Source organism: Streptomyces sp. NPDC051133, assembly GCF_040682635.1.
Lineage (GTDB): Bacteria > Actinomycetota > Actinomycetes > Streptomycetales > Streptomycetaceae > Streptomyces.
Window position 1 is genome coordinate 346401 of sequence record NZ_JBFBBK010000001.1, and the last position, 55590, is coordinate 401990.

Genomic DNA, 55590 nt, shown 5'->3' on the forward strand with positions numbered 1-55590 from the left:
GTGTTCGACCTGCTCCCCGAGGAGTACGACGGCCGGCCGGAGTCCCTGGCCCTGCGGGTCCCGCCGCCCGAGGCCGCCCGGCTGGACGCGGCGGTCGCCCGCGCCATCAAGGACGGCAGCGAGAACTACGGCGTCTACTTCCGCATCCGGCGCCGCGACGGCTCCCTGCGCTGGACCCACACCCAGGGCTACATCCGGCGCGACCCCTCGGGCCGCCCCCGCAGGGTCGTCGGCATCGTCCGCGACGCCACCGAGGAGCTCGCCGACAGCGTGTCCCGCACCCTGCGGGCCGCCCGGAACGAGGCACTGAGGCGGCAGACCGGCATCGTCCAGACCGTCTCCGCCGCCCTCGCCGACGCCCGCAGCGTCCGGGACGTCATCGACGTCCTCAAGGACGCCGACGGCGTCCGCCACCTCGGCGCGGCCAGCCTGGTCATGGGCCTGGTGGAGGCCGGCCGGATCCGGCTCGTCGCCGAGGGGCCCGCCGGCGCCTCGGTGCCCGGCACCCGGATCACCCGGACAGCCGAGCCGTACCCGATGAGCGAGGTCGTGCGCACGCTCACCCCCCGGTTCATCGAGTCCCCGCAGGAGTTCGCCGACGGCTACCCGATCCTGTGGCCCCACATCACCGACCTGCACATCACCTCGGCCGCCTATCTGCCGCTGATCGCCCAGGCCCGCCCGATCGGCGCGATGGGCCTGCTCTACGACGACCGGCGCGGCTTCTCCGCCGAGGAGCGGGCCGTCCTGGTCGCGCTCGGCTCCACCATCGCGCAGAGCCTGCAGCGGGCCATGCTCTACGAGCAGGAGAAGGACCTGGCCCAGAGCCTCCAGCAGGCCATGCTGCCGCGCACCATCCCGAGCGTGCGCGGCGCCGACATCGCCGTCCGCTACCGCGCCGCCACCGTGGGCGGCACCCTCGGACGGGACATCGGCGGCGACTGGTACGACCTGATCCCGCTGCCCGGCGGCCGGGTCGGCGCGGTCATCGGCGACGTGCAGGGCCACGACACGCACGCGGCGGCCGTCATGGGCCAGCTGCGGATCGTGCTGCGCGCCTACGCCGCCGAGGGGCACACCCCGGCCACCGTCATGGCCCGTGCCTCCGTCTTCCTGCACGAACTCGACACCGACCGCTTCGCCACCTGCCTGTACGCCGAGGCGGACCTGTCCACCGGCGTCGTCCAGGCGGTCCGCGCCGGGCACATCGACCCGCTGATCCGGCACAGCGACGGCAGCTGCCGCCGGGCGCCCGTCGAGGGCGGGCTGCCGCTCGGCCTGTCCGCCGAGTTCAGCCGACTGGAGTACCCCGTCTCCACCCTGGAACTCGACCCCGGCCACACCCTGCTGCTGTGCACCGACGGACTCGTCGAGCAGCCCGGCACCGACCTCGACGACGGCATGCGCGGCCTCACCGCTCTCGTCGCCGAGGGCCCGGCGGACGTGCGCGCCCTCGCCGACCGGCTGATCCGGCTGGCCGAGGAGCGGGGCGGCGACGACGACGTGGCGCTGCTCCTGCTGCGCCGCTGCGTCCCCGAGGCCCCCCGGGCCGGCGGCCGGCTCCGGCAGCACGTCGCGCCCGGCGACCCCGAGGCCCTCACCCACGCCCGGCACCTGTTCCGCGCCGCGGTCCGCGCCTGGGGCGCCGGCGACCGCGCCGACGAGATCGAACTGGCCACCGACGAGCTGATCACCAACGCGCTGATGCACACCGAGGGCTCCGCGATCGTGACGCTGCGGTCCCTGGCCGACGGCGTCCGCAGGCTCCGGATCGAGGTCGAGGACTCCTCCAGCGCTCTGCCGCGCCGCCGGGACGCGGGGGAGAACGGCGTGTCCGGCCGCGGCCTGCTGCTGGTGGAGCGGCTCGCCGACGCCTGGGGCGTCGAGGCCCGCGGCGGCGGGAAGGCGGTGTGGTGCGAGTTCCGGATGCGGCGGGCGGACGGCGGCTGAGGCCCGCCCGCCTGCCGTCGTCGGTGCCGGATGGCACCCTGGACTCATGCCGGAACTGCCCGAGGTGGAGGCGCTGAAGGACTTTCTCACCGAGCACCTGGCCGGCCGCCGGGTGGTGCGGGTGCTGCCGGTCGCCGTCAGCGTGCTGAAGACGTACGACCCTCCGGTCACCGCCTTCGAGGGCGGCACGGTGACGGCCGTGCGCCGGCACGGCAAGTTCCTCGACCTCGCGGCGGACAGCGGGCTGCACCTGGTGACCCATCTGGCCCGCGCGGGCTGGCTGCAGTGGAAGGACCCGCTGCCGGCCGGACCGCCCAAGCCGGGCAAGGGCCCGCTGGCGCTGCGGGTGGCGCTGGAGACCGGCGAGGGCTTCGACCTCACCGAGGCCGGCACCCAGAAACGCCTCGCGGTGTACGTCGTCCGCGACCCCCGGGAGGTCGAGGGCATCGCCCGCCTCGGCCCGGACCCGCTGGCCGCCGACTTCGACGAGGAGCGCTTCGCCGCGCTGCTGGGGGACGAGAGACGTCAGCTGAAGGGTGCCCTGCGCGACCAGAGGCTGATCGCGGGCGTGGGCAACGCGTACAGCGACGAGATCCTGCACGCCGCGAAGATGTCCCCGTTCAAGCTCGCCGCGTCCCTCACCCCGGAGGAGACCGGCCGGCTCTACGCGGCGCTGCGCGGCACGCTCACCGAGGCGGTGGAGCGCTCCCGGGGCGTGGCGGCCGGGCGGCTGAAGACGGAGAAGAAGAGCGGCCTGCGCGTCCACGGCCGCACCGGCGAGCCCTGTCCGGTGTGCGGCGACACCATCCGCGAGGTCTCCTTCAGCGACTCCTCGCTCCAGTACTGCCCCACCTGCCAGACGGGCGGCAGGCCCCTGGCGGACCGCAGGCTGTCGCGGCTGCTGAAGTAGGGCCTACGGCTCGACGGACACCAGCCGCTGTCCGTCCGTGGTGCGGACGTCGTAGCGGGCGATCTGGCCGGGGTGCATCGCGGACGACCCGAGCGCGGTGAAGGCGCCGTTGTGGTGGCCGGGGTCCATCCAGGTGCCGGCGACCTGCTCGGTGCCGTCGCGGCCCACCACGACGAGCCGGCAGGCGTGGGGACCGGTGCCGTCCTTCACCTTGAGCACCAGCCGGCTGCCCGCGTCCCCGTCGTCGGCCGTGACCTGTGCCCACACCCCGGTCCGTGGATCGGTCGCCGCGGTGACACGCGCGGCCGGCTCGGCATGGCCGGCGAAGGCCACGATGCCCGGACCGGCGACCGCCAGCACCACGGAGGCGGCCAGGCCGTACAGGAACCGCCGGCGGCGCGCCCGGTGCCGGTGCGCGACCTCGCCGAGCAGCCGGTCCAGCAGCCGGGGACCGGGCTGTGCCATGGGGTGCACGAAGCGCGGCGTGGCCCGGCGGTACAGCATCAGCTGCCGGGTCGCGGGCCCGAACTCGGTCACGTGTGCCGCGCACCGGGGGCACTCCATGAGGTGGTCCTCGAAGCGGAAGGCCTCCGCCTCGTCCAGCACGCCGAGCGCGTACGCGCCGACGTCGCGATGCCTTTCCAGGGACCTCATGCCGAATCCTCGTGCCTATGGGTGTGGGTGGGGTTACTCCTTGCTCCCACCCGTACGCACTGGACAGCCGAATCACTCAAGCCACGCACAGAATCCCGGACAGGAGATTCGGAGCGGCCCGGCACACGGATTGGTCCCTTTCCCGAAAAAGTCCCGGCCCCGGAATCCGGAGGGTTCCCCCGCCTCCGGCCCGGTGGGTCAGAAGAGGTGGATGGCCAGGTGGCCGAGGGGCAGGCCGAGGCGCCAGGCCGGGGTCCACACCTTCGGGCCGTCGTCCTCGCCGGCCGTCAGGGCGCCGCCCGGCACGGCGTCCAGGTCCGGCGCGAGGAGTTCGGTCTCCTCCAGCCAGCGCCAGGCGTCCACCGCCAGGGCCAGATCGGGCGAGGGGACGCCGGACTCGGCGGCACGGTCGGTCAGCTCGGCCATGCGGGTGCGCACCCAGTCCTGCCACGGCTGGTCGTAGGCGGTCAGCGACAGCCAGTTCTCCAGCTGGGAGATCACCCGGATGCCGGACAGCTCCCCGTCGGTGTCGGACAGGAAGACGGTGAGCGCCAGCGCGTCCCGGCCGGCCCGGAACTCGAAGGACGTCGGCGGCATCAGATCGCCGGTGCGCAGCAGCTCGTCGGCGATGTACTCGGCATACAACCAGGCCATGGGAACGGCCAGTTCACCGTCGTCGGTGCCGTCCCTGCTCTCGTGCCCTCTGTGCAACATCCCTTCCTGCCCTTCCTCCGGTGCGTGCGCGCGTCACCCGAACCCCGGGCCCGGCCTCCCGGCCGGAACGCGGATGAGGACAGCCCATTGCCCGAACGGGGGGCACAGCAAGGCGCTTTACCGAGGTTTGACTCTGCTTCCGGTTTCAGCGCAGGTCGGTCGCATAACCCGGAAGGGCCCGGCGCAGGGCGCGCAGCGCGTAGTACGCGCGGGATTTCACGGTACCGGGTGGAATGCCGAGGGTCCGCGCCGCTTCCGCCACACTGGCCCCGCGGACATACACGAGTACGAGCACGTCACGGTGCTCGGGCGTGAGTGTCTTCACAGCCTCCCGCACATCGAGCGTCGCGACGGCCCGCTCGGCGTGATCGGCGGTCACCCGCGCCGTCTCGGGCACCTCGGCGCCCACCTCGGCAGGGCGCGCCCGCTGCGCCCGCCGGGCGTCGATGGCGAGCCGCCGGGCCACGGTCAGCAGCCAGGGCCGTACCGAGTCGAAGTCGGCGGCGTGCAGCGCCTCCGGGTGCTGCCAGGCTCGCACCAGGGTCTCCTGCACCAGGTCCTCGGCGCGCTGCCGGTCGCCGTCGCAGAGCCTGAGGAGCAGGGCGAAGAGGGGCCCGCCGTGGTCGCGCTGGAGCGCGGCCAGCTCGTGCTCGGCTGTCGTCGTCCCGTGGGTGAGTGAGGTTCCGGCCGTCATGGCCGTATGGCAGCGCGGCGGACGGCCGGGGAACAGGGGGTGTGCCGGGCCGTGCGCCGGGCGGTCGATCGTGGCGGTGAACGGTCCGGCGAGCGGTCGGGCGGCCGGCCGGCCGAGCGGTCCGGCGAGCGGCCCCGCACGGCACCGGACGGGCCATGGCGCCGGATGGGCTAAGGAACACGCCTGTGCTGTTTATTCGGCGGGCCAGATTCGTACCCATATGCCCGTCACCGCTTTGTCGGTAAATACGACAGCCTCGGGGTGAGCCGATGATCGCACGCAGACGCCAGGTGGCCCTGGTCCTGACCGCCGTCCTCGCGGCAGCGGCCGCCTGCCAGAACCACGAGCGCCAGGAGCAAGGGCACCCGGCGCCCCCCGCCTCCAGCGCCCCCGCCCGCGGCTTCACCCTGGTCGCCTCCGGGGACGTCCTGCCGCACAGCTCCGTCATCGACCGGGCCGCCTCGGACGCGCACGGCGACGGCTACGACTTCCGGCCCATGCTCTCCGGTGTCGAACCCCTCGTCTCCCGCGCCGACCTGGCCCTGTGTCACATGGAGACCGTCTACGGCGCCGACGGTGACTACTCCGCCTACCCCGCCGCCAAGTCCCCGCCGCAGATCGCCCAGGGCCTCGCCGCCATCGGCTACGACGGCTGCTCCACCGCCTCCGACCACGCCCTGGACGACGGCGCCGCCGGCATCGCACGCACCCTGGACGCCATGGACCGGGCGGGCCTGCGGCACACCGGAACCGCCCGCGACGCCGCCGAGGCACGCTCGGTCACGCTCCTGCGGGCCGGCCCCGCCGAGGTCGCGCACCTGTCGTACACCCTCGGCACCCACGGCATCCCGCTGCCCGCCCGCGAGCCCTGAGCGGTCAACCTGATCGACCCGGACCGGATGGTCGCCGACGCCCGCGCCGCCCGGCGGGCCGGTGCCGACGTGGTCGTGGTCTCCGTGCACCGGGGCACTCCGTGGCAGGACGAGCCCGACCGGACACAGCTCGGCCTCGCCAGGAGACTCACCGCCGCGACGACCGGCGGCCGCCCGGACATCGACCTGGTCCTCGGCACCGACCCCCACGTCCCGCAGGCGTACGAGAAGGTCAACGGCACCTGGGTGGTCTACGGCCTCGGCGACCAGATCGCCGGCGAGATGTACAACGACCGCGGCGTGCGGGACGCGCGCGGCAACGAGTCCACCCTCGGCCGCTTCACCTTCGCCCCGCCCGCCCGGCCCGGCGGCCGCTGGGAGGTCACCAGGGCCGAGTTCGTCCCGCAGCTGTACGACCTCGGCGCCGGCCGCGTCCTCGCCCTGGGCCGGGCGGTCGCCCGGGACGCGGGGCCGGCCGGGGTGCGCGACCGCATCACGGACGTGGTGCTCAGCCGCGGGGCCGGCGAGGACGGCCTGGTCATGGGGGAGTGACCCGGCGGAGATGACCGGCCGCGGTCAGTCGGCGGGCCGCCGCTCGGCCAGGGCCGAACGCCGGTAGGAGTAGCCGAAGTAGATCGCGCAGCCGATCAGGAACCACACCACGAACCGCACCCAGGTCTGCCACTGCAGGAACGTGATCAGCCAGACCGAGAAGACGATCCCCAGCGCGGGCACCACCGGCATCCACGGGGTGCGGAACGTGCGCGGCAGGTCCGGCTGCCGGTAGCGCAGCACGATCACCGCCGCGCACACCACCACGAACGCCAGCAGGATGCCGATGTTGGTCAGCTCGGCCGCCTCGGCGATCGGGATGAACCCGGCGATGACGGCCGACGCCGCGCCGACGATCCAGGTCACCCGGGTCGGCACGTGCCGCGTCGGGTGCGTCTTCGCGAACCACCGCGGCAGCAGCCCGTCCCGGGACATCGCGAACCACACCCGGGTCACCCCCAGCATGAACGTGAACATCACGGTGAGGATGCCGATGATCGCGCCCACCGCGATCAGGTCCGCGAGCCCGCTCAGGCCCACCGACTTGAACGCGGAGGAGAAGCCGCTCTCGGGGTCGATGTCCTTGTAGTTCTGCATGCCCGTCAGCACCAGACAGGCCGCCACGTACAGCACCATCGAGATCACCAGCGAGTAGATGATCGCCTTCGGCATGTGCCGCTGGGCGTCCTTCGACTCCTCGGCCGCGGTCGACATCGCGTCGTAGCCGAACACCGCGAAGAACACGGTCGCCGCGCCGGTGAACGCCCCGCTGATGCCGAACGGGAAGAACGGGTGGTAGTTCGCCGAGTCGATGTGGAACACGCCCACCCCGATCACCAGCAGCACCACCAGCACCTTCAGCACGACCACGAACGTCTCGAAGCGGGCCGCGCTGCGGATGCCCAGGTTCAGCAGCCACGCGATCAGCAGGCACAGGATCGCCGCGAACAGGTCGACCCGGTGCCCCGCTCCGGTGCCGGGCGCGCCCAGCATCCAGGCCGGCAGCTTCGCGCCCATCTCCTCGACCAGGAAGCCGAAGTAACCGGAGATGCCGATCGCGACCACCGCCACGATCGCCGTGTACTCCAGCAGCAGGTCCCAGCCGATGAACCAGCCCGCGAACTCGCCGAGCACCGCGTACCCGTACGTGTACGCCGACCCCGCCTTCGGGATCAGGCCCGCGAACTCCGCGTACGACAGCGCCGCACAGGCGCTCGCGACGCCGGCGATCAGGAACGACACCAGCACCGCGGGTCCGGCCGTGCCGTGGGCCACCGTGCCGGCCAGCGTGAAGATGCCGGCGCCGATGATGCCGCCCACGCCGATCGCCGTGAGCTGCCCGAGCCCCAGCGACTTGTCCAGCCGGGGGCCCTCGCCGACCTCCGTCTCCTCGATGTGCTCGATGGGTTTGCGGCGGAGAATCCCCTCACCCGCGCGGATCCTGGCCATGCGCCTCACCTCTTCACCGACGGCAACGGCTGACGGCCGATCATGATGTCTCAGCCCCGCTCCCCAGGGAAGACGCCACGCACGGCCCGGACCGTCCGTCCGGGCGGGGGACGCGGGGCGGACCCGGTTCACCTGCTCGGGCGCGCCCGGGCCAGCCGCTGCCGCGGCGCCCTACGGCACGACCGTCACCGGCCAGCGGCCCGCCTTGACCAGCCGGACCGCCACCGAGCCGATGATCCGGTGCCCGGCCTGCTCCGAGGCGCCCACGACCACCGCGTCCGCCCTCAGGTCGTCGGCCGCCTTCACCAGACCCGTGAAGGGGTCGCCGCGGAAGGTGTGGAACTCCCAGCGCACGTCGAATATCCCCTTGACCCGGTCGGCCGCCTCCCGGATCTGCGCGATCAGGTCCTCGGCGATCTCGTCCGTCGTCTCCGCCACCGGCGCGCCGAGCGCCGCCCCGGCGGCCAGCACGGGCTGCACGTACACCACGGCCAGCAGCGCCCGCTGCCGCCGGGCCAGACCGCCCGCGTAGGCGGCGGCGCGCATCGAGGAGTCCGAGCCGTCCACGCCCACCACGATGACCTTGGGCCCGTCCGTGCCCAGCTCGAACTGGTGCGAATGCTGTTCGTGCTGTTCCGTCACGGGCCGAGGCTATCGGAACCGGCGACTCCCCTTGGGGTCAGGGGCGCGCTCGACGGGCGAGCGGCCCGTCCCCTTCCTACAGTCGGAACCATGACTGCCACCGCGGAGCCCGCCGCACGCGGGCACGCCACGGCCCCGATGCGCCCGCCCGGCGGCGGACGCCTCGGCTGGGTACCGCAGGCCTTCGCGACGCTCTTCGCCGCGCTCGGCCTGCTGTGCGCCCTGCTCGCGCTCATCGAACCGCTGCGCCGCCTGCTCCGCCCGGTGGCGCACGCCCTGGACCTGGTCCTGCTCCCGATCAGCGCCAACCTCGCCTACGCCGTCTTCCTGTTCCTGCTGGCCGGCGCCACCGCCGCGCGCAAGAAGGTCGCCTGGTGGCTGGTCGTCGTCTATCTCGGGCTGGTCGTCCTCACCGACGCGCTCGGCGTCGCCCTCGGCCTGTACGCGCAATCGCTGCCGTCCCTCGTGCTGTGCGGGCTGCTGCTGCTCCTGCTGGTCGTCGCCCGCCGGGAGTTCTACGCCGCCTCCCGCCGCGCCGCCGTGCGGCGGGCGCTCGCCGTGCTGCTGGGCGGGCTCGTCGTGGCGATCCTGCTGGGCTGGGGGCTGGTCATGCTGTTCCCGGGCACGCTCCCGGCGGACCAGCACCTGGCCTGGGCGGCCGACCGGGTGTGCGGCGGCCTCGTCTCGGCCGGCTCCTTCGCCGGCCGCCCGCCGCGCCAGGTCACCTTCGTGCTCGGCCTGCTCGGCGCGCTCGCCCTGCTCAACGCCGCCGCCACGCTGTTCCGGTCCCAGCGCCTGGAAGCCGCCCTGCACGACGACGAGGAGGCCCGCATCCGGGCCCTGCTCCACGTCTACGGCGAGCGGGACTCCCTCGGCTACTTCGCCACCCGCCGGGACAAGGCCGTCGTCTTCTCGCCCAGCGGCAAGGCCGCCGTCACCTACCGCGTCGAGGCCGGGGTGTGCCTGGCCAGCGGAGACCCCGTCGGCGACCCGGAGGCCTGGCCGCACGCGATCGCCGCCTGGCTGGACGTGGCCCGCCGCTACGCCTGGGCGCCCGCCGTGATGGGCGCCTCCGAGGACGGCGCCCGCGCCTACGCCCGCGCCGGGCTCGGCGCACTGCAGCTCGGCGACGAGGCGATCGTCCACGTGGCCGACTTCGACCTGGACGGCCGGGACATGCGCGTCACCCGCCAGGCCGTGCACCGGGTCCGCCGCACCGGGGCCACCACCCGGATCCGCCGCCACGCCGGTCTCACCGACCGGGAGATGGAGGAGGTCGTCGACAAGGCCGACGCCTGGCGGGACACCGAGACCGAGCGCGGCTTCTCCATGGCCCTGGACCGGCTCGGCGACCCCGCCGACGGCGACTGCCTGCTCGTGGAGGCCCTCGGCGAGGACGGCCGGCTCCTCGCCCTGCTCTCCTTCGTGCCCTGGGGCCGCGGCGGCATCTCCCTGGACCTGATGCGCCGTGACCGCGCCGCTCCCAACGGCGTGATGGAGTTCATGGCGGCGGAACTGTGCGCCGCCGCGCCGAAGCTGGGCGTGCGCCGCATCTCGCTGAACTTCGCCGTCTTCCGCTCCGTCTTCGAGGAGGGCGCCCGCATCGGCGCCGGACCCGTCCTCAGGCTCTGGCGCCACCTGCTGCTGTTCTTCTCCCGCTGGTGGCAGCTGGAGGCCCTCTACCGGTCCAACGCCAAGTACCACCCCGAGTGGTACCCGCGCTTCATCTGCTACGGCGAGGCCGCCTCCCTGGCCCGCATCGGCCTCGCCTCGGGCATCGCCGAAGGCTTCGTCTCCGTACCGTCGTTGCGCAAACTCTGGGGAAAGGGGCACCCGAAGGCCGGACAGCGGCCCGCGACGACCGAGGGGCTGCCGTCCCTGACGGCGCTCGGCCTCGACGGAGGGGACCAGGCCGGGCCCGCAGCCCCGGACGCGGGCCTGCCCGAACAGGTCCGCGTCCGGCACCGCACCCTGGACCGGCTGCGCGCCACCGGCACCGACCCCTACCCGGTCGGCGCCCCCGTCCCCACCCACGCACTCGCCGGACTCCCCCCGGACGAGGACGTCGTCGTCGCCGGACGCGTCATGCTGGTCCGGGACTTCGGCGGCATCGTCTTCGCCGTACTGCGCGACTGGTCCGGCGACCACCAGATCGCCCTCACCCGCGACCGGTCCGGCGCCGCCCTCGACCGCTTCACCGCCGACACCGACATCGGCGACCACATCACCGTCACCGGCCGCACCGGCCTCAGCGACCGGGGCGAACCCACCGTCTTCGTCACCTCCTGGCAGCTGACCGGAAAGTGCCTGCACCCCCTGCCCGACAAGCGGCGCGGCCTCACCGACCCCGAGGCCAGGGTCCGCCGCCGCCATCTCGACCTGGCCACCAGGCCGGACGCCCGCGACGTGATCAGGGCCCGCTCCGCCGCCGTCCAGGCCCTGCGCCAGGGACTGCTGGAGCGCGGCTACCTCGAGGTCGAGACCCCGATGCTCCAGCAGATCCACGGCGGCGCCAACGCCCGCCCCTTCACCACCCACATCAACGCCTACGACCTCGACATGTACCTGCGCATCGCACCCGAGCTGTATCTGAAACGGCTCTGCGTCGGCGGCCTGGAGAAGGTCTTCGAACTGGGCCGCACCTTCCGCAACGAGGGCGTCTCCTACAAGCACAACCCCGAGTTCACGATGCTGGAGGCCTACCAGGCGCACGCCGACTACCTCGTCATGCTCGACCTGACCCGGGAACTGATCCAGGGCGCCGCCACCGCCGCCTTCGGCTCCCCGGTGGCCCGCAAGGACGGCGAGGAGTACGACATCTCGGGCGCCTGGCCGGTCAGGACGGTGTACGGCGCGCTCTCCGAGGCGGTGGGGGAGGAGATCGGCCCCGGCACCGAACTGCTGCGCCTGCACCGGCTGTGCGACCGCACCGGGGTGCCGTACACCGCGGACGACACCCCCGGCGACGTGGTCCTGGAGATGTACGAGCGCCTCGTCGAGGCACGCACCCGGCTGCCCACGTTCTACCGGGACTTCCCGACCGACGTCTCCCCGCTCACCCGGCAGCACCGGGCCGACCCGCGGCTCGCCGAGCGCTGGGACCTCGTCGCCTTCGGCACCGAACTCGGCACCGCCTACTCCGAGCTGACCGACCCCGTCGAACAGCGCCGGCGGCTCACCGAGCAGTCGCTGCTCGCCGCCGGCGGCGACCCGGAGGCCATGGAACTGGACGAGGACTTCCTGGAGGCCCTGGAGTACGCCATGCCCCCGACCGGCGGCCTCGGCATCGGCGTCGACCGGCTCGTCATGTTCCTCACCGGCCTGACGATCCGGGAGACGCTGCCCTTCCCGCTGGTGCGCCGCCGCTGAACCCCGCACTGGTCCGTCCGGGTGCTTTCGCCCCGCCGCACCGGTGTCGTTGGGGTGCGCCCAAGGCCGGTGGGGCGAGTGATGAGTCATGCAGAAGGATCAGTTGCTCACTCGGCGCCGGATGCTCTTCGCCGGCGCCGCCGCACTCGGGGCCGCGGGCACCGCCGGAGTCGTCCTGGCGGGCGGTGACGAGGACACCGCCGTGACCGCCGCCGCCCCCGCCGCCGGCCCGCAGGCCGCCCAGGCGCTCAAGCCCTCCACCTTCCGTCTCCAGCCGCTCACCGGCTACGGACCGCCGCGCGCCGCACCGCGCAAGCTGAAGGTGCGCACGGAACCCATCCTGCAGATCTCCGGAAGCGGCCGGCGCATGATGCTGACCTTCGACGACGGCCCCAACCCGGAGTACACCCCGCACATCCTCGACACCCTCGCCAAGTACGACGTCCGGGCCATGTTCTTCGTGTGCGGCGAGTGCGTCGTCGACAACAGGGAACTGGTGGCCCGGATGGCCGAGGAAGGTCACGTCGTCGGCAACCACACCTGGACGCACCCGCTGCTGACGACCCTCGACCGCAAGGAGATCCGCTCCGAGATGGAGCGCACCAGCGACATCATCGAGGACACCTACGGCGAGCGCCCGCAGTGGTTCCGCGCGCCCTACGGCGCCTGGAACCGGGCCGCCTTCCAGCTGGGCGCCGCGATGGGCATGGAACCGATGGCCTGGACCGTCGACACCACCGACTGGGAGACGCCCGGCACCGCCACCATCATCGACCGGGTGGAGGGCGGCGCCGCCCCCGGCGTCGTCGTGCTCTCCCACGACGCCGGGGGCGACCGCTCGCAGACCGTCCGCGCCATCCGCGAATGGCTGCCGCATCTCCTCGACTCCGGCTACCACCTGACGGTGCCCCGCAGACGCGTGTGACGGGGTTCCGGGCGTCCGCCCGCCCGGTCGCGGCCGTCAGTCCACCGCGACCAGGCGGGCGAAGACGACGACGTTCCCGGTGTATCCGTTCTGCTTGGAGAAGCCGCCGCCGCAGGTGATGACCCTCAGCTCCGGTGCGCCCTTCGAGCCGTACACGCGGGCGCCGGGGAAAGCGCTCTTGTCGAAGACCTCGACCCCGTAGACCTCGAACACGGCGGTCTTTGCGTCCTTGCGCGCGACCTCGACCCGGTTTCCCTTCTTCAGGGCTCCGAGCCCGTAGAACACGGCGGGGCCCCGCTGGTTGTCGACGTGGCCGACGACGACGGCCGTGCCCTTCTCGCCGGGGGAGACCGCACCGGTGAACCAGCCCGCCAGATCGGCGTGGTCGGGCGGCGGCGCGCCGACCCAGCCGTCGGCGTCCAGGCCCACCGGAACGACCGGGGCGTCCACCCGGATCGCGGGGATCCGGATCCGCTCGACGGCGGCGAACGGCAGCGGAGTGAGGGAGGCGTGGGCCGCCGTGCCCGCGGCGCTGCGGGTGTCGGGTGCCGCGGCCGAGGCGGGCTGCGGCGGGCCGACGTCGAACTCCCCCGAACCGTTGCGGATGAGTGCCAGGCCGGTCAGCAGGACAAGCGCGATCACGCCCCACGGGGCGCGCCTCCTGCGCCGTTCCTCCTCTTCCGCGAGCTCGGACGGCTCGGACGGCTCGGACAGCTTGGATAGCTTGGACGCAGACATGCGCCATCCCCTCTCGACCGGGCCGTCGCGCCGTCCCTCGCGCATGGGGAAACGCTAAGTCCCGTACGGGTGCCGGGCGACGGGGTGAGCGGCGAACGGGTGGTGCGCGGCCGTGTGGGTGCGCCATCCGAGTTGCCGTCCATGCTTCTTTTCTGACGGCCCATGACCTGCGGCGATGTCCGCCTGTGTGATCGTCTGACGATGCGTCGGATCACCAGGACGGACCATTCTCCGGATGCGGGCGTGTTCCGGGCGCCCGAGGGTCGTCCCGGGAGGTGCTTTCTCGCCGAACGACCCGGGTACCGGCCCGGGGCGCCTTCCGCGGAGGATCACATGCGCAATCAACGTGCCCGCGCGGCCGCGTGCTCCGCGGTCGCGGTGCTCGGGCTCGCCACCGCGGCCGCCGTCGCCGACGGCCTGGACAACGGCGGCGGGCCGTCCGTCTCCGACGCGGCGGAAGCCGTCGCCTTCGCCGGCACGGGCACCGGCGTCGGCGGCACAGGCATCAGAGGTACCGGCGTCCGGGCGTACGGTGCCGCAGGCACCGGTGTGGCAGGGGTGGGCGTCGGCGGCTTCGACGGCGTCGGCCACGTCGACAAGACGGTCAGCGGAGACGAGCGCTCGAACTCCGAGGACCGCGCCGACCACTTCGGCAACGGCCCTGGCGACGACTCCGGTGGCCGGGGCGGGGACTTCGGCCGCGCGCGTGACGGTGACGACCGCGGGGGAGACTCCGGTGCCGGGCGGGGCGACGGGTCCGCCGGTCGCGGGGCGGGCCTCGGCGGCGGTGACGACTTCGGCCGCGCGCGTGACGGCAGCGGTCCTGGCGACGACTCCGGCGGCCGGGGCGACGGCTTCCTGCGCGACGTCGTCGCCATGCCGCGCGTGCTCCCCGCCGGCGGGGTCCGGGGCGGTGCCGGAGGCGGCAGCACCACCGGCGCCACGACGGCCGACCTGGCCGTCGGCGGCGGACTGGTGGCCTCCAGCGTCATCGCCGGCGGTGTGTTCTGGCTGCGCCGCCGGCACGAGAAGCGGATCTGACGGCCCCACGGCCGACCGGCCCCGCCGGCACGGTGCACGCCGGCACGGCGCACGCCGGCAGGCCGCCGCCCCGGTCCCTCGCGGGAGCCGGGGCGACAGGCCTTCCGCGCGGCAGCGGCGGCGGCGCGACCGCGGCCGGGACTATCCGGCGACCGACGGGAACAGGCTCAGGAACGGGTCCGCCCCCACCGCGATGCCCCGGCTGAAGGGGGCGTCGAAGTCCCAGATGAGGAACAGCATGAACGCGATGGTCGCGGAGAACAGCCCGGCCAGGATCAACTCGCGTGCGGTGCGCCGGATCTGCAGCGCGAACACCATGCCGATGGTGACCAGCGCCCCGGTGAGCAGCCCCCACCACACCACCGGCGGCATGGTGGCCCCCGTCGAGCCGGCGCGCGCGTTGCGGGCCTGGTCGGCGGCGGCCATCTGGTCCAGCAGCGGCTGGTAGGCCTGCGCCTCGAAGTCGTTCTTCGGCCGGTAGTCGGTGACGTCCTCGCGGACCTTCTGCAGCAGCGCGGTGCCGCGGTCGGTGACCTGCTCGTGGTCCGCCATCGTCTTCCACTCGGTGTGCACGACATAGGTGACGTAGGCGTCGACGTCGTCCCGGATCCGGTCACGGACGTCCGGCGGGTAGACCCGCACGCGCTGCGAGATCTCGTGCAGCGCCTGGGCCTCCGACTGCACATGGTCCTGGGCGGAGCCACGGGCCTCCCACACGCCCGCGATGGCGAGCCCCAGGACGATGGCGTACACGACGCCGATCCACATGGTCATGTACTCGATGACGTCCGGCGTCTCGCTGGGATCCTCGTCCTCGGGAGCCCTCTTGTGCCGTACGACGGTGACGACGACCACCACGGCACAGGCCCCCAGCATCGCGAGGACGAGAACAAGCCAATCCGACAACAGGTGCCTCCAGAGGTGAGCGGCCGGCGCGTCAGCGCGGGCGCAGGGCCGCGACGGCGACGATCGCGGGCACGGTGATCAGCAGGACGTAGATGACCGGCGTGGTGCGGCCGGGGGCGTGATGGGCGGCGGGGTGCGGGTGGTACGCCGGGTAGCTCACCGGGGTCACCGAGGGCCGCGGCCTGGGCTTCGGTGACGGTTCGGGCGCGGGCGGCGGGGGCGGTGGCGGCGGCGGGGGCGTCGGCCGGGGGGCCGGCGGGGCCGGGGCGGGCCGCACGGGGGGTTTCGGCTTGGGAGCGGGCGGGGGGACCGGCCGCGGCTTCGGGGCCGGCTTCGGTTTCGGCGGAGGCGGTGGCTCGGGCGGCGGGGGTGGCGTCGGAGTCGGAGTCGGGGTGGGCGGGCACGGCGGCGGCTCGGGACAGCCCGGGGGAGCCGGCCAGTGGTGGCCGCCGGCGTAGGCCAGCGCCACCGTGCCGTCCGGGCCCGTCGAGGCGTATGCGCAGGCGTCGGCCGACGCGCTGCCGACCGGGCAGCCCACCAGGGTCCAGGTCAGCGTCAGCAGGGCCAACGCCCGTGCGACGGGGACGCGTCGGGTCACTTCGGGTCCATGCACGACGGAGAGCATGGGCGGCGACACGCGGTCGTACGCCGCAGTGCGGCCGGATTGCTCCTAAGGAAGGACATCCGGTGGTTCATGGTTTGACACGCCGAAACATGCGGATGGGTGGGCAATCATGCGGATGTGCGGGATGCGAGGAGCCGCGCGCGTCACAGCGTCCGGAAAGAAATTCCCGAAGAACTTCCCGCCCCGTTGAACGCTCCCGCCCCTGCGCTCCGTACCCATGACCGTGCGGCGGCACAGCAGGCGCTGCAATATCCAGGCGATGATGGGGAGTTGACGATGAAGACCACCTGGCGGACCGCCTCACTGGTGGCCACGGCCGCCGCGGTGCTGACGCTGACGACGGCGTGCGGTCAGGACAACGGCGGCAGCTCGGCGGCCGGGGCCCAGAACGTCGGGGCCACCACGGCGGCCGGTGACTACGGCAACCCGGGCTCCGGGCCCGCGACCGGCGCGGCCAACGGCTACGGCGCCGACGGGAACAAGAGCTCCGCCTCCCCGGCCCAGGTCGCCCCCGCGGGCAAGCTGACGGTGGCCGCCAACCCAGAATTCGGCAACGTGCTGACCGACGGCTCCGGCCTCACCCTTTACCGGTTCGACAAGGACACCGCCAACCCGCCGGCCTCGAACTGCTCCGGCACCTGCGCCACCACCTGGCCGCCGGTGCCCGCGAACGACGCCACCGCCGGGGCCGGGGTCGACAAGTCCCAGCTCGGCGAGGTGACCCGGCCCGACGGCACCAAGCAGCTGACCATCGGCGGCTGGCCCGCCTACCGCTACGTCAAGGACGCGAAGGCCGGTGACGTCAACGGCCAGGGGGTGAACGGCACCTGGTTCGCGCTCGCCCCCAACGGCAAGAAGGCCAAACTGTCCGACCTGCCCGGTCTGTCCGTCCGTAAGGACGCCAAGCTCGGTGACGTCGTCGTCGACAAGAACGGCATGACGGTCTACCGCTTCCTGAAGGACAAGGCCTGGCCGAAGTCCGTCTCGAACTGCACCGGGGCGTGCCTGCAGAAGTGGCCCGCCGTCGCCCCGGTCAAGACCGAGGACACCCAGGGCGTCAAGAAGAAGGGACTGATGGGCTTCACCCGTCCCGACGGAGTGAAGCAGATGACGGTCAACTGCTGGCCGATCTACACCTTCTCCGGGGACAAGGCCCCCGGGGACACCAACGGTCAGGGCGTGGGCGGCACCTGGTACGCCGTCTCGCCCGACGGCAAGCCGGTCGGCGCGCCGGGCAACTAGATCACCTCCCCAGGGTCGATCGCCCCGCCCGACCCGGCGCGCGACCGAAGGCCCGCCCCCTCCGCACCGCACGGAGGGGGCGGGCCGTTCTCGTGTGCGCGCCGCCGTGACGCAGCGGGGCCGTGCGTGCGCTTGCCGCAGGCAGTGACCGGGAACGGACGGTCAATTTCCGGTTCGGGTCGCTCCTTTGGCGGGCGATCAGTAGCCTCAGCTCGAACACCGGATCGCCTACGCCAGAAGTCCACGCCTTGGAGAGATACATGGAGCGTCCCGCCTGGGCCCCACGCAGCATCGACATCACGGTGCCGAGCGTCTCGCGGATCTACGACTACTACCTGGGCGGTTCGCACAACTTCGAGGTCGACCGGGCGGCGGCCCGCAAGGCGATGGAGTACATGCCGGGCCTGCCGAAGACCATGCAGGCCAACCGGGCGTTCCTGCGCCGGGCCGTGCGCTTCGCGGCCGAGCAGGGCATCACCCAGTTCCTCGACGTCGGCTCCGGCATCCCGACCTTCGGCAACGTCCACGAGGTGGCGCAGGCGTCCGTACCCGGCGCCCGCGTCGTCTACGTCGACCACGACCCGGTGGCCGTCGCGCACAGCGAGGCGGTGCTGGCGGGCAACGAGGCGGCCGACGTGGTCGCCGCCGACCTGCTCAAGCCCCACGACATCCTCGGAAGTCCTCAAGTGGAGCGGCTGATCGACCTGAATCGGCCAGTGGCGCTGCTCCTCGTTGCCATACTGCACTTCGTGGAAGACACGGACGACCCGTACGGCGCGGTGGCCGAGCTGCGCGACGCGCTCGCGCCCGGCAGCCTGCTGATCCTCACCCATGCCTCGTACGAGGGAATCCCGGTGCCGCCCGAGCGGGCCGAGGGTGCGGTGGACGTATACAGGGACATTCGCAACCCGCTGATCATGCGGTCGCGCGACGAGATCGCGCGGTTCTTCGAGGGGTACGACATGGTGGAACCCGGACTGGTGCCGATGCCGCTCTGGCGGCCGGAGTCGGCGCCGGAGGACGAGGATCCGTTCGCCTTCTCCGGGTTCGCCGGCGTGGGGCGCACGGCGTGACCGCGGAGCCGGACGGCCCGGAGGACAGACTGCGCCGGCTGACGACGATCTGGGGCCGGGCGGTGTTCCCCGTGACCTCCACGTCGCTCACCCGCGCCGAGTTCGAGGAACGACTGCTGCCGCTCGCACGCCGGCTGAGCGAGCTGCTGCGGGCCCGCAGCTTCGACGCGGACGACGCGAAGGCGGTCGGTGCCGCCCTGGTGGCGGCGCACTGCACCGACCCCGAGGCGCTCACCCGCACCCTGGACTGCGTCGACGCCTATCTGGTCCTGTACTGCGGCGAGGACGGCCCGCAGGACGAACTGCGGCTGCGCTCCTCGCGGTTGCAGCACGCGATGGCCGCCGGTTACGCGCAGGCGCTGCGCGCCCGCACCCTCGCCGAGCAGGAGGCCATCGCCCAGGCCGCGTTGCGCGCCCAGGGCGTGGTCGCCCAGGCGCTGCACGCCAGCGAGGCCCGGTTCCGCGCCGTCTTCGAGGGCGCCGCGATAGGGATCGGCATCGCGGACCTGGAGGGCAACGTGCTGCAGGTCAACGAGGCCCTGCTGCGCATGTTCGGGCTCTCGGAGCAGTCGCTGCGCGGACGCCGCGTCCAGGACTGGGTGCATCCCGAGGACGCCCCGCACACCTGGAAGCTCTACGACGAGCTGGTGCGCGGCGCGCGCGAGCACTACCACATGGAGAAGGCCTTCAACCGGCCCGACGGAACGGTCCTGTGGACCAACCTGACGGTCTCCCTGCTGCGCGACGCCGACGGCGACCCCCAGTACCAGCTCGCCCTCATGGAGGACACCACCGAGCGGCGGCTGCTCAACCTCCGGCTGCGCTACGAGGCCACGCACGACGCGCTCACCGGCCTGCCCAACCGCACGCTGTTCTTCGAACGCCTGGAGAAGGTCCTGGCCGCGGGCGAGGGCCAGCGCTTCGGGCTGTGCTACCTCGACCTGGACGGCTTCAAGACCGTCAACGACAGCCTCGGGCACGCGGCGGGCGACCGGCTGCTGGTGGAGGTCGCCGACCGGCTGCAGTCCTGCGCGACCGCGCCGGGCGAGATGGTGGCCCGGCTCGGCGGCGACGAGTTCGTGGCGCTGACCACCGGGCCCGGCACCGAGCGCAAGGTGGACGAACTCGCCGAGCGCATCATGGGCGCGCTGGTGACACCGATCAGCATCGACGGCCGCGACCTCATGGTGCGCGGCAGCCTCGGCATCGTGGAGGGCCCGGCCGCCGAGCGCACCGCCGCGGAGGTCCTGCGCAGCGCGGACATCACCATGTACCGGGCCAAGTCGGCGGGCGGCAACCGCTCCGAACTCGCCGACCCCGAGGCCGACGCCCTCGCCATCACCCGGCACGGGCTCACCACGGCCCTTCCGACGGCCCTGGAGCGCGGCGAGTTCTTCATCGAGTACCAGCCGCTCGTCCACCTCGGCGACGGCAGCGTGCGCGGCGCCGAGGCCCTGGTCCGCTGGCTGCATCCGCAGCACGGCGTCCTCGGCCCCGACCGCTTCATCCCGCTCGCCGAGCACACCGGGCTGATCGTGCCGCTGGGCCGCTGGGTGCTGGAGGAATCCGTCCGCCAGGCCCGTGCCTGGCGGGAGCGGCACGGCGAGGAGGCGGCCGCCGGACCGCTGCGGATCAACGTCAACCTGTCCCCGTGCCAGCTCAGTCACCCGGGTCTGGTCCAGGACACGGTCGACATCCTCGAACGCACGGGCGTCACCCCGGACGCCCTGTGCCTGGAGGTGACCGAGTCCGCGCTGATCGGCGCCGACGACGATCTCCTCAAGCCGCTGCGCCGGCTGGCCGAGATGGGCGTCGACATCGCCCTGGACGACTTCGGCACCGGATACTCCAACCTCGCCAACCTGCGCCGCCTGCCGGTGAGCATCCTCAAGCTGGACCGCTCCTTCACCCGGGGCATGCAGCAGTTCCCGGCCGATCCCGTCGACCTGAAGATCGTCGAGGGGATCGTCTCCCTCGCCCACAGCCTGGACCTCGCGGTCACCGTGGAGGGCGTCGAAACCGGCGCCCAGGCCGAGCAGTTGCGGATACTGGGCTGCGACACGGCCCAGGGCTGGTACTACGCCCGGCCGGGGCCGCCGGAACGGCTGCACGACCTGGTGCTGGTCGACGCCACGGGGTGAGGGGACGCCTCACCCGCTGACCACCGGCGCCGAGGGCTCCCCTTCCGGCACCGTGCCCACGGAAGGCCTCAGATGCGCCTCGGCCCGGCGGAGCAGCCCGTGGCCGCCGGCCAGGACCGGGATCGCGAGGACGAACGTGGCGGCACCGACGTAGAACGGCACGCTCAGATCCGTCGCGTCGGCGAGCTTGCCCGCGACGTACGGCGCCAGGCCGCCGCCGATGAAGCGCAGGAAGCCGTAGGCGGAGGAGGCCACGGGGCGCTCGACGGGGGAGACCAGCATGACGGCCTGGGTGGTGAGCGTGTTGTTGATGCCGATGAAGGCGCCGCTGACGATGACGGCGACGATGACCACGGTGGGCGTCTTCACCCCGGCGGCGATGACGGCCATCACGACGCCGAGGCCGAGCAGGTTGGCGTAGAGCACGGGAGCGGTGCCGTAGCGGGCCTGCAGGCGCGGGGCGAAGAACACGCTGAACGCGGCCACCAGCAGACCCCAGCCGGTGAACACCAGCCCCAGCTGGTGCGCGCTCAGTTCCATCGGGTAGGGCGCGTACCCGAGCATGGTGAAGAAGCCCCAGTTGTACAGCAGCGCCATGATGCCCATGGTCAGCAGGCCGCGGTGGCGCAGTGCGCGGAGCGGGGCGAGGGGTGAGGTGGGCCGGGCCGGTTTCGGCAGCGACGGCACGAAGGCCAGGGTCGCCACCAGGGCTATCGCCATGAGCACCGCCACGCCGAAGAACGGGCCGCGCCAGCTGATGGCCCCCAACTCCCCGCCGAGCAGCGGCCCCACGGCGATGCCGAGGCCGAGAGCGGTCTCGTACAGGATGATCGCGCCGGCGAACCCGCCGCTGGCCGAGGCCACGATGACGGCCAGGGAGGTGGCGATGAACAGTGCGTTGCCCAGGCCCCAGCCGGCCCGGAAGCCGACGATGCCGTTGATCGAGCCGGAGGCGCCGGCGAGGGCGGCGAAGACGACGATGACGGCCAGACCGATCACCAGGGTGCGCTTGGCGCCGAGCCGGCTGGAGACCCAGCCGACGATCAGCATGGCCACGGCGGTCACGATCAGGTAGCTGCTGAACAGCAGCGAGACCTGGCTGGGGGAGGCGTGCAGGCTCGTCGCCAGGGCGGGCAGGATCGGGTCGACCAGACCGATGCCCATGAACGAGATCACGCAGGCGAACGCGACGGCCCAGACGGCCTTCGGCTGCTTGAAGGGGCTCGCGGCCCGTTCGTGCGAAGCACTCATGTGCGGCTTTCTCCCGGATGGTTGAGGGAGGTGCGGGGGTGCGGGTACGGGATGCAGGTACGGGGGTGGTGGCGTCAGGCGTCGGCGGGGCGTTCCCGGATCGCGCGGGCCAGGGCGGGCAGGGCGAGCCGTACGGCCTCCTGCTCGCGTCCGCTCAGCCGCTCGACGACCTCCAGCAGGGCCTGGGTGCGTTCGGCCCGGCGTTGCCGGAAGACCTCGAGGCCGGTGTCGGTGGCCGCCACCAGGACACCCCGGCCGTCGCGGCTGTCGGCGGTGCGCCGGACCAGGCCCGCCCGCTCCATGCGGGTGACGAGCTGGGTCATGTTCGGCTGCGAGACGCCCTGGCTGCGGGCCAGGTCGGTCAGCCGGTGCGGGCCCTCGCGGCCGAGACGGCTGAGCACCGACGAGGCCGCGCTGCTGAGGCCCCCCGTCGTGGCGCTGCGCCGCACGTGGAGCACCAGCTGCTCCACCGCGATCATCAGCTCTTCCGGTGACGCCCCGGCGTCGGCCGCTTCCATAACCGGCTTATGCATAAGCGCATTATGCGGATAGGTGTGCCATGAAACAAGGTGCCGGAGCGAACTATCGCTCGAGCAGCATCCGCTGCAACTCCCGCGCCGCCCGCGGCGGCGCCACGTCGCTGCGGTGGGCCAGCGCGATCGTCCGGTGCAGTCCGGGCCGGGCCAGCGGCGTCACCCGCAGGCCCCGCCCGGACCGGGTCGCGACCATCCGCGGGACGACGGCCACCCCCAGCCCCGCCCGTACGAAGCCGAGCACCGCGTCCATCTCGCCGCCCTCCACGGCGAAGTCCGGCTCGAACCCCTCGGCGCGGCACGCGGCCACGGTCAGCTCACGCAGGTCGTAGCCGTGCCGGAACATCACCAAGCGCTCGCCCTCCAGATCGGCGATGCGCACCACCCGCCCGCCCCGCCCGGGCGCCGGCGCCTCCGGTGACGACACCACCACCAGATCCTCGCGCAGCAGCTCCACCGTCGTCAGTGCCGGGGACGGCGTCGGCAGCGGCAGCACGACCAGGGCCAGGTCCAGCGCGCCCCGGGCCAGCCCCCGCACCAGGTCGTGCGAGCCGCCCTCCTCGATCAGCAGCCGGATGCCGGGGTAGCGGTCGTGGAAGGCGCGCAGCACGTCGGGCAGCAGTCCGGTGCACAGGCTCGGTGTCGCCCCGAGCCGTACCCGGCCCCGGCGCAGCTGCACCAGTTCCTGCACCTCGTAGCGGGCCGTGTCCGCGTCCGCCAGGATCCGCCGGGCCAGCGGCAGCAGCGCCTCGCCCGCGTCGGTGAGCGTGATGTTGCCCCGGGCGCGCAGGAACAGATCCGCGCCCAGCTCCCGCTCCAGCGCCTTGATCTGCTGCGACAGTGACGGCTGGGCGACATGGACCAGATCGGCGGCCCGCGTGAAGTGCCGGGTCTCGGCGACGGCGACGAAGTACTGGAGCTGCTGGAACTGCATGCAGGAAGAATAGCCAGTGCCTATGGAAACGAGCTGGACCATGTCTTGGACCGATCGGGTGCTCCGGTCCTAGCGTGCTGTTCCATGGCTCTGGCAACGCGGACGGACCGACGGCCGTCCATGGCGCGCACGATGTGGGACTCCACCGTCGGCAAGAAGACGGTGATGGCCGTCAGCGGCCTGATCATGCTGCTCTACCTGGTGGCGCACATGATCGGGAACCTGAAGATCTACTTCGGGGCGGGCGAGTTCAACCACTACGCCCACTGGCTGCGCACCGTCGGCGAACCCTTCATGCACTACGAGTGGACGCTCTGGCTCATCCGGATCGTCCTGGTCGCCGCCGTGGTCGCCCACGCCACCTGCGCCTACCAGCTCAGCCGCCGGGACATCAGGGCCCGGCCCAGCAAGTACGTGCACGCGAGGCCGCGGGCGAGCTACGCCACCCGCACCATGCGCTGGGGCGGGATCATCCTCGGCCTGTTCATCGTCTGGCACCTCCTGGACCTGACCACCGGCACCGTGCACTCCGGCGGCTTCCAGGAGGGGCACCCGTACCAGAACGTGGTCGACACCTTCTCCACCTGGTACGGCGACGTCATCTACATCGTCGCGATGCTCGCGCTCGGCCTGCACATCCGGCACGGCTTCTGGAGCGCGGCGCAGACCCTCGGCGTCGGCAGCCGCGCCCGCGACCGCGCCCTGAAGACCGTCGCCAACGTCCTCGCGCTGCTGCTCACGGCCGGCTTCGTCGCCGTACCCGTGGGCGTCATGACCGGAGTGGTGAGCTGACATGACCGACTACGTGAACTACGCGACCGGCGAACCGGTCACCGACGCCAAGGCCCCGTCCGGCCCGGTCCACGAGCGCTGGGACAAGCGCCGCTTCGAGGCCAAGCTGGTCAACCCCGCCAACCGGCGCAAGCACACGGTCATCGTCGTCGGCACCGGCCTCGCGGGCGGCTCCGCGGGCGCCACCCTGGCCGAACAGGGCTACCACGTGGTCCAGTTCTGCTACCAGGACTCCCCGCGCCGCGCCCACTCCATCGCCGCGCAAGGAGGCATCAACGCGGCGAAGAACTACCGCAACGACGGCGACTCGGTCCACCGGCTGTTCTACGACACCGTCAAGGGCGGCGACTTCCGCGCCCGCGAGTCCAACGTGCACCGGCTCGCGCAGATCTCCGTCGAGATCATCGACCAGTGCGTGGCCCAGGGCGTGCCGTTCGCCCGCGAGTACGGCGGTCTGCTCGACACCCGCTCCTTCGGCGGTGTCCAGGTCTCCCGCACCTTCTACGCCCGCGGCCAGACGGGCCAGCAGCTGCTGCTCGGCGCCTACCAGGCCCTCAGCAGGCAGATCGCCGCCGGCAACGTGGAGATGCACCCGCGCACCGAGATGCTGGACCTGATCGTCGTCGACGGACGGGCCCGCGGCATCGTGGCCCGGGACCTGGTCACCGGCAGGATCGACACCTACTTCGCGGACGCCGTCGTGCTCGCCTCCGGCGGCTACGGCAACGTCTTCTACCTGTCGACCAATGCCATGAACTCCAACGCGACCGCCGTCTGGCGGGCGCACCGGCGCGGCGCGTACTTCGCCAACCCCTGCTTCACGCAGATCCACCCGACCTGCATCCCGCGCACCGGCGACCACCAGTCCAAGCTGACGCTGATGAGCGAGTCGCTGCGCAACGACGGCCGGATCTGGGTGCCCAAGGCCAAGGGCGACGACCGGCCGCCGCACCAGATCCCCGAGGACGAGCGCGACTACTACCTGGAGCGCATCTACCCGTCCTTCGGCAACCTGGTCCCGCGCGACATCGCCTCCCGCGCCGCGAAGAACGTCTGCGACGAGGGCAGGGGAGTGGGCCCCGGCGGCCAGGGCGTGTACCTGGACTTCGCGGACGCGATCGAGCGCATGGGGCGGGAGGCCGTCGAGGCCAAGTACGGCAACCTCTTCGACATGTACCAGCGGATCACCGACGAGGACCCGTACCAGGTGCCGATGCGGATCTACCCGGCCGTGCACTACACGATGGGCGGACTCTGGGTCGACTACGACCTGCAGACCACCGTCCCCGGCCTGTTCGCGATCGGCGAAGCCAACTTCTCCGACCACGGCGCCAACCGCCTGGGCGCCTCGGCGCTGATGCAGGGCCTGGCCGACGGCTACTTCGTCCTCCCGGCCACCATCAACGACTACCTGGCCCGCAACCCGCACCAGGAGCCCGTCACCGCCGGACACCCCGTGGTGCGGGAGGTACTGGCCGAGACCGAGGACCGGCTGAACCTGCTGCTGTCCGTCGACGGCGACCGCACCCCCGACTCCTTCCACCGCGAACTCGGCGAGCTGATGTGGGAGTTGTGCGGCATGGCCCGCACGGACTCCGGGCTGCGCAAGGCCCTGGAGCGCATCCCCGAGATCCGCGCCGAGTTCTGGCGGCGGATCAAGGTGCCCGGCACCGGCGAGGAGTTCAACCAGTCGCTGGAGAAGGCCAACCGGATCGTCGACTACCTGGAGCTCGCCGAGCTGATGTGCCTCGACGCGCTGCACCGCGCCGAGTCCTGCGGCGGTCACTTCCGCGAGGAGTCCCAGACCCCCGACGGCGAGGCCGCCCGCAGGGACGACGAGTTCGGCTACGCGGCGGCCTGGGAGTTCACCGGTACGGGCTCCGCGCCCGTCCTGCACAAGGAAGACCTGGTCTTCGAGTACGTCCACCCCACCCAGCGGAGCTACGCATGAAGCTCACCCTGCGCGTCTGGCGGCAGAAGAACGCCGGCGCCGACGGAGCGATGTCCACGTACGAGGTGGACGGAATCTCGTCCGACATGTCCTTCCTGGAGATGCTGGACGTCCTCAACGAACAGCTCATCCTCGCCGGCGAGGACCCCGTCGCCTTCGACCACGACTGCCGCGAGGGCATCTGCGGCGCGTGCTCGCTCGTCATCAACGGCGACGCGCACGGGCCGGAGCGGACCACCACCTGCCAGCTGCACATGCGGTCCTTCCAGGACGGCGACACGATCGACATCGAGCCGTGGCGGGCCGCCGCCTTCCCGGTGATCAAGGACCTGGTGGTCGACCGGTCCGCGTTCGACCGGATCATCCAGGCCGGCGGCTACGTCACCGCGCCGACCGGGTCCGCGCCGGAGGCCCACGCCACGCCGGTGCCGAAGGCGGACGCCGACTTCGCGTTCGAGCACGCGGAGTGCATCGGATGCGGGGCCTGCGTGGCCGCGTGCCCGAACGGCGCGGCGATGCTGTTCACCTCCGCCAAGGTCAACCACCTCAATGTGCTGCCGCAGGGCGCGCCCGAGCGGGAGACGCGGGTGCTGGACATGGTGGCGCAGATGGACGCCGAGGGCTTCGGCGGCTGCACCCTGACCGGCGAGTGCGCCACCGCCTGCCCCAAGGGCATTCCGCTGGTCTCCATCACGGGCATGAACAAGGAATGGCTGCGGGCCACCCGCAAGGCGGGGAAGAGGTAGCGCCCACCGCCGTTCAACAACACCACACCCACTCTCCTGGCACCGGTCACGCGCAGGCCAACCGGCATCGGAAGAACAGGAGCGGCGGGCCGTACGCACCGGCCCGCCGCCCCGTCGCCGAACCGGCCCGTGACCAGGAGAGAGCCATGACCGGCGTTTCCACCCTCGATCGTCCCCCGCAGCCCGCGGCGCCCACCCGCTACACCGTCGCCCTCGCCCGCGACGAGGACGACGTGCGCGCCGCGCAGCGGCTGCGGCACGACGTCTTCGCCGGAGAGATGGGCGCCCTGCTGGCCGGCCCGCAGCCGGGCCTCGACGTCGACGCCTTCGACGCGTACTGCGACCACCTGCTCGTCCGCGACACCGTGACCGGGCAGGTCGTCGGCACCTACCGGCTGCTGCCGCCCGAGCGGGCCGCCGTCGCCGGCCGGCTCTACTCCGAGGGCGAGTTCGAGCTGGGCGCGCTGGACGGGATCCGGCCGGGTCTGGTCGAGGTCGGCCGCTCCTGTGTGCACCCCGACCACCGGGACGGCGCGGTCATCGGGCTGATCTGGGCCGGGATAGCGCGCTACATGGTCGACCGCGGGCACGAGTGGCTGGCGGGCTGCTGCTCGGTACCGCTCGCCGACGGCGGCGCCCTCGCGACGGCCACCTGGGAGCGGGTCCGCGCCAAGCACCTGGCCCCCGAGGAGTTCCGGGTACGGCCGCTGCTGCCGTGGCCGCCGAACGCCGAGGCCCCCGCCGGGCGCACCGAGCTCCCCGCCCTGCTGCGCGGCTACCTCCGCCTCGGCGCCTGGGTGTGCGGCGAGCCCGCGCACGACCCGGACTTCGGGGTCGCCGACCTGTACGTGCTGCTGTCGATGCGCCGGGTGAACCCGCGCTACCTGCGGCACTTCCTCTCCCTCGTGCCGGCCTGATGAGCGTCTGGCTGCCCAGCGCGCCCTGCACCCCGGGCGCCTGTGTGGAGCGGGACCGGGCCGCGGCGGCCGTACCCCGGGCCGTGCTGCGGCTGACCGCGGTCGCGGCCCTGGTGCTGGCCGGGATCGCGCTGTCCCCGCTCGGCGGGAGGATCCCCGCCGAGTGGGTCGGGCGGTGGTGCCGGGCGATCGTGCGGGCCATCGGGGTCCGGGTGCGCGTCACCGGTGCCGTGGCACCGGCCGGCGGGCTGCTGCTGGTCGCCAACCACGTCTCCTGGCTGGACATCCCGCTGCTGACCGCCGTACGGCCCGCCCGGATGCTCGCCAAGACCGAGGTGCGGCAGTGGCCGGTGGCCGGCCCGCTGGCCGCCCGCGGCGGAGCCCTGTTCATCGAGCGGGACCGGATCCGCGCCCTGCCCGAGACGGTCGCCCGGATCGCCGGGGCCCTGCGCGAGGGCGCCGCCGTGACCGCCTTCCCCGAGGGCAGCACCTGGTGCGGCCGGGCCCACGGCCGCTTCCACCGGGCGGTCTTCCAGGCCGCGCTGGACGCGGGCGTGCCCGTGCAGCCGGTCGGCCTGCGCTACCGGCAGACCGACGGCGGCCCCGGCACGTCGGCGGCGTTCGTCGGCGAGGACACCCTGCTGGCCTCCCTGTGGCGGGTGGCCCGCACCCGGGGCCTCGTCGCCGAGGTGGACATACGGCCACCGATCCCGCCGGGCACCCACCCCGACCGCCGCGCCCTGGCCCGGGCGGCCCAGCCGACCGCCGCCGCACCGGCCTGGACCCACACCACCCTGCTCACCGACCACCCGGTCCCTCAGCGCACCACGAGGCCCGACCTGCCCGCGGAGCCCCACCGGGCCTGACACGGGTCGCACGGAGCGATCACCCGCGGCCGGGCACCGCGTCGGCGGCGGCTCGGCGAGGGCGGGGCAAGGGCGTCAGCTCAGGGCGCGGGACAGATAGGGCGCCGTCGCGCTCTCCGGGTCCCCCGCCACCCGCTCCGGCGGACCCGCAGCCACGATACGGCCGCCTCGGTCGCCGCCGCCCGGACCCAGGTCGATCACCCAGTCCGCGCCCGCGACCACCGTCATGTCGTGCTCCACCACCACGACCGTGTGACCCGCGTCCACCAGCCCGTGCAGCCGTTCCATCAGCACCTCCACATCGGCGGGGTGCAGTCCGGTCGTCGGCTCGTCCAGCAGGTACAGGGTGTGACCGCGCCGGCCGCGCTGCAGCTCGCTCGCCAGTTTGATCCGCTGCGCCTCGCCGCCGGACAGCTCGGTCGCGGGCTGGCCGAGCCGCAGATAGCCGAGCCCGACGTCGAGCAGCGTGCCCAGGCTGCGGGCGGCGGCCGGGATGTCCGCGAAGAACTCCGCCGCGGCCTCCACGGTCAGGTCGAGGACCTCGGCGACGGTCCGGCCCCGGTAGGTCACCTCCAGCGTCTCGGGGTTGTAGCGGGCGCCGGCGCAGTCCGGGCAGGGCGCGTAGGTGCTCGGCAGGAACAGCAGCTCGACGCTGACGAACCCCTCGCCCTGGCAGGTCTCGCAGCGCCCTCCCGCCACGTTGAAGGAGAACCGCCCGACGCCGTACCCGCGCGAGCGTGCCTCGTCCGTCCCGGCGAACACCTTGCGGACGACGTCGAACAGGCCGGTGTAGGTGGCCAGGTTGGAGCGCGGGGTGCGCCCGATGGGCCGCTGGTCGACCCGGAGCAGCCGCCGCACCCCCTCCAGGTCCTCCGTCAACTCCCCGACGAGCGTGGACTTCCCCGACCCGGAGACCCCGGTGACCGCGGTGAACGCGCCGAGCGGGAACCCGGCGGTCACCCCGCGCAGGTTGTGCCGGGTCACCGGGCCGACCGTCAGCCAGCCGCGCGGCTCGCGCAGGGCGCGCGCGGGCCCCGGCGCCTCGTCGAAGAGGAAGGCCGCCGTCGCCGACTCCCGCACCGACGCCAGCTCGGCCGGCGGCCCGCTGTAGAGCACCCGCCCGCCGTGCTCACCCGCGCCGGGCCCGACGTCCACCAGCCAGTCGGCGCCGCGGACCACCTCCAGATGGTGCTCCACCACGAACACCGAGTTCCCCGCGGCCTTCAGCCGCTCCAGCACGGTCAGCAGGGCCGCGGTGTCCGCCGGGTGCAGACCGGCGGACGGCTCGTCCAGCACGTACACCACACCGAACAGCCCGGACCGCAACTGCGTGGCCAGCCGCAGCCGTTGCAGCTCGCCCGCCGACAGGGTCGGGGTCGAGCGGTCCAGGCTCAGATAGCCGAGGCCCAGCTCGACCACCGGGGCGATCCGGGACTTCAGGTCCTCGGTGAGCACCCGCGCGGTCTCGGTGCCGCCGCCGAGCAGTCCGGCGAGGTCGGTCAGCGGCAGCGCGGCCAGCTCGGCGATGGTCCGGCCGCCGAAGGTCACCGCGAGCGCCTCGGGCCGCAGCCGGCTGCCCCCGCACACCGGGCAGGGCGCGCTCGTCAGGAACCGCTCCGCCTTCGCGCGCAGGGTGGCCGACTTGGTGTCCGAGAAGGTCTTCAGCACATACCGCCGGGCGCTCATGTACGTGCCCTGGTACGGCCGTTGGATGCGGTCGGCGTCCCGCACCGGGTGCACGGTCACGACGGGCTGCTCGTCCGTGAACAGGATCCACCGCCGCTCGGACCCGGGCAGCTCCCGCCAGGGCCGGTCCACGTCGTGGCCCAGCGCGTCCAGGATGTCGCGCAGGTTCTTGCCCTGCCAGGCGCCCGGCCAGGCGGCGATCGCGCCCTCGCGGATCGACAGCGAGGGGTCCGGGACCAGCAACTCCTCGGTGGTCTCGTGCACATGGCCCAGACCGTGGCACCCGGGGCAGGCCCCGGCGGCCGTGTTCGGCGAGAACGCGTCGGAATCGAGCCGCTCGGCGCCCGGCGGATACTCCCCGGCACGCGAGAAGAGCATGCGCAGGGAGTTGGAGAGATTGGTGACCGTCCCGACCGAGGAGCGGGAGGTGGGGGACGAACGGCGCTGCTGCAGGGAGACGGCCGGCGGCAGCCCGCTGATCTCACCGACCTGCGGCGCCCCGACCTGGTGGATCAGCCTGCGCGCGTACGGCGCGACCGACTCGAAGTACCGCCGCTGGGCCTCGGCGTAGATCGTGCCGAACGCCAGGGACGACTTTCCCGAGCCGGACACGCCGGTGAACACGGCCAGCACGTCCCGCGGGATGTCCACGTCGACGCCCTTGAGGTTGTGCTCACGGGCACCGCGCACACGGACGAAGGAGTCGTACGGGTCGTGAGGGCTCGGCATCGGGGGAACTCTATCCGCCCCCGAGCGCTACGACGGCGGAGGGTTGCCCCGGTCCTGCCGGGTGCCGAACTCGTCCCTCAGCTTGTCCTGCCCGGTGTCGACCTGTGACTTGTACTTGTCGCCGGTGCGCTGGTCGACGTAGTCACCGCCCTTGTCGATGCCCTTGTCGGCCATGTCCTCATGGCCCTTGAGCATGCCCTTGATCTTGTCCATGAAGGACATGGCAGCCCTCCTCGTCGCTTGAGGCTTCCTCTCCCAGGGTCACCGGCCCCGGCCGGGTCCGCATCTCGGGGCCGGTCAGCGGGGCGCGAACAGTGCGGCGAGCCGCCGGAAGGAGTCCCGCAGCGCGGCACGGTCGTAACCGCTGGTGGTGACGAGGACCTCGGCGGCCTCCGTCTCCTTCAGCACGCTCTCCAGCCCGTGCGCGACCTGCTCCCCGGTGCCGGCGAGGTGACCGTCGAGCCCCGCCGCGTAGAAGCCGCGCTCCTTCGCGGTCATCGCGCGGGCCTCGATCTCCTCGGCCGGAGCGAGCGGCGGGAAGGTGCCGTGAGTGCGCGCGTACGCCATCGACCAGGCCTCCGGCACCAGCAGCCGGCGCGCCTCGGCCTCGGTGCCGGCGACCGCGACCGACCCGGAGATCACGACGTAGGGCTGCGCCGCCCAGCGGGAGGGCCGGAACAGGGAACGGTACTGGTCGATGCCGCGCAGCATCTTCTCCCGGTCGCGCAGGTCTCCGATGACCATGGGCAGCCCGGCCCGCGCCGCGATCCGCGCGCCCTCGCCCATGGCCAGCACGAACGGCGGCACCCGCAGTCCTTCCGCCGGGCGGGCGTGCACCCCGGTCGGCGAGCTGCCCGTGAACCACTCCAGCAGCTCGCCGAGCTGCGCCGCGAAGTCCTCGGCGTCGCCCTTGTCCCGGCCGAGCGCCCTGCGTACCCCGTCCGTGAAGCCCACGGAACGCCCGAGCCCCATGTCGATCCGCCCGGGGAACAGGGACTCCAGCACCCCGAACTGCTCGGCCACGACGAGGGGCCGGTGGTTGGGCAGCATGACTCCGCCGGTGCCGACCCGGATCGTGGTGGTGGCCGAGGCGACCGCCGCGGCGAGCACGGTCGGAGCGGACCCGGCGACCCCGGGCACTCCGTGGTGCTCGGACACCCAGAAGCGGTGGTAGCCGAGCGCCTCCGCCTCCCGCGCCAGCGCGACGGTGTCCCGCAGCGCCTGGGCGGGAGGGTGTGCCTCGCGGGTGCGGGAACGGTCGAGGACGGAGAACCGGGTCCGGGCGATCACTGAGCTGCTCACAGGAGGGTTCAACGCCGTGCCGGGCCCGGGATTCCCGCCGTCACGGCGCGTCGTCCCGCGATGACCCGGCGCACGGATGGGGGCGCGGGTGTGCCGCCCTGGCTAGGGTGGGCGGGTGACCGACAGCGACAAGCGCCCGCTCGCCGTGTTCGACCTGGACAACACCCTCGCCGACACCGCCCACCGCCAGCACTTCCTGCAGGAGCGGCCGCGGGCCTGGGACGCGTTCTTCGCCGCCGCGCCCGCGGACCCGCCGCTCGCGGAGGGGGTGGCCATGGCCGTGGAGAGCGCCGGCGCGTGCGAGGTCGTCTATCTGACGGGCCGTCCCGAGCGGTGCCGCCGCGACACGCTGGACTGGCTCGCCGCCCACGGGCTGCCCGAGGGCCGGGTGCACATGCGGGGCAACGCCGACCGCAGGCCCGCCCGGTTCACCAAGCTGGAGACCCTGCGCCGGCTCGCCCGCACGCGGGAGGTGCGGTTCCTCGTCGACGACGACGAGCTGGTGTGCGACGACGCCGAGCGCGCCGGCTTCACCGTCGTACGCGCCCGCTGGGCCGCGAAGTCGGCCGCGCTGGAGGACGCGCAGGAGCGGGAGGGCCGGACCTGACGGCCGGGCGGGCGGTCGGTCCCCGGCCCCTCAGTCCCCGTCCTCGAGGCGGAAGCCCACTTTGAGGCCCACCTGCCAGTGCTCGATCTCGCCGTTCGCGAGCTGGCCCCGGACCTGCGTGACCTCGAACCAGTCCAGATTGCGCAAGGTTTGGCCGGCGCGGGCGATGCCGTTGCGGATGGCCTGGTCGACGCCCTCGCGAGAGCTGCCGACGATCTCGGTCACCCGGTAGGTGTGATTCGACATGACTCCACGGTGCCGCATCCCCGCCCGGCCCGCACGGCGGCCGGGATCCGCGCAGGCTCCCGGACACCGCCGAGGAGCTCACCCGCGGACCCCGGCCGGGTCACCGCGCCACGCTCAGGGACAGCGCGAAGCGGCCCTGCACGTCCGTCCACCAGTGGGTCAGCTCCAGTCCGACGGAGGCGAGTTCCGCGCCCACCCCCTCCTTGCGGAACTTCGCCGACACCTCGGTGCGCAGCTCCTCGCCCGCCGCGAAGTCCACGGCCAGGTTCAGCGCGGGCACCTTCACGGTCTGCGCGGTACGCGAGCGCAGCCGCATCTCGATCCACTCCCGCTCGGCGTCCCACACGGCCACATGGTCGAAGGCGTCGGGGTCGAAGTCGGCGCCCAGTTCACGGTCGACGACGGACAGCACGTTCTTGTTGAACGCGGCCGTGACCCCGGCCGCGTCGTCGTACGCCCGGACCAGCACCTGCTCGTCCTTGACCAGGTCGGTGCCGAGCAGCAGCCCGTCGCCCGGGGCGAGCAGGGACCGCGCGGAGGCCAGGAAGTCCGCGCGCTCGGCGGGCAGCAGGTTGCCGATGGTGCCGCCGAGGAAGGCCAGCAGCCGGGGCCCGGGCGTGGCGGGCAGGGCCAGCGGCGCCGTGAAGTCGGCGATCAGCGCGTGCACGTCGAGGTCCGGGCGGGCCTCGATGAGCGCCTCACCGGCCTGGACCAGGGCGCTCTCGCTGACGTCGACGGGGACGTAGGCGGCGAGCGAGGGCAGGGCGTCGATCAGGTAGCGGGTCTTCTCCGAGGAGCCCGAGCCCAGCTCGATCAGCGTACGGGCCCCGCTCGCGGCGGCGATCTCGCCGGACCGGGCGGCGAGGATCTCCCGCTCGGCGCGCGTGGGGTAGTACTCGGGCAGCTCGGTGATCTGCTCGAACAGCTCGCTGCCGCGGGCGTCGTAGAACCACTTCGGCGGCAGCCACTTGGGGTCGGCGGTCAGGCCGCTTTGGACGTCGGCGCGCAGGGCGGCGTCCGTGGCGTCCTCGGGAAGGGTGCGGGTGACGTGCAGGGGACTCAACGGCAGGGCTCCTTCGGAATCGAGTTCGCCGGATCCTCCAGCGGGGCGAGCAGCACGCCGGCGCGGCTCGCGGTGAGCAGGGTGCGGTCGGGGACCTCCTGCCAGAGCGGGTCGTCGTCGTACGGTTCGGAGGCGACGACCGTGCTCCGGCCCGGTTCGGTGCGGTACCACAGGCTGTCGCCCCAGGCGGTGGCGGCGATCGTGGCGCCGTCGGTGAGCAGCAGGTTCAGCCGGGAGGCGGGGGCCGCCTCGGCGACCTGGCGGACCGTCTCGCCGAGGGCGAGCCCCATCTCGTCGCCGTGGCGCAGCCGGTGCAGCGCCAGGGCCCAGACGAACGCCGAGTCCGTGCGGGCCTGCAGCGACAGCAGGTCGACCGGGGGCAGCGCGGGCACCAGGGGCGCGGCCGAGTCCGGCCAGCCCGCGACGGCGCCGTTGTGGCTGAACAGCCACCGCCCGGCCGCGAAGGGCGCCGCGGCGGCCTCGGCGTCCGCGCCGGCGAGCGTCGCGTCCCGTACGGCCGCGAGCACGGCCCCGGAGCGCACCACCCGGGCCAGGTCGGTGAACGACAGGTCCGCCCAGATCGGCCCGGCCCTTCGGTAGCGGGCCGGGACCGGGTCGTCACCGGCGTACCAGCCCACGCCGAAGCCGTCGGCGTTGACCGTCCCGTGCCGCTGCCGCCGGGGCGCCCACGCCTGGCGGAACAGACTGTGCGGGGGCTCCGTCAGCAGCCGGCCCAGCGGCTCCTGCGGGCCCAGATAGGCCAGGTGACGGCACATCAGACGGCCTCCGAGCGGGCGGTGCGGAAGCCGGAGAAGATCTGCCGGCGGATCGGGTAGTCCCAGTTGCGGAACGTGCCCCGGCAGGCCACCGGGTCCACGGCGAAGGAACCGCCGCGCAGCACCTTGCACTCCGGGCCGAAGAACACCTCCGAGTACTCCTTGTACGGAAACGCCTGGAAACCGGGGTACGGCAGGAAGTCGCTCGCCGTCCACTCCCACACGTCGCCGATCAACTGCCTCACGCCCAGCGGGGATTCGCCGGCGGGGTAGCTGCCGGCCGGGGCGGGCCGCAGATGCCGCTGGCCCAGGTTGGCGTGCTCGGGCCCGGGGTCGGCGTCACCCCACGGGTAGCGCCGGGAGCGGCCGGTGGCCGGGTCATGGCGGGCGGCCTTCTCCCACTCCGTCTCGGTGGGCAGCCGGCGCCCGGCCCAGCGGGCGTAGGCGTCGGCCTCGTACCAGCTGACGTGGAGCACCGGCTCGTTGGGCGGGACCGCCTCCGTGGTCCCGAAGCGGCGCCTGAGCCACTGGCCGCCGTCCCGGCGCCAGAACAGCGGCGCCGTGACGGAGTGCTGCCGGATGTGCGCCCAGCCCCGCGGGGCCCACCAGCGCTCGGTGGTGTAGCCGCCGTCCTCGATGAACGCCTGGTACGCCGCGTTCGTCACCGGGGTGGTGTCGATCCAGAACGGGGCCACCTCCCGCGGGTGCGCCGGGCGTTCGTTGTCCAGCGCCCACGGCTCGGCGGAGGTGCCCATCGTGAACGGCCCGCCCGGGACGAGGACTTCGGCGGGACCCGGGAACAGCGGGACCGGCTCGGGGTCGGGCGCGGTCAGGGCCTGCGGGCCCTTCCTGAGCTGATGGGTGATCAGCATGGTCTCGTCGTGCTGCTGTTCGTGCTGCGCGATCATCCCGAAGGCGAATCCGGCCTCGGTCAGCCGGGTGCCGTGGAAGTCCGCCGACTCCAGCAGGTCCAGCGCCCGGCCGCGCACCTCGGCCGCGTAGCCACGGGCCTCCCCGGGCGACAGCAGCGGCAGCGAGGGGCGCTCGGCACGCGGGTGCTCGAAGGCGTCGTACAGGCTGTCGATCTCGGGCCGCATCGCCTCACGGCCGCCGACCGCGCGCAGCAGCCACAGCTCCTCCTGGTTGCCGATGTGCGCGAGGTCCCACACCAGCGGGGACATCAGCGGGGAGTGCTGGGCGGTGAGGTCCGGGTCCTCGACGCAGCTCGTCAGCAGGGTGGTCCGGTCCCGGGCCGCGGTGAGCGAGGCCAGCGCGCGCTCCCGCAGGCTCTCGGCGTCGGGCCCGGCGGCCGGGGCGGGGGTCGTCTCTGAGGCCGTGGTGCGGGTGGTCTCGGGGGCGGTCATGTGCGGATGTCCTTCCTCCCGTGGGCGGTGAACGTGCCCCCGGTGGGGCCGGGTCCGGACCGGGACAGGTGCGTGTCGCGGAGTCGGTCCAGCAGGTCGTCGGCCGGGCAGCGGCCACGGGCGACATAGCGGTGCAGATAGGCGGCCACGGCGTCCGTCACCTCGGTGGTGGCGCCGATCCGTGGCAGGGCCTCCAGCGCCGCCGTGAAACAGCCGGTGGCCGCCTCGCGCAGCTCCGGATCGGCGAGCCCGTACCGGGCCGCGTCGGTCCACAGCGGGTTGTGCGGGGCGGGCAGGTTCAACGCCCGCTCGGCCAGCGGCTTGACGATCCGGTACGCCCGCTCGGCGGCCTCCGGGTCGTCGAACAGCGCCGCCGTCACCGCGAGCGGCACGATCCAGCCGTCGTCGCCGGGCTGCGCGTCGATCATCCGCAGCTCCAGGTGACCGCGCGGCCGCACCGGCGGGAACAGGGTGGTCAGGTGATAGTCCAGGTCCGCCCGGGTCGGAGCCCTGGGCACCCGGGTACGGGTCCACTCCCGGAAGGTGAGCCCGTCGGGCACCTCCCACGGCTCGCCGTCCCGGCGGACGCACATCACCGGGGAGTCCAGCACATGCCGTGCCCAGGCCTGCCGGGGCGCACCGTCCAGCGGGGGAGCGCCCGCGCGGCCCGCTCCGATCTCCAGCCACATCAGCTGCCGCGTGGAGACCCAGCCCGTGGGCTCCTGGCCGATCAGCGGGGAGTTGGCGAACGCGGCCACCAGGACCGCGCCCAGCTGGTACGCCAGCCACCAGCGCCGTACGTGTCCGAGCGGCCCCGGCTCCTCGTGACCGGCGTCGACGCACACCTGGACGGAGGCCGAGGCGCACATCATGTGCCGCCCCGCCGGACCGGTGCGGTCCAGGCAGGCCTCCATGGCGTCGTAGCGCGGCTCGTGCAGGAACCGGCGGGGCGCGTGCCAGGGGTCGTGACCGATGCCGACCAGGCCGAGCCCGTCCTCGGCGAGGACGGCCCGGACGGTGTCCAGGTCGGCGGAGACGGTGGTGATGCACTCCATCAGGGAGGCGGCGGGCGGCGAGCTGAGCTCCAGCTGGCCGCCGGGTTCGACGGTGAGCGCCGAGCCCAGGGGTACGGCCCGCAGCGAGGCGTAGGCCGCTTCGAGACGTTCGGGTGTCACGGGGAGCTGCGGCATCCGCAGCTCGTGGACGAGCCACTCCAGTTCGACACCGAGAGCGCGGGGTGGCCCGGTCTTGAAGCAGATGCCCCTCACAAGGGCCTCCACCTCGGCTTCGTGGACGGCGGTGCGGTTCCTCGTACAGTCGCCGCCGTCGCTCTGTGAATCGGACATGTCGGGATCCTCCTGAGGTTCCACCATGTCACCGGCCCGGATTTCGGTGGGCCGGGCAGGCACACGGGTCCTACCCAAGACCCTCGGGCCGGTTCGCACAAGAGTGCCCCTCGGGACGTTCCGGATCGGTCATCTCCGTTTCCGTGTGTGTTTCCGGACCGTTCGTGGGGCGGGAAACTCCGTTGCACCGCATCACCAGCATCACCCAGGATGCGTGCATGAGCACGACGGGGGAGACCGCGCGGGCCGCGGTCGCGGCGCCCACGGGGGTGGCGCCGTGAGCGCGCGCCTGCGCGGGATCGCCGCGGAGACGGAACAGATCGTCGCAGCGGGCCGTTACCGCGCGCCGGACGGCCGTGAGGTGTCCGTCGCGGCGGAGATCGAGGCCGCGCGGGCCGGTACGCGGATGTTCGGACCGGAACCGGTCTCCGTGCCGGGGGCCGGGGCGCCGCCGGCGCGGACGTCCGGGGCCGGCACGGTCTTCGCCGTCACCGGGGAGAGCAGCCTGGAGGCCGCCCGCCGGCTGGCCGACGCCCCGGTGGCCGTGCTGAACTTCGCCTCGGCCCGCAATCCGGGCGGCGGCTACCTCAACGGCGCGCAGGCCCAGGAGGAGGCCCTGTGCCGCGCATCCGCGCTGTACACCTGCCTGCTGACGGTCCGCGCCTTCTACGACCACCACCGCGCCGACCGCGACCCGTTCTACACGGACCGCGTACTCCACTCACCCGCGGTCCCGGTCTTCCGTGACGACCGGGGCCGGCTGCTCGCCGAGCCGTACCGCGCGGGCTTCCTGACCGCGGCGGCCCCGAACGCGGGCGTGGTGCGGCGCACGCAGCCGCGGCGCACCGCCGAACTGCCCGGCGCCCTGGCCGCGCGGGCCGAGCGGGTGCTGGAGACGGCCGTGGCGCACGGTTACCGGCGGCTGGTGCTCGGCGCCTGGGGCTGCGGCGTCTTCCAGAACGACCCGGCGCAGGTCGCCGGCGCGTTCCGGGCGCTGCTGGGACCCGGCGGCCGGTTCGCCGGCTCCTTCGAGCAGGTGGTGTTCGGGGTGCTGGACCGCACCCCGGGAGCGGTGGTCCGGGAGGCCTTCGCGCGGGCGTTCCCGCAGTCCCAGTCCCGGACCGGGGCGTCGTACGCCGGTCAGGTCCATCCGTAGCGCTCGTGCAGCCGCTGCCGGACGAGGTTGAACCGCATCCGGTCCAGTGCGCACGCCTCGCGTCGCATGCCCTCCTCGTGCAGCCGCAGCACGCGGTCCACGTCCACCCAGGAGTCCCGGTCCGACCGGTCCCAGGGCCCGCTGCCGATCGCCACGTAGTCCCGGTCGCCGTCGTGGCGCTTGCTGGTCAGCTGTACGGCGAGGAAGGTGCCGGCCGCCTCGCGGGCGACGACCAGGACCGGGCGGTCCTTGCCCCGGCCGTCGTTCTCCTCGAAGGGCACCCAGGTCCACACGATCTCCCCGGGGTCCGGGTCGCCGTCGTGGGCCGGGGAGTACTCGGTGCGCACCCGGCCGACCTCGCGCGGGTCGGCCTCGGTGGTGGCGTGGCGGCCGTGGCGGCCGGGGACGTATCCATCGGTAAGCGTGCTCACGGGAGGCACCCTAGTGGTCCGTGTCGCGGGCGCAACGGGCGCCCGCCGTCCCGGCTTTACGGGGTCATGCCGGTGAGGTGCAGGGGCGCGGGCCGATCCACATGCCGGGGCGGCGGCGGTGCACGGATCGCCGGGCTCAGCACGGCCGCCGTGGTGCTCCTCCTCACCCAGCTGGCGGTCGTCCGCCCGCGCCTGAACCGCCGCTCCGACCGGGTCCTCGCCGGCGAGGAACTGCCCCGGTCCCACAGCCACCTCTGGTACGTGGCGCTGGAACTGCTCAAGGTCGTCGCCCTGATCGCCCTGGGAGCGGGCCTGCTCACGGTGTGAGCACGTAAGGTCGTCGACCGGGGGCCCGCGAGGGCGAAGAGGCACACGGGGGAGACCACAGGCATGCGCACGCCCGACCAGATCTGGGAGGAGGCCGACCTGCCCGCGCGGCGGCTCGCCGGACTCGCCCTCAACCCGTCGGCGACACCGGACGTCCTGCGCCGGCTGCTCGACGAGGCCCCGCTCGCCGTACGGATGGTGCTGTGCCGGGACCGCGACCTGCCCGTGGCCGTCGTGGACGCCGTGGTCGAGCACCCCGACCGGCGGACCCGGGGTTTCTTCGCCGTGAACCCCCATGTGGACCCGGCCCAGCGGGCGCGGCTGGTGGACGACCCGGAGTGGTTCGTGCGCGCCCATCTCGCCGACGGCCCCCGGGTGACCTCGCCGGAGCGGCCCGAGCCGCTGCCCGACGCCACCGTCGTCCGCATGCTGCTCACCTACGAGTCGGAGCACCTCTGGTCGCTGTACCGGCAGATGTCGCCCGAGCTGATCCGCGCCCTTCCCACCCACCCGGACCCCGGGGCGCGCCGGCACGGAGTCTTCCACTGGCACCGGATGGCCGACGAGGAGCGGGCCGCACTGCTGGCCGACCCGGACGAGCGGGTACGCGAGGCGGCGCAGAACTGCGCGCGCTACGACGATCCGGCATGGGTGGAGAGTGAACTGCCGGACCGCCCCTGCCACTCCCGCACTTACCTGCTGCTCCACTCGGCGCTCAGCCGGGCCGTCGTGGAGGGCGTCCTCACCGCACCGGCCGGCAAGGACGACAAGGCGATGATCGCCGGCAATCCCACGCTCCCGCCCGACGTGGCGGCCCTCCTGGCCGCCGACCCCGACCCGGAGGTGCGGAAGAAGATCGCACGCCGCGCGGATCTCCGCCCGGCCGAGCGCCACGCACTCGTCGCCGACCCCGACCCCGTGGTGCGCCGGGCGATCGCCCGCCACCCGGACCTCGGCGCCGGCGAGCGCCGCGCCCTCGCGGTGGATCCCGACCCGGCCGTACGGCTGGCCGTCTCCGTCCACCCCGCTCTCGGCGAGGAGGAGCGGGCCCGCATCGACTACACCGTCCCCATGGACCGCCCGTTCTGCGCCCACGTCGAAAACCCGGCGCCCCGCGACCCCGAGGCCGTCCGCCGGGACGCGCTGTCCGGGCATCCGCTGCTGCGCCGGGCGGCCGCCGAGGAGCGCACCCTCCCGCCGGACCTCGTGGCACGCCTGGCCGACGACGACGATCCCGGCGTCCGGGTGCTCCTCGCCCAGAACCACCCGGACGCCCCCGCCGCCCTGCTGCTGCGCAGCTTCCTGGAGTGCACCGGCCCCGAGCGCGCCCGTCTGACCAGCCGGCCGGACTTTCCGCGTACCGGACTGGCCGCGTACGCAGGCCACGCCGACCCGCAGGTCCGCGCCCTGGCCGCGCGGGACCCGGACACCGCGCCGGCCACCGTCGAGCGCCTCACCCGGGACCCCGACCCCCAGGTGCGGTCCGCGGGCGCCCGGCACCCGAACCTCCCGCCGGACCGGCTGGCCGGGCTCCTCGCCGACGAGGAACTCGCCCACGCCGCCGCCGCGAACCCGGCGCTCGACCCGGCCACGGTCGACCGGCTGCTGACGACGTGCGGCCGGGGCCCCTGGTGAGGGGCTCCGGCCGCACGCACCGCCCTTGACCCGGTCCGCCCGCGTGCGTGGGACACGCCGTCACGCGGCCGGACTGTCCGCCTCCGCCGTCCGCGGCGGCCACCGCTCGTGCCAGCGCAGCTCCGCCTCCAGCTGGGCGGCGAGGGAGACGAGCAGCGGCTCGCTGTGCGCCGGCCCGAGCAGCTGGGCGCCCACGGGCAGCCCGTCACCGACGAACCCGGCCGGGACGTTGACGCCGGGCCAGCCCAGCACGTTCCACGGCCAGGCGTACGGGCAGGCGGCGATCATCGCGCGGTCGGTGGCGAACCCGCTCAGCCGGTACAGCGCACCGATCCGGGGCGGCGGCGCGGCCGTCGTCGGCGCGAGGATCACGTCGTACGACCCGAAGAACGCGCCGATCCGCCGGTGCAGCACCGCCTCGGCCCGGCGGGCCGCCCGCAGCGGGGCCCCGGCGAGGAGCCGGCCCAGCCGGGCCGCGTCGCGGGTGCGCCGGTCGAGCAGCGCGGGGTCCGGGGCCTCGCGGACCCGGTCGGCGATCCCGGCGGTGGCGCGCGGCAGGAAGGTCAGCCCGATCTGGCCGTAGGGCGGGTCCGCCTCCTCGACGCTGTGCCCCGCCCGGGCGAGCCTCTCGGCCAGCTCCAGGACCCGGGCGCGCACCTCCGGCTGGAGGCGGGCGGGTACGGCGGTGAACGGCGGCTTCAGCGACAGCGCGACGCGCAGCCGGCCCGGGTCCCGGCCGACCGCGTCCGCCACGGTCAGCGCGGGCGGCCGGTGCGGGTCCCGGTCGTGGTTGCCGCTCGCCGCGTCCAGCAGCAGCGCCGCGTCGGCGACCGTGCGGGCCAGGGTGCCGTTGACGGTGATGCCGTGGAAGGACTCGCCGCGCGGCCAGGTCGAGATGCGGCCCCGCTGCGGCTTGATGCCGATGAGATGCGTCCAGGACGCCGGGATCCGCACCGAACCGGCCCCGTCGGAGCCGAGGGCGGCCGGCACGAGCCCGGCGGCCACGGCCGCGGCCGACCCGCCGGACGACCCGCCGGGCGTGTGGCCGGTGTGCCACGGGTTGCGGGTCTCCCCGAACGCCTCTCCCTCGGTGAACGGCCACTGCCCCAGCTCGCAGGTGTTCGTCTTGCCGACGATCACGGCGCCGGCCGCCCGCAGCCGCCGTACCGCCTCGCCGTCCTCCGCGACCGGCGGGAACTCGCCCCGGCAGCCGAACGCGGTGGGCTCGCCCGCCACGTCCATGTCGTCCTTCACCGCCACCGGCACGCCGAGCAGCGGGCGGCGGCCCCCGGCGGCCAACTCCCGGTCCGCGGCCTCCGCTTCGGCGAGCGCGGCCTCGGCGCGCACGATTCTGAAGGCGTTCAGCGTCGGCTGCGTGGCCTCGATCCGGGCCAGGGCCCGCTCCACCAGCGCGACGGAGGTCACCTCCCCCTCGGCGAGCGCTCGGACGGTCTCGGCGAGCCCTGCGGGACGGTCGGGCGTCATGGACGAGCACCTCCGGAGGCTTCGGGCACGATGTCTACCGAACGGTAACGTCAGAACGGGGCCGACCGCGCGGTTTTCGCCCGGGTGTCTTCCGCTGCGTTGCGCCTCGGCGTCGCGGTGCCCGGGGCCGCTCACCGCTCCAGCAGCCGCCGCACCCACGTCCGCCGGGCCGCCCGGGCCGCGCGGGAGAGGGCCGCCTCCGGGGCGAGGGCGTCGAAACCGTGGCAGCCGCCCGGCCAGACGTGGAGTTCGGCGGCGCCGCCGGACTGCCAGATGCGCGAGGCGTAGGCGACCACCTCGTCCCGGAAGGTCTCCGCCGAGCCCACGTCGAGGAAGGCCGGGGGCAGCGCGGACAGGTCGGTGGCGCGGGCCGGTGCGGCATAGGGGGAGACGTCGGGACCGCCCCGGCGCTCGCCCAGCAGGGCGGTCCAGGCCGTCTCGTTGGCGGTGCGGTCCCAGGCGCCCCGCCCCGCCATCTGCCGGCTGGAGACACTGTCGTTGCGGTCGTCCAGCATCGGCGACATCAGCAGCTGGCCCAGCGGCTCGGGGCCCCGCCGGTCCCGGCTGAGCAGGGTGAGCGCGGCGGTGAGGCCGCCGCCCGCGCTCGCGCCCACGACGACGATCCGGTCCGGGTCGCCGTCGATCTCCTTCGCGTGCCGAGCGGTCCACAGCAGGCCCGCGTACACGTCCTCGACCGGTGCCGGGTGCGGGTGTTCGGGCGCGAGCCGGTACTCCACCGACACCACGACCGCGCCCAGCTCGCGCGCCCAGGCCAGCGGCTCCGTCACGCCGGCCCGGTTGGTGCCGAGCATCATGCCGCCGCCGTGCACGTGGTAGAGCACCGGCAGCGGGGGTGCGAGCGGGGGCGCGGTGGGGCGGCACACGAGGAGGGACACGTCGGGGGCGCCCGGCGGGCCGGGGACCGTGCGGTCCTCCACCTCGAAGGCGCCGTCCAGGGTGAGGTCCAGCAGTCCGGCCAGCTCGGGCCCCGTCTCCCGCCGGGCGGCTTCGAGGTCGTCCAGGGTGAAGCCTGGCGCGATCACGTCCCTGGCCGGCTCCAGGGTGGCGGCGAGTTCCGGGTCGAACGGCGGCGGGAACAAGGGCACGGCTCCTCCTCGGGTGACCGGGTTCGTGCGGATCGCTTCATGCGGCTCGTCTCATCGGGGCTCGGGTCGTGCGCGTCTCAGGTGATTCGGGTCCTGCCCACGCGGCCCGGCGCACACGGGCATGCGCACGCGGTCCGGCGCACGTGGTCATGCGCAGCGGTTCGTCCGGCCGTCCTCCCGCGACCGGGTGTCTGCGGCTCGCACCGCTCGCACCGTCCGCGCGCGTGCCGCCACCCGACGCGTACCCCGTACCGGCCGGTTGTCCTCCGCCCCCGGCCGGCGAGGCCCGCGCGTGCCGTCTCCGGCGTCCCCAGGTGCCGTACCAGGCCGAGCGCGGTCAGCAGGGCCACCAGCCCGCACACCCCGGTCCAGCCCCACCAGGCGTACGCCCGCGTGCCGAGCCAGGAGCCGAGGCCGCCGCCCAGGTAGGCGCACGTCATGTACGCGGTGTTCAGGCGGCTGCGGACCTGCGCGCCGAGGGCGTACACGCGGACCTGGTTGGCGACCATGCCGGACTGCATGCCGACGTCCAGCAGCAGCGTGCCCGCCACCAGGGCCGTCAGACCCGCGGTCCCGCCCGCCGCGCCCAGGGCGAGCACCGCGGCGGAGGCGGCGACCAGCAGGAAGCAGACCAGGTTGACCCGGCCGGGGCCCCGCCGGTCCACCTGCCGGCCCGCGAACGGCGTGACGACCATGGTGACCGCGTTGACCAGCGCGAGCAGCCCGACCGCGTCCGCGCCCAGCCCGTACTCCGGCCCCGTCAGCAGCAGCGCGAGCCCCGTCCACGCGGCGGAGAACCCGGCGAACACCGTCGCCTGGTTGCCGCACGAGTGGCGCAGGGCCGGCTCGGTGAGCAGCAGGCGTACCGGCTCCAGGAGCAGCCGCGGGTACCGCTGCCGGCCCGGCGCGGGCGCGGGCGGCAACGCCCGGGCGAGGAGTACGGCGACCCCGAGCGTGATAAGGGCCGCCAGGACGTACGGCGCCCGCCAGCCCAGCCGCTCGCCGAGCGCGCCGCCGGCCGTGCGGGACAGCAGCATGCCCGCGAGGGACCCGCTCAGCAGCGTGCCGCCCACCACGCCCCGCCGCTCCTCGGGGACCAGCCCGGCCGCCAGCGGCCCGGCCAGCGGGGCGATCACCGTGGTCGCACCCACCAGCGCGCTCACCGCGAGCAGCGGCGCCAGCGCGGGCGCGGCGGCGGCACCGGCCAGCCCCAGGCCGGTCAGCGTGAGCAGGGTGACCAGCAGCGGGCGGGGCGGCAGCCGGTCGCCCAGCGGGACGAGCAGGAAGATGCCCGCCGCGTAGCCCAACTGGGTCGCGGTCACCACCCCGGCCGCCGTGTCCGGGGAGACGCCGAGGCCCGCCGCCGCGAGCGGGGCGACGGCCTGCGGGAAGTAGACGTTGCCGACCGCGACCCCGCAGGCCAGTGCCAGCAGCGGGACGAGCCGGGAGGTGCCTCGTGGGCGCGCGGTACGCTGCCCGGTGTGGTGATCCGACATGGACCCGAGTCAACGGTCCGCGCGGGCCGTTGCCCAAGGATTTAGCCGGGGGCTCAATGATCACCTTCCGGCTCGGGGCCGACGACCTCGCCGACACCCGGTTCGCCGTCTCGCCGCTCGGCGAGCTGATGGAGAGTCTGCGTGTCCTGCGCGCCCCCGGCCTGCACCCACTGCACCGCGGCTGGCGCCGGACCGTGCTCGGCGCCCTGGCCCCGGCCGACCTCCGCCTGCTGGCGGCCCTGGTCGGGGCCACCCTGGCGCTGCCGGACTTCCTGACGCCCCGGCCCGCCGTCCACGCCCCGGCGCTGGCGCAGGAGCTGGCCGCCGTACGGGCCACGCCCCCCGAGGTCGTACGGCACGACCTGCGCGCCGCGCACGCCCCCCGGCCGCTGCCCGGACCCCTGCGCCGGGCGGCGGATCCCGGTGACGGACCGGTCCTCGAACTCCTCGACGGCATCTGCGCGTTGCTGCTGCGCTACTGGGAGACGGCGCTGCGGCCGTACTGGCCGAGGATCCGGCTCGTGCTGGAGGCGGACATCACGCACCGCGCGGGGCAGCTGGCCACCGGCGGCGCGGGCGCACTGCTGGCCGGTCTGCACCCCAACCTCGCGTGGCGGGACGGCGTGCTGAGCGTGGACAAGATGATCGGCCGGCACGAGGTGGAGGGCGCCGGGCGGGGGCTGCGGCTGGTCCCGTCGGTCTTCGCGCACAAGCCGGCGCCGCCGATCAGCGCCGAGCTGCCGCCGATGCTCGCCTATCCGGGCCGGGGCACGGCGACCCTGTGGGAACCGGAGCCCGCCCCCGACGCCTCCGCGCTCACCGCGCTCCTCGGCGCGCCCCGCACCACCCTGCTGCGGCTGCTCGCCGAGCCCCTGCCGACGGTCGAACTCGCCCGCCGCCTGGGCGTGACCCCGGGCGCCGTCTCCCAGCACCTGCGGGTGCTGGCCGAGACCGGCCTGGTGACCCGGGCCAGGGACGGCCGCCGGGTGCTGTACCGGCGCAGCCCGCTGGCCGAGCACCTGGTGGCGGGGCGCCCGGTGCCGGACTGACGCCGGGCGGACGCCGACGCCGGGCGGACGCCGACGCCGGCCGACGCCGGTGCGGGCCGACGCCGGTGCGGGCCGGAGGAGTCCGCCGCCGGTGCCGCGGGCGGGGGAGCCGGCCGTCGTGCCGTGACAGGGTGGCCCGGGAAGCCGGCCGCGCGCCGGCGGTGCCGCGGGCGGGGTGCGGGGAGTCGGTCGTCGCCGCCGGTGCCGCGGACGGGGAGCAGGGGAGCCGGTCGTCGCCTGGTGAACGCCGGCAGGGGCCGGAAGGATCCGGCCCCTGCTCGGTGCGTGTGCCTACGGCTCAGGCGGCCGCGCGCTCGCCGACGTTGCCGTGCAGACGGGCGACGACCTCGGTCAGCTGGGCGGCGACCTCCGCGTCGTCCACCGGGTGGGTCTCGGCGAAGCGGGTCACCGAGCCGGGGATGGACAGCTTGATGTCCTCGATCACCTTGCCGCCGGCGATGCCCACGGCCTTGCGGGCCTCGTCCTGCGCCCACACGCCGCCGTACTGGCCGAAAGCGGTGCCGATCACGGCGACCGGCTTGCCGCCGAAGGCGCCGGCGCCGTACGGGCGGGACAGCCAGTCGATGGCGTTCTTCAGGACGGCCGGGATGGTGCCGTTGTACTCGGGGGAGAAGAGCAGGAAGGCGTCGGCGGCCTGGGCGGCCTCACGCAGCTGTGCGGCGGTGGCCGGGACGCTGCCCTCGACGTCGATGTCCTCGTTGTAGAACGGGATGTCCGCCAGGCCCTCGTGGACCACGACCTCGGCGCCCTCGGGAGCGAGCTTGACGGCCGCCTCCGCGAGCTGGCGGTTGTGCGAGCCGGCGCGGAGGCTGCCGACGAGCGCGAGGATGCGAACAGACATGGAAACTCCAAAGGGCTGAAACATCGCTGTCACGATCCGGACCGGGGTCCGCTTAATGTCTAGCACTGTAAGCGGACCGCGGTCCAGTTTTCTTCCCGATGCTTTACGCTGTCGTCATGTCCAGCGTCCTCCCGCCCTTCCCGCCCCAAGAGCCGCCCGATGTGCCCCGGTTGCTCCAGGTCGGCCCGGCTCCGGAGGAACCCTGCCTGCGTGCCGACGCCGCGCGCAACCGGGCCCGGCTGCTGGACGCCGCGGCCCGGCTGATCGCCGAGCGCGGAGTGGCCGGGGTCACCATGGAGGCGGTCGCCGCGGCGGCCCAGGTGGGCAAGGGCACGGTGTTCCGCCGGTTCGGCGACCGCACCGGATTGCTGATGGCCCTGCTCGACCACTCCGACCGGCAGCTGCAGGCCGACTTCCTGGGCGGACCCCCGCCGCTGGGTCCCGGGGCACCGCCGCTGGAGCGGCTGCGGGCGTTCGGCGTGGCGGTGCTGTACCGCTCGGCCGAGAAACTGGACCTGCAGCTCGCGGCCCTGAACGAGCCGACCCGACGGTTCTCCCACCCCGCGTTCGTGGCCCTGCGCACCCACGTCGTCATGCTGCTGCGCCAGATCGTGCCGGACGCGGACTGCGAGCTGCTGGCCCAGACGCTGCTGGCCTCGCTCCACCCGGCCCTGATCCATCACCAGACCCGCGAGTGCGGGATGCCCCTGGTGCGGCTGGAGGCAGGCTGGATCGACCTGGTCGCCCGGGTGACCGGCACCGAACCGCCGCGCTGACGCCGGTTCAGCCGGGCTGCGGGGCGCTGAACATCCCGACCAGGCCCTCGGGGGCGTCCGCGCCGAACAGCAGGGCCGCTCCCCGCACGGACTCCGCCGCGGACGCCTGCGCGCGCGGGAACAGGGCGGCCTCGTAGGCGGCGAGCGCGGCCTCGGTGTCGCCGGGGTGCGCGGCCAGCGCGAGGCCCAGTTCGGCGCCGTCGAGCAGTGCCAGGTTGGCGCCCTCGCCGGCGAACGGCGACATCAGGTGGGCGGCGTCACCGAGCAGCGTGACCCCCGGGACGCGGTCCCAGCGGTGCCCGGCCGGCAGGGCGTGGATCCGCCGCGGCACGAGCGCCCCGTCCGCGTCGGCGACCAGCGCCCGCAGGCTCTCGTCCCAGCCGTCGAACTCCTTCAGCACGGCCGCCTTGGCCGCCTCGGTGTCGGTGAAGTCGATGCCGTCGAGCCAGTCCTCCGGCGCCTCGACGGCCACGTACACGTGCAGGCTGCCGTCGGTCTCGCGGTGGCCGAGGAAGCCCCGGCCCGGGCCGAGCGCGAACAGCATCCCGCCGCCGACCACGGCGGCGCCGCGCGGATGGCGCAGGTCCGCCCGTACCAGGTCCGCCTCGACGAACGACACGCCGGTGTAGGCGGGCCGGGCGGGGGAGAGCAGCGGGCGGATCCGGGACCAGGCGCCGTCGGCGCCGACCAGGACGTCCGTGGTGAACGCGGTGCCGTCCGCGAGCGTCACCTCGTGCCGGCCGTCGCCCAGCGGGCGTGCCCCGGTGACCTTGGCGCCCCAGCGGACGGTGCCCTCGGGCAGCGCGCGCAGGAGCAGGTCGCGCAGGTCGCCGCGGTCGATCTCGGGGCGCGCGCCGGTGCCGTCGTCGGACTGCGCGAACCGGACGGTGCCGCGGTGGTCCAGCACCCGCACGGCCTGGCCGCCGGCGTGGACGTGCGCCCGGAACTCTTGGTACAGCCCGGCGGCGCGCAGCGCGCGCTGGCCGGAGTCCTCGTGGATGTCGAGCATGCCGCCCTGGGTCCGGGCGGCCGGGGAGGCCTCCAGGTCGAAGAGGGCGGCCTCGATGCCGTGCACGCGCAGCACGCGGGCGAGTGCGAGCCCGCCGAGGCCCGCGCCGACGACGGCGACGGGGTGGTGGGTCGGGGCAGGGGTGGTCATGGGGCCTCCTGGCCGGTCAGTCGGGTACGGCGGTCCGCTCGATGCCGTTGATCAGGGTCCGGAAGGCCCACGACAGGCGGGCCTCGGGGGTGCCGGACAGCAGCTCGTCGGCGCCGGCGGCGATGTGCGGGTGGGTGTCGGCGGGCGCCTCGCGCAGCGCGCGCTCCACGGCCTGCCAGTCGCCGAGGGGCTCCTCCCCGGCGTGCTCGGCGGCGGTGGCCGTGGCGTGCTGCAGCAGCAGGTCCACGCCCCACGCCGCCTGGGCACGCGGCACCCCGCCCTCCTGCAGCAGTGCCAGGAGGTTCTCGACGAGCCGCAGGTAGTGAGGTCCGCTCGGCCGGGCGGTCAGCGCCGAGCGGGCGAGGCCCGGGTACTCGAGCAGCATCGCGGTGCAGGCGGTGAGCAGCCCCTCCAGCCGCTCCCGCCAGGTGCCCGCGGCCGGGGCGGACCCGACCGTGCCGAGCAGCTCGTCCAGGACGGCGGCGTGGAGTTCGTCGGTGTTGCGGACGTACACGTACAGCGAGGCCGGTCCGGTGTCCAGCTCCTGGGCCAGCCGCCGCATGGTCACCTTGCGCAGCCCTTCCGCGCGCAGGATCGCGACGGCGGCGGCGACGATGCCCTCGCGGCTCAGGGCCGGCTTGGCGGGGCGTTCGCGGCGGGAGCGCGGGGAAGCGGTCATGGCTCCACCGTAACGAACATGTTCGTGACGAACAAGCTCGTAACGAACAAGCTCGTAACGAACACGTTCGTCGATGTGCGTGCCTCGACTCACGTGGGTCGACCCGCAGAAAAGGTCCTGGTTTCCGTCGAACGATGAACCACGTTCCCCCGCCTGCTCCCGGCCCCCGCCGCTCTGCCAAGATGCGGTCTGTCATGGTGCAGATACCGAACACGCCCACGAGCGCCGACGTGGCCCGCCTGGCCGGTGTCTCGCGCGCGACCGTGTCCTACGTCCTGAACAACGCCGGCGCCGTACGGATCAGCGAGCCGACGCGCCGACGCGTGCGCGAGGCCGCACGGGAACTGGGGTACGTGCCCCACGCCGCGGCCCGCAGCCTGCGCGCCGGCCACAGCCGCATGGTCCTCATGCCCGCCCCGGCGATCCCGGTGGGCCCCCTCTACAGCCGGTTCCTCAGCGAACTGCAGTGGGCGCTCGGCCGCCTCGACTACACCGTCGTCCAGTACGGCACCGTCGGCCTGCACGGCGACGAAGCCGCCCGCGCCTGGGCCGAGTTGCGGCCCGTCGCCGTCCTGGTCCCCGGCGCGGAACTCGGCCCGCAGGGCGTCGAGGTCCTCAAGCGGTCCGGCGCCCGTGCCGTGGTCACCCTCGGCCCCGGACGCGTCGACGGCGCCCACGCCCTGCTGATGGACCACGACGCCGTCGGCCACTGCGCGGGCGCCCACCTGTACGCCGGCGGCCGGCGCCGGATCGGTGTCGTCGTACCCGAGGAGCCGGGCCTGGAGGTCTACTCCCGGCCCCGGCTCGCCGGTGTGCGCGAGGCCCTGCGCGGCACGGACGCGGCCGTGACCGAGCTGCCGCTCGCCTACACGGAGCCGTCCGCCGCCGAACTCGCCGCCCGCTGGCCCGACTTGGATTTGGACGCGGTGTTCGCCTACAACGACGAGTACGCGATGCTGCTGATGCGCGCCCTGCAGGACCAGGGGGTGCGCATCCCCGACGAGGTGGCCGTCGTCGGCGCCGACGACCTGATGCTCGGCCGGCTGCTGCGGCCCCGGCTCAGCACCGTCCACATCGAACTGCCCTCCGGCCGCGACCTCGCCGAACTGGTCGACCGCGCGGTGCGCGACCCCGGCGGTGAGCCGGAGGTCCGCACCGTGCTGGGCGCCTCACTGGTCCGGCGCGAGTCCAGCTGACCGGTCCTCTCCCGGGGCTGCCGCCTCTTCCGGGGCCGCCGCCTCTCCCGGGCTACTGGGCCTCGCCCTGCTGGGCGGCGATGCTCTTGCGGACGTCGTCCATGTCCAGCTTCCGGGCCTGCCCGATGACATCCGTGAGAGCGGCCTCGGGCAGGGCACCCGGCTGGGCGAAGATGGCGACCTTGTCCCGGACGATCATCAGCGTCGGGATCGACTGGATGCCGAAGGCCTGCGCCAGCTCCGGCTGCGCCTCGGTGTCCACCTTGCCGAACACCAGGTCCGGGTTGTCCTCGGCGGCCTTCTCGTACACCGGCGCGAACTGCCGGCACGGCCCGCACCAGGAGGCCCAGAAGTCGATGAGGACGAAGTCGTTCTCGTCGACCGTCTGGTCGAAGTTCTCCTTGGTCAGCTCCACGGTGCTGCTCATGGCGTGATCCCTCTTCCTGGTGTGGGGTGGTGCCGACGGCGGAAACACGGCCGTCCGGCCGCCTATTCCACACGTGCACGCCTGTGTTCCGCGCGCGTACCCATGTGGCCACCACGCACACCACCCACCAGACTGACCCCATGACGGAAACGGAATCCAACGCGTACGACGTCGTGGTGATCGGCGGCGGGCCCGTCGGGGAGAACGTGGCCGACCGCACCCGCGCGGCCGGCCTCACCACCGCGGTCGTGGAGAGCGAACTGCTCGGCGGCGAATGCTCGTACTGGGCCTGCATGCCCAGCAAGGCCCTGCTCAGGCCGGTCATCGCCCAGGCCGACGCCCGCCGGCTGCCCGGTCTCGACCGGGCCGTCCAGGGCCCGCTCGACACCCCGGCGGTCCTCGCCCGCCGGGACGAGTACACCTCCCACTGGAAGGACGACGGCCAGGTCGCCTGGCTGGAGGGCACCGGCGCCGCCCTGTACCGCGGCCAAGGCCGCCTCGCCGGACCCCGCACCGTCACCGTCACCGGCCCCGACGGCACGGTCACGACGCTCACCGCCCGGCACGCCGTCGCCGTCTGCACCGGCACCCGTGCCCAGCTGCCCGACCTGCCCGGACTCGCCGAGGTGAAGCCGTGGACGAGCCGTGAGGCCACCAGCGCCCAGGCGGCCCCCGGACGGTTGATCGTCGTCGGCGGCGGTGTCGTCGCCACCGAGATGGCCACCGCCTGGCAGGCCCTCGGCTCCCGCGTCACCCTGCTGGTGCGCGGCAAGGGCCTGCTGAACCGCATGGAGCCCTTCGCCGGGGAACTGGTCGCCGAGGCGCTCACCGAGGCCGGCGTCGACCTGCGCACCGGCACCTCCGTGGAGTCCGTCACCCGCGAGAACGGCACCGTCGTGGCCGTCACATCAGCCGGCGACCGCATCGAGGCCGACGAGATCCTCTTCGCCACCGGCCGCGTCCCGCACACCGACGACATCGGCCTGGACACCGTCGGCCGGGAACCGGGCTCCTGGCTGGACGTCGACGACACCCTCCGGGTCACCGGCACCGACTGGCTGTACGCGGTCGGCGACGTCAACCACCGCGCCCTCCTCACCCACCAGGGCAAGTACCAGGCCCGCATCGCCGGTGCCGCGATCGCCGCCCGCGCGGCCGGCGACCCGCTCACGGACGAGCCCTGGGGCGCGCACGCCGCCACCGCCGACCACGACGCCGTCCCCCAGGTCGTCTTCACCGAACCCGAGGCCGCCGCCGTCGGCCTGTCCCTCGCCGAGGCGGAACAGGCGGGCCACCGGGTCCGCGCCGTCGACGTCGAGTTCTCCTCCGTCGCCGGCGCCGGGCTGTACGGCGACGGCTACAAGGGCCGTGCCCGCATGGTCGTGGACCTGGAGGACGAGATCCTGCGCGGGGTCACCTTCGTCGGCCCGGGTGTCGGCGAACTCATCCACTCCGCCACCGTCGCGGTCGCGGGCCGGGTCCCGGTCGGCCGGCTGTGGCACGCGGTCCCCTCGTACCCGACGCTCAGCGAGGTGTGGCTGCGGCTGCTGGAGGCCTACCGGGACAAGTGACCCCTGGCTCAGGGGAGTTCAAAGCCCAGCGCCTCGGCCGCCGGCACCGGGGTCGGCTGGGCCCACAGGGCCGCCACCGCCTCGTTCGTCGACAGGGAGCGCAGCTCGGCGCGGTCCAGGTACAGCGTGCCGTCCAGGTGGTCCGTCTCGTGCTGGACGATCCGGGCGGGCCACCCGGTGAACACCTCGTCCACCGCACGCCCGTGCTCGTCCTCGGCGCGCAGCCGCACCTCGGCGTGCCGGGCCACCACCGCCTGCCAGCCCGGCACGCTCAGGCACCCCTCGAAGAACGCGGCCCGCGCGGTGCCCACGGCGTCGTACGACGGGTTGACCAGCACCCGGAACGGCTGCGGGACGCGGCCCCGTGCCACCGCGACCTCCTCGGGCACCGGCGCCGGGTCCTCGACGACCGCGATCCGCAGCGGCACCCCGACCTGGGGAGCGGCGAGGCCGACGCCGGGAGCGGCGTGCATGGTGGCGCGCAGGGCCTCGACGAAGCGGGCCAGCAGGGCGGGGCCGAGCTGGCCGTCGTAACGCTCGGTGCCGCGGCGCAGCACCGGCCGGCCCGCGGCGACGATGGGCAAGGGGCCGCCGGCGGCGAGGAGTTCCTCGACCTGCTCGGCGAGGGGCGCGTGATCACGGGGAGGTGCCATCGCGTCAGCATGCCACGGCCGCCCGTGCCGAGGTCGCGCACCGGCGCGGACGCCGTACCCGCGGCAGCGCCCGCGGCATGAAGTAGCGTGGTCCGACACGCCGACGCCGGAGGGAGACGGAGATGGCGCGGGAAGGCGGCCGGGGCCGGCGCCGCGGCCGGGGCGAGCTGGAGGGCCAGGTCCTCGGCGCGCTGCGCGAGGCGGACGGACCCGTCACCGCGGCCTGGGTGCGCCAGCGCCTCGGCGGCGACCTCGCCTACACCACCGTCGTCACCATCCTCACCCGGCTGCTCGCCAAGGACGTCGTCGCCCGCGAACGGCACGGCCGCTCCTTCGTGTGGACGCCGACGGCCGACGTCGCCCGGCTCGCCGCCCTGCGCATGCGCCGCCTGCTGGACGGCGAACGGGACCGCGAGGCCGTCCTCGCGAGCTTCGTCACCGCCCTGCCGCCGGGCGACGAACAGATCCTGCGGGCACTGCTCGACAGCACGCACACGGACAGCGCCGGTACGGAAGACTGACCGCCCATGGGGGTCTTCGTCTTCCTGCCGCTGGTACTGCCGCTGTCCGCCTGGCCGGTCGCCCGGCTCGCCGAGACACGTCTGCACCCGCGCACCGCCACCCGGCTGCTGACCGCGGTGGCCGTCGTCATGGCCGGGTGCAGCACCCTGTGCCTGGCCCTGCTCATGGTGGTCGGGACCGCGCAACTGCCCGGCAACCCCCTCCCGGACGGCTGGTCCGACCCCGCCGTGCGGGCCGCCGTCCCGCACGACGGCGTCGCGGGCCGGGCCGCCATCCCGGCGCTCGCCGTGGTCGCCGCCGCCTGCGCCCGCACCCTGGCGCGGCACCGCCGGGTCACCCGCCGCGCCCGCCGGTCCCTGGCCGCGCTGCCCGGCCGCACGGTGGCGGTGCTGCCCGACAGCACGCCGTACGCGTACGCCCTGCCCGGCCGCCGGGGCCGGATCGTCGTCACCACCGCGCTGCTCGCCGGGCTCGCCCCCGCCGAACGGCGCGCGCTGTTCGCCCACGAACGCGCCCACCTGGCCGCCCGCCACCACCGCCATCTGCTCGCCGCCCAACTGGCCGCCCGCGCCAACCCGTTCCTGCGCCCGCTGCGCACCGCCGTCGTCTACACGGCCGAGCGGTGGGCGGACGAGGAGGCGGCCCGCGCGGTCGGGGACCGGCGCGCCGTCGCCCGCGCCATCGGCAAGGCCGCGCTGCTGTCCCCCGGCACCCCCGCCCCGACCCTGGCCGCGCTCGCGGCGACCGGACCGGTGCCCCGCCGGGTGGCCGCGCTCCTGGCGCCCGCCCCCGTGGCCCGTACCTGGCCGCCGGCCTTCACCTCGGTCGGCCTCGCGGCCTGGGGCGCCGCCGCCGGCACCCTGGTGTCCGCGATGTCGTCGGCGAACTCCGCCGTCACCCTGTTCCTGACCCTGCACGCGGCGACTTCGCTGTAAGCCCGGCATTCCACGAGAAGGGCGCCCGGCCGGCCGGGGACGCCCGAGCGGAACCGGCGGCCCGCCGGGGGAACCGCTCCGAGCCACTGAATGGTCGCCTGGCCACTGGGTGGTCACCCGGACCGTACGGCCGCCCGCGTGGGGCGTGCCGAGGGCCCGGCCCCCTGCCGGGAACCGGGCCCTCGCCCCCTGATTCACTCCTGCGGGAAGTCACCCGCGAGCGCCGAGGCGATCCGCAGGTGTCGTTCCGCCTCCTCATGCCGGGACTGCCGCTGCAGCGTGCGGCCCAGCATCAGCCGCGCGTAGTGCTCCACCGGGTCGCGTTCCACGATGATCCGCAACTCGGCTTCGGCGCGACGCAGTTGAGCCGAGTGGTAGTAGGCGCGGGCCAGCAGCAGCCGGGGTCCGGTCTGCTCCGGCACCTCTTCGACCAGCCCGGCCAGCACTCGCGCGGCGCTCGCGTAGTCCTTCGCGTCGAAGAACAGCTGCGCGCGCTCCCAGCGGTCGGCGGGGCTGCCG

The 55590-nt window shown here is 74.1% G+C and carries 50 protein-coding genes and 3 pseudogenes (2 of these 53 running past the window's edge); 24 read left to right on the forward strand and 29 right to left on the reverse strand.

The features are described 5' to 3' along the window. Positions 1-1950, forward strand: partial view of a SpoIIE family protein phosphatase gene (locus AB0N17_RS01585; protein WP_366009025.1) — the 3' portion only. It extends 144 nt beyond the left edge of the window; only the last 1950 of its 2094 coding nucleotides appear in the window; the start codon falls outside the window, past its left edge; the stop codon is at positions 1948-1950. 46 nt (positions 1951-1996) lie between these two features. After that, complete coding sequence (locus AB0N17_RS01590) at positions 1997-2860, forward strand: DNA-formamidopyrimidine glycosylase family protein (protein ID WP_366009026.1); 864 nt, start codon at positions 1997-1999, stop codon at positions 2858-2860. Between the two features lie 3 nt (positions 2861-2863). Here AB0N17_RS01590 and AB0N17_RS01595 read toward each other — a convergent pair whose 3' ends face one another. The 3 genes from AB0N17_RS01595 to AB0N17_RS01605 all read right to left on the reverse strand — a co-directional run bounded on the left by AB0N17_RS01595 (position 2864) and on the right by AB0N17_RS01605 (position 4922). Beyond that, positions 2864-3514 (reverse strand): zf-HC2 domain-containing protein, encoded by a 651-nt coding sequence (locus AB0N17_RS01595; RefSeq protein ID WP_366009027.1) that lies wholly within the window; start codon positions 3512-3514, stop codon positions 2864-2866. Positions 3515-3712: 198 nt separating this feature from the next. Continuing rightward, complete coding sequence (locus AB0N17_RS01600; RefSeq protein ID WP_366009028.1) at positions 3713-4228, reverse strand: hypothetical protein; 516 nt, start codon at positions 4226-4228, stop codon at positions 3713-3715. Between the two features lie 145 nt (positions 4229-4373). After that, on the reverse strand, positions 4374-4922 hold the full coding sequence (locus AB0N17_RS01605) for a sigma-70 family RNA polymerase sigma factor (protein WP_366009029.1): 549 nt from the start codon (positions 4920-4922) through the stop codon (positions 4374-4376). A gap of 269 nt (positions 4923-5191) precedes the next feature. Here AB0N17_RS01605 and AB0N17_RS01610 point away from each other — a divergent pair. After that, positions 5192-6346, forward strand: a pseudogene (locus AB0N17_RS01610) (CapA family protein). A gap of 24 nt (positions 6347-6370) precedes the next feature. On the opposite strand, the gene AB0N17_RS01615 reads toward AB0N17_RS01610, so the two are convergent. After that, entirely contained in the window at positions 6371-7795 is a 1425-nt protein-coding gene (locus AB0N17_RS01615; protein WP_366009030.1) for an amino acid permease, read from the reverse strand. Positions 7796-7966: 171 nt separating this feature from the next. Beyond that, positions 7967-8437, reverse strand: a complete 471-nt coding sequence (locus AB0N17_RS01620) for a universal stress protein (RefSeq protein ID WP_366009031.1) — start codon at positions 8435-8437, stop codon at positions 7967-7969. Positions 8438-8527: 90 nt separating this feature from the next. Here AB0N17_RS01620 and lysX point away from each other — a divergent pair, with 90 nt between their 5' ends. Both lysX and AB0N17_RS01630 read left to right on the forward strand, forming a co-directional pair. Further along, the gene (lysX, locus tag AB0N17_RS01625; RefSeq protein WP_366009032.1) at positions 8528-11806 is read left to right on the forward strand and encodes a bifunctional lysylphosphatidylglycerol synthetase/lysine--tRNA ligase LysX; all 3279 of its coding nucleotides are present in this window, start codon (positions 8528-8530) and stop codon (positions 11804-11806) included. Between the two features lie 88 nt (positions 11807-11894). Next, positions 11895-12731: a polysaccharide deacetylase family protein gene (locus AB0N17_RS01630; protein ID WP_366009033.1), complete on the forward strand. Its 837-nt coding sequence runs from the start codon at positions 11895-11897 to the stop codon at positions 12729-12731. Between the two features lie 36 nt (positions 12732-12767). Here the strand turns inward: AB0N17_RS01630 and AB0N17_RS01635 are convergent, their stop codons facing one another. Next, a complete protein-coding gene (locus AB0N17_RS01635) occupies positions 12768-13469 on the reverse strand; it encodes a class F sortase (RefSeq protein WP_366009034.1) in 702 nt (233 codons plus the stop codon). An 897-nt stretch (positions 13470-14366) separates the two neighbouring features. Between AB0N17_RS01635 and AB0N17_RS01640 the strand changes: the two are divergent. Then, positions 14367-14510 (forward strand): annotated as a pseudogene (locus AB0N17_RS01640) (LPXTG cell wall anchor domain-containing protein); the annotation flags it as partial. A gap of 141 nt (positions 14511-14651) precedes the next feature. Here AB0N17_RS01640 and AB0N17_RS01645 read toward each other — a convergent pair. After that, the gene (locus AB0N17_RS01645) at positions 14652-15416 is read right to left on the reverse strand and encodes a DUF4239 domain-containing protein (protein ID WP_366009035.1); all 765 of its coding nucleotides are present in this window, start codon (positions 15414-15416) and stop codon (positions 14652-14654) included. 31 nt (positions 15417-15447) lie between these two features. Then, positions 15448-15576 carry a hypothetical protein gene (locus AB0N17_RS01650; RefSeq protein WP_366009036.1) on the reverse strand — a complete coding sequence of 43 codons (129 nt, stop codon included), beginning with the start codon at positions 15574-15576 and terminating at the stop codon, positions 15448-15450. Between the two features lie 741 nt (positions 15577-16317). On the opposite strand from AB0N17_RS01650, the gene AB0N17_RS01655 reads away from it, so the two are divergent. From AB0N17_RS01655 to AB0N17_RS01665, 3 genes are all read left to right on the forward strand, one after another. Continuing rightward, complete coding sequence (locus AB0N17_RS01655) at positions 16318-17283, forward strand: SCO0930 family lipoprotein (protein ID WP_366009037.1); 966 nt, start codon at positions 16318-16320, stop codon at positions 17281-17283. 260 nt (positions 17284-17543) lie between these two features. Beyond that, on the forward strand, positions 17544-18356 hold the full coding sequence (locus tag AB0N17_RS01660) for an SAM-dependent methyltransferase (protein ID WP_366009038.1): 813 nt from the start codon (positions 17544-17546) through the stop codon (positions 18354-18356). Then, positions 18353-20497 (forward strand): EAL domain-containing protein, encoded by a 2145-nt coding sequence (locus tag AB0N17_RS01665; protein WP_366009039.1) that lies wholly within the window; start codon positions 18353-18355, stop codon positions 20495-20497. Before AB0N17_RS01660 ends, AB0N17_RS01665 begins: the two co-directional genes overlap by 4 nt. A 12-nt stretch (positions 20498-20509) precedes the next feature. On the opposite strand, the pseudogene AB0N17_RS01670 reads toward AB0N17_RS01665, so the two are convergent. From AB0N17_RS01670 to AB0N17_RS01680, 3 genes and pseudogenes are all read right to left on the reverse strand, one after another. Then, positions 20510-21748, reverse strand: a pseudogene (locus AB0N17_RS01670) (MFS transporter); the annotation flags it as partial. Positions 21749-21822: 74 nt separating this feature from the next. Then, a complete protein-coding gene (locus AB0N17_RS01675; protein ID WP_366009040.1) occupies positions 21823-22281 on the reverse strand; it encodes a MarR family transcriptional regulator in 459 nt (152 codons plus the stop codon). Between the two features lie 49 nt (positions 22282-22330). Further along, entirely contained in the window at positions 22331-23215 is an 885-nt protein-coding gene (locus AB0N17_RS01680; protein ID WP_366009041.1) for a LysR substrate-binding domain-containing protein, read from the reverse strand. A gap of 120 nt (positions 23216-23335) precedes the next feature. Here AB0N17_RS01680 and AB0N17_RS01685 point away from each other — a divergent pair, with 120 nt between their 5' ends. From AB0N17_RS01685 to AB0N17_RS01705, 5 genes are all read left to right on the forward strand, one after another. Continuing rightward, a complete protein-coding gene (locus tag AB0N17_RS01685) occupies positions 23336-24007 on the forward strand; it encodes a succinate dehydrogenase (protein WP_366009154.1) in 672 nt (223 codons plus the stop codon). 1 nt (position 24008) lies between these two features. After that, complete coding sequence (locus AB0N17_RS01690; protein ID WP_366009042.1) at positions 24009-25958, forward strand: fumarate reductase/succinate dehydrogenase flavoprotein subunit; 1950 nt, start codon at positions 24009-24011, stop codon at positions 25956-25958. After that, positions 25955-26704: a succinate dehydrogenase/fumarate reductase iron-sulfur subunit gene (locus AB0N17_RS01695; protein ID WP_366009043.1), complete on the forward strand. Its 750-nt coding sequence runs from the start codon at positions 25955-25957 to the stop codon at positions 26702-26704. The genes AB0N17_RS01690 and AB0N17_RS01695 overlap by 4 nt, the downstream gene beginning before the upstream one ends. Before the next feature lie 146 nt (positions 26705-26850). Next, positions 26851-27621, forward strand: coding sequence for a GNAT family N-acyltransferase (locus tag AB0N17_RS01700; protein ID WP_366009044.1), 771 nt, complete (start codon positions 26851-26853; stop codon positions 27619-27621). Continuing rightward, complete coding sequence (locus tag AB0N17_RS01705; protein WP_366009045.1) at positions 27621-28487, forward strand: lysophospholipid acyltransferase family protein; 867 nt, start codon at positions 27621-27623, stop codon at positions 28485-28487. The genes AB0N17_RS01700 and AB0N17_RS01705 overlap by 1 nt, the downstream gene beginning before the upstream one ends. Positions 28488-28562: 75 nt before the next feature. Here AB0N17_RS01705 and AB0N17_RS01710 read toward each other — a convergent pair whose 3' ends face one another. The 3 genes from AB0N17_RS01710 to AB0N17_RS01720 form a co-directional block, all read right to left on the reverse strand. After that, positions 28563-30902, reverse strand: coding sequence for an excinuclease ABC subunit UvrA (locus tag AB0N17_RS01710; protein WP_366009046.1), 2340 nt, complete (start codon positions 30900-30902; stop codon positions 28563-28565). Positions 30903-30929: 27 nt separating this feature from the next. Beyond that, positions 30930-31124, reverse strand: a complete 195-nt coding sequence (locus AB0N17_RS01715) for an antitoxin (protein ID WP_366009047.1) — start codon at positions 31122-31124, stop codon at positions 30930-30932. A gap of 75 nt (positions 31125-31199) precedes the next feature. Further along, positions 31200-32204, reverse strand: coding sequence for an LLM class flavin-dependent oxidoreductase (locus AB0N17_RS01720; protein WP_366009048.1), 1005 nt, complete (start codon positions 32202-32204; stop codon positions 31200-31202). A 115-nt stretch (positions 32205-32319) separates the two neighbouring features. Here AB0N17_RS01720 and AB0N17_RS01725 point away from each other — a divergent pair, with 115 nt between their 5' ends. Continuing rightward, the gene (locus tag AB0N17_RS01725) at positions 32320-32811 is read left to right on the forward strand and encodes a hypothetical protein (protein ID WP_366009049.1); all 492 of its coding nucleotides are present in this window, start codon (positions 32320-32322) and stop codon (positions 32809-32811) included. 30 nt (positions 32812-32841) lie between these two features. Here the strand turns inward: AB0N17_RS01725 and AB0N17_RS01730 are convergent, their stop codons facing one another. The 5 genes from AB0N17_RS01730 to egtA form a co-directional block, all read right to left on the reverse strand. Continuing rightward, complete coding sequence (locus AB0N17_RS01730; RefSeq protein ID WP_366009050.1) at positions 32842-33057, reverse strand: dodecin; 216 nt, start codon at positions 33055-33057, stop codon at positions 32842-32844. A gap of 100 nt (positions 33058-33157) precedes the next feature. After that, complete coding sequence (gene egtD, locus AB0N17_RS01735) at positions 33158-34120, reverse strand: L-histidine N(alpha)-methyltransferase (protein WP_366009051.1); 963 nt, start codon at positions 34118-34120, stop codon at positions 33158-33160. After that, positions 34117-34896: an ergothioneine biosynthesis protein EgtC gene (gene egtC, locus AB0N17_RS01740; protein ID WP_366009052.1), complete on the reverse strand. Its 780-nt coding sequence runs from the start codon at positions 34894-34896 to the stop codon at positions 34117-34119. Before egtC ends, egtD begins: the two co-directional genes overlap by 4 nt. Then, the gene (gene egtB / locus AB0N17_RS01745; protein WP_366009053.1) at positions 34896-36260 is read right to left on the reverse strand and encodes an ergothioneine biosynthesis protein EgtB; all 1365 of its coding nucleotides are present in this window, start codon (positions 36258-36260) and stop codon (positions 34896-34898) included. Before egtB ends, egtC begins: the two co-directional genes overlap by 1 nt. Next, positions 36257-37606, reverse strand: coding sequence for an ergothioneine biosynthesis glutamate--cysteine ligase EgtA (gene egtA, locus AB0N17_RS01750; protein WP_366009054.1), 1350 nt, complete (start codon positions 37604-37606; stop codon positions 36257-36259). Before egtA ends, egtB begins: the two co-directional genes overlap by 4 nt. Before the next feature lie 277 nt (positions 37607-37883). Between egtA and AB0N17_RS01755 the strand changes: the two genes are divergently transcribed. Further along, positions 37884-38762: a TIGR02452 family protein gene (locus tag AB0N17_RS01755; protein ID WP_366009055.1), complete on the forward strand. Its 879-nt coding sequence runs from the start codon at positions 37884-37886 to the stop codon at positions 38760-38762. Here the strand turns inward: AB0N17_RS01755 and AB0N17_RS01760 are convergent. Next, positions 38747-39193 carry a type II toxin-antitoxin system PemK/MazF family toxin gene (locus tag AB0N17_RS01760; protein WP_366009056.1) on the reverse strand — a complete coding sequence of 149 codons (447 nt, stop codon included), beginning with the start codon at positions 39191-39193 and terminating at the stop codon, positions 38747-38749. The two genes, AB0N17_RS01755 and AB0N17_RS01760, sit on opposite strands and share 16 nt — an antisense overlap. 150 nt (positions 39194-39343) lie before the next feature. Between AB0N17_RS01760 and AB0N17_RS01765 the strand changes: the two genes are divergently transcribed. Next, positions 39344-39520 (forward strand): hypothetical protein, encoded by a 177-nt coding sequence (locus tag AB0N17_RS01765; RefSeq protein ID WP_366009157.1) that lies wholly within the window; start codon positions 39344-39346, stop codon positions 39518-39520. 63 nt (positions 39521-39583) lie between these two features. Beyond that, on the forward strand, positions 39584-41155 hold the full coding sequence (locus AB0N17_RS01770; protein ID WP_366009057.1) for a hypothetical protein: 1572 nt from the start codon (positions 39584-39586) through the stop codon (positions 41153-41155). A 60-nt stretch (positions 41156-41215) separates the two neighbouring features. Here AB0N17_RS01770 and AB0N17_RS01775 read toward each other — a convergent pair whose 3' ends face one another. The 3 genes from AB0N17_RS01775 to AB0N17_RS01785 form a co-directional block, all read right to left on the reverse strand. After that, positions 41216-42640 (reverse strand): amidase, encoded by a 1425-nt coding sequence (locus AB0N17_RS01775; protein ID WP_366009058.1) that lies wholly within the window; start codon positions 42638-42640, stop codon positions 41216-41218. Between the two features lie 131 nt (positions 42641-42771). After that, positions 42772-43746, reverse strand: coding sequence for an alpha/beta hydrolase (locus tag AB0N17_RS01780; RefSeq protein WP_366009059.1), 975 nt, complete (start codon positions 43744-43746; stop codon positions 42772-42774). 77 nt (positions 43747-43823) lie between these two features. Further along, positions 43824-45242, reverse strand: coding sequence for an MFS transporter (locus tag AB0N17_RS01785; protein WP_366009060.1), 1419 nt, complete (start codon positions 45240-45242; stop codon positions 43824-43826). Positions 45243-45298: 56 nt separating this feature from the next. Here AB0N17_RS01785 and AB0N17_RS01790 point away from each other — a divergent pair, with 56 nt between their 5' ends. Next, entirely contained in the window at positions 45299-46291 is a 993-nt protein-coding gene (locus AB0N17_RS01790; RefSeq protein WP_366009061.1) for a DUF5937 family protein, read from the forward strand. A gap of 298 nt (positions 46292-46589) precedes the next feature. On the opposite strand, the gene AB0N17_RS01795 is transcribed toward AB0N17_RS01790, so the two are convergent. Further along, positions 46590-47153 (reverse strand): NAD(P)H-dependent oxidoreductase, encoded by a 564-nt coding sequence (locus tag AB0N17_RS01795; protein WP_366009062.1) that lies wholly within the window; start codon positions 47151-47153, stop codon positions 46590-46592. Positions 47154-47251: 98 nt separating this feature from the next. On the opposite strand from AB0N17_RS01795, the gene AB0N17_RS01800 reads away from it, so the two are divergent. Further along, complete coding sequence (locus tag AB0N17_RS01800) at positions 47252-47929, forward strand: helix-turn-helix domain-containing protein (protein ID WP_366009063.1); 678 nt, start codon at positions 47252-47254, stop codon at positions 47927-47929. 7 nt (positions 47930-47936) lie between these two features. Here AB0N17_RS01800 and AB0N17_RS01805 read toward each other — a convergent pair whose 3' ends face one another. Then, entirely contained in the window at positions 47937-49088 is a 1152-nt protein-coding gene (locus AB0N17_RS01805; RefSeq protein ID WP_366009064.1) for an FAD-dependent monooxygenase, read from the reverse strand. A gap of 16 nt (positions 49089-49104) precedes the next feature. Next, the gene (locus AB0N17_RS01810; RefSeq protein WP_366009065.1) at positions 49105-49767 is read right to left on the reverse strand and encodes a TetR/AcrR family transcriptional regulator; all 663 of its coding nucleotides are present in this window, start codon (positions 49765-49767) and stop codon (positions 49105-49107) included. A gap of 182 nt (positions 49768-49949) precedes the next feature. Here AB0N17_RS01810 and AB0N17_RS01815 point away from each other — a divergent pair, with 182 nt between their 5' ends. Further along, on the forward strand, positions 49950-50963 hold the full coding sequence (locus AB0N17_RS01815) for a LacI family DNA-binding transcriptional regulator (protein WP_366009066.1): 1014 nt from the start codon (positions 49950-49952) through the stop codon (positions 50961-50963). 52 nt (positions 50964-51015) lie between these two features. Here the strand turns inward: AB0N17_RS01815 and trxA are convergent, their stop codons facing one another. Further along, positions 51016-51390 (reverse strand): thioredoxin, encoded by a 375-nt coding sequence (gene trxA / locus AB0N17_RS01820; RefSeq protein WP_366009067.1) that lies wholly within the window; start codon positions 51388-51390, stop codon positions 51016-51018. Positions 51391-51530: 140 nt separating this feature from the next. Here trxA and AB0N17_RS01825 point away from each other — a divergent pair, with 140 nt between their 5' ends. Further along, positions 51531-52961, forward strand: coding sequence for an NAD(P)/FAD-dependent oxidoreductase (locus AB0N17_RS01825; protein ID WP_366009068.1), 1431 nt, complete (start codon positions 51531-51533; stop codon positions 52959-52961). Positions 52962-52969: 8 nt separating this feature from the next. Here the strand turns inward: AB0N17_RS01825 and AB0N17_RS01830 are convergent, their stop codons facing one another. Continuing rightward, entirely contained in the window at positions 52970-53614 is a 645-nt protein-coding gene (locus tag AB0N17_RS01830) for a peptide deformylase (RefSeq protein ID WP_366009069.1), read from the reverse strand. A gap of 122 nt (positions 53615-53736) precedes the next feature. Here AB0N17_RS01830 and AB0N17_RS01835 point away from each other — a divergent pair, with 122 nt between their 5' ends. Further along, positions 53737-54135, forward strand: coding sequence for a BlaI/MecI/CopY family transcriptional regulator (locus AB0N17_RS01835; RefSeq protein WP_366009071.1), 399 nt, complete (start codon positions 53737-53739; stop codon positions 54133-54135). A gap of 6 nt (positions 54136-54141) precedes the next feature. After that, on the forward strand, positions 54142-55071 hold the full coding sequence (locus AB0N17_RS01840; RefSeq protein WP_366009072.1) for a M56 family metallopeptidase: 930 nt from the start codon (positions 54142-54144) through the stop codon (positions 55069-55071). 194 nt (positions 55072-55265) lie between these two features. Here the strand turns inward: AB0N17_RS01840 and AB0N17_RS01845 are convergent, their stop codons facing one another. Further along, a protein-coding gene (locus AB0N17_RS01845) for a tetratricopeptide repeat protein (protein WP_366009155.1) crosses the window boundary here: on the reverse strand, positions 55266-55590 show its 3' portion. It continues 23 nt past the right edge of the window; 325 of the gene's 348 nt are visible here — the last part of the coding sequence; the start codon falls outside the window, past its right edge; it ends in the stop codon at positions 55266-55268.

What these genes read in the sequence shown, in the direction of transcription:
- AB0N17_RS01590 (WP_366009026.1), top strand. Translation starts at nt 1,997, where the DNA reads ATGCCGGAACTGCCCGAGGTGGAGGCGCTGAAGGACTTTCTCACCGAG.
- AB0N17_RS01595 (WP_366009027.1), bottom strand. Translation starts at nt 3,514, where the DNA reads ATGAGGTCCCTGGAAAGGCATCGCGACGTCGGCGCGTACGCGCTCGGC.
- AB0N17_RS01600 (WP_366009028.1), bottom strand. Translation starts at nt 4,228, where the DNA reads ATGTTGCACAGAGGGCACGAGAGCAGGGACGGCACCGACGACGGTGAA.
- AB0N17_RS01605 (WP_366009029.1), bottom strand. Translation starts at nt 4,922, where the DNA reads ATGACGGCCGGAACCTCACTCACCCACGGGACGACGACAGCCGAGCAC.
- AB0N17_RS01615 (WP_366009030.1), bottom strand. Translation starts at nt 7,795, where the DNA reads ATGGCCAGGATCCGCGCGGGTGAGGGGATTCTCCGCCGCAAACCCATC.
- lysX (WP_366009032.1), top strand. Translation starts at nt 8,528, where the DNA reads ATGACTGCCACCGCGGAGCCCGCCGCACGCGGGCACGCCACGGCCCCG.
- AB0N17_RS01630 (WP_366009033.1), top strand. Translation starts at nt 11,895, where the DNA reads ATGCAGAAGGATCAGTTGCTCACTCGGCGCCGGATGCTCTTCGCCGGC.
- AB0N17_RS01635 (WP_366009034.1), bottom strand. Translation starts at nt 13,469, where the DNA reads ATGTCTGCGTCCAAGCTATCCAAGCTGTCCGAGCCGTCCGAGCCGTCC.
- AB0N17_RS01655 (WP_366009037.1), top strand. Translation starts at nt 16,318, where the DNA reads ATGAAGACCACCTGGCGGACCGCCTCACTGGTGGCCACGGCCGCCGCG.
- AB0N17_RS01660 (WP_366009038.1), top strand. Translation starts at nt 17,544, where the DNA reads ATGGAGCGTCCCGCCTGGGCCCCACGCAGCATCGACATCACGGTGCCG.
- AB0N17_RS01675 (WP_366009040.1), bottom strand. Translation starts at nt 22,281, where the DNA reads ATGCATAAGCCGGTTATGGAAGCGGCCGACGCCGGGGCGTCACCGGAA.
- AB0N17_RS01680 (WP_366009041.1), bottom strand. Translation starts at nt 23,215, where the DNA reads ATGCAGTTCCAGCAGCTCCAGTACTTCGTCGCCGTCGCCGAGACCCGG.
- AB0N17_RS01685 (WP_366009154.1), top strand. Translation starts at nt 23,336, where the DNA reads ATGGCGCGCACGATGTGGGACTCCACCGTCGGCAAGAAGACGGTGATG.
- AB0N17_RS01690 (WP_366009042.1), top strand. Translation starts at nt 24,009, where the DNA reads ATGACCGACTACGTGAACTACGCGACCGGCGAACCGGTCACCGACGCC.
- AB0N17_RS01695 (WP_366009043.1), top strand. Translation starts at nt 25,955, where the DNA reads ATGAAGCTCACCCTGCGCGTCTGGCGGCAGAAGAACGCCGGCGCCGAC.
- AB0N17_RS01700 (WP_366009044.1), top strand. Translation starts at nt 26,851, where the DNA reads ATGACCGGCGTTTCCACCCTCGATCGTCCCCCGCAGCCCGCGGCGCCC.
- AB0N17_RS01705 (WP_366009045.1), top strand. Translation starts at nt 27,621, where the DNA reads ATGAGCGTCTGGCTGCCCAGCGCGCCCTGCACCCCGGGCGCCTGTGTG.
- AB0N17_RS01710 (WP_366009046.1), bottom strand. Translation starts at nt 30,902, where the DNA reads ATGCCGAGCCCTCACGACCCGTACGACTCCTTCGTCCGTGTGCGCGGT.
- AB0N17_RS01715 (WP_366009047.1), bottom strand. Translation starts at nt 31,124, where the DNA reads ATGTCCTTCATGGACAAGATCAAGGGCATGCTCAAGGGCCATGAGGAC.
- AB0N17_RS01730 (WP_366009050.1), bottom strand. Translation starts at nt 33,057, where the DNA reads ATGTCGAATCACACCTACCGGGTGACCGAGATCGTCGGCAGCTCTCGC.
- egtC (WP_366009052.1), bottom strand. Translation starts at nt 34,896, where the DNA reads ATGTGCCGTCACCTGGCCTATCTGGGCCCGCAGGAGCCGCTGGGCCGG.
- egtB (WP_366009053.1), bottom strand. Translation starts at nt 36,260, where the DNA reads ATGACCGCCCCCGAGACCACCCGCACCACGGCCTCAGAGACGACCCCC.
- egtA (WP_366009054.1), bottom strand. Translation starts at nt 37,606, where the DNA reads ATGTCCGATTCACAGAGCGACGGCGGCGACTGTACGAGGAACCGCACC.
- AB0N17_RS01770 (WP_366009057.1), top strand. Translation starts at nt 39,584, where the DNA reads ATGCGCACGCCCGACCAGATCTGGGAGGAGGCCGACCTGCCCGCGCGG.
- AB0N17_RS01775 (WP_366009058.1), bottom strand. Translation starts at nt 42,640, where the DNA reads ATGACGCCCGACCGTCCCGCAGGGCTCGCCGAGACCGTCCGAGCGCTC.
- AB0N17_RS01785 (WP_366009060.1), bottom strand. Translation starts at nt 45,242, where the DNA reads ATGTCGGATCACCACACCGGGCAGCGTACCGCGCGCCCACGAGGCACC.
- AB0N17_RS01790 (WP_366009061.1), top strand. Translation starts at nt 45,299, where the DNA reads ATGATCACCTTCCGGCTCGGGGCCGACGACCTCGCCGACACCCGGTTC.
- AB0N17_RS01795 (WP_366009062.1), bottom strand. Translation starts at nt 47,153, where the DNA reads ATGTCTGTTCGCATCCTCGCGCTCGTCGGCAGCCTCCGCGCCGGCTCG.
- AB0N17_RS01800 (WP_366009063.1), top strand. Translation starts at nt 47,252, where the DNA reads ATGCTTTACGCTGTCGTCATGTCCAGCGTCCTCCCGCCCTTCCCGCCC.
- AB0N17_RS01805 (WP_366009064.1), bottom strand. Translation starts at nt 49,088, where the DNA reads ATGACCACCCCTGCCCCGACCCACCACCCCGTCGCCGTCGTCGGCGCG.
- AB0N17_RS01810 (WP_366009065.1), bottom strand. Translation starts at nt 49,767, where the DNA reads ATGACCGCTTCCCCGCGCTCCCGCCGCGAACGCCCCGCCAAGCCGGCC.
- AB0N17_RS01815 (WP_366009066.1), top strand. Translation starts at nt 49,950, where the DNA reads ATGCGGTCTGTCATGGTGCAGATACCGAACACGCCCACGAGCGCCGAC.
- trxA (WP_366009067.1), bottom strand. Translation starts at nt 51,390, where the DNA reads ATGAGCAGCACCGTGGAGCTGACCAAGGAGAACTTCGACCAGACGGTC.
- AB0N17_RS01825 (WP_366009068.1), top strand. Translation starts at nt 51,531, where the DNA reads ATGACGGAAACGGAATCCAACGCGTACGACGTCGTGGTGATCGGCGGC.
- AB0N17_RS01830 (WP_366009069.1), bottom strand. Translation starts at nt 53,614, where the DNA reads ATGGCACCTCCCCGTGATCACGCGCCCCTCGCCGAGCAGGTCGAGGAA.
- AB0N17_RS01835 (WP_366009071.1), top strand. Translation starts at nt 53,737, where the DNA reads ATGGCGCGGGAAGGCGGCCGGGGCCGGCGCCGCGGCCGGGGCGAGCTG.
- AB0N17_RS01840 (WP_366009072.1), top strand. Translation starts at nt 54,142, where the DNA reads ATGGGGGTCTTCGTCTTCCTGCCGCTGGTACTGCCGCTGTCCGCCTGG.